Here is a 55,067-nt window from a genome sequence, read left to right on the forward strand (position 1 = left end):
CGCTGAACCTAAGCTGAACAGTCTGCTTCAGGCCGCACAGAGCCCTGAACCGATCACTTATGATCGGTTCATACGCCTGTGACCTTATCCCTACCGAGCCTGAACGATGAATCAGAACGCTGAGTACTCCGCGGTCAACGACGCGGTGCGTGGGCAATTTTTACGGCGGGTGTGGGGGCTGATCACGCCTTATTGGCGCAGTGAAGAGAAGGGCAAAGCCTGGCTGCTGCTGTTGGTGGTGCTGGGGCTTTCGCTGTTCAGCGTCGCCGTGTCGGTATGGTTCAACAGCTGGAACCGCGATTTCTATAACGCCCTGGAGCACAAGGACTACGACGCCTTCACCCATCTGCTGATGTACTTCAGCGTGATTGCGGTGGTAGCAATCGTGACCGGTGTGTTCACTTCCTATTTGCAACAGATGCTCACCATCCGCTGGCGCCGCTGGCTGACGGAAACCTACTTTGCCCAATGGCTGAGCCACAAGAATTACTACCATCTGGAATACGGCGGCTACACCGATAACCCCGACCAGCGTATCTCCGAAGACCTCAACGCCTTTACCAGCAGCACCCTCAACCTGGGGCTGGGTTTTATCAGCAACCTGGTGAGCCTGGTGTCGTTCTCGGTGATTCTGTGGGGCGTGTCCGGCAGTATCGAAGTGTGGGGCATCACTATTCCCGGCTACATGTTCTGGGCGGCGCTGGTTTACGCGGTGGTCGGCAGTTGGTTGACCCACTTGATTGGTCGAAAACTGATCGGCCTGAGCAACCGTCAACAACGGTTTGAGGCCGACTTGCGTTTCAGCCTGGTGCGGGTGCGCGAAAACGCGGAAAGCATCGCGCTGATCAATGGCGAGCGCAACGAACACCAGCAATTGAGTGCGCGTTTCGGGCGGGTGTGGAGCAATTTCTGGAGCATCATGCAGCTCAAGAAGCGCCTGAATTTCTTTACCAGTGGTTACTCCCAGATCGCGATCATCTTTCCCTTTGTGGTCGCGGCGCCGCGTTATTTTTCCGGCAAAATCGAACTGGGCGTACTGATGCAGGTGGCCCAGGCGTTTGGCAGTGTTCAGGGCAGCCTCAGTTGGTTTGTCGACGCCTATACGATGCTGGCCAGTTGGCGCGCCACCTGTGATCGTCTGCTGAGTTTCGGCCAGGCCATGCAAGACAACGAAAACCGCACCATGGGCATTGGCTTGCAATATCAAGGCGGTGATTTGCAGGTCGAGGACCTGAGCCTGGACCTCGCCGACGGCCGTCATTTGCTGCAGGGCGCCGACCTGACCGTCGCCGAGGGTGAGCGCTTGATGCTCAGCGGTCGTTCCGGCAGCGGCAAGTCGACCTTGCTGCGGGCCATGGGCAACCTGTGGCCCAACGGCCACGGTAATATTCGCCTGCCGGCCGAGCGCTATCTGTTCCTACCGCAAAAACCGTACTTGCCGATTGGCACGCTGAAGGCGGTGTTGAGTTATCCACAGGACGACAGCGTCTACCCGGCAGAACGTTATGCACAGGCCCTCGAGACGTGCCGTCTACCCCATCTGGTTGCTCGTCTGGACGACGCCAACCACTGGCAGCGCATGCTCTCACCGGGCGAGCAGCAGCGCCTGGCCTTCGCCCGTGCGTTGTTGTATGCGCCGCAATGGCTGTACATGGATGAGGCGACGTCGGCTATGGATGAAGAGGATGAGGCAACGCTGTATCAAGCGTTGATTGATGAGCTGCCGGGGCTGAGCATTGTCAGTGTGGGGCATCGCAGCAGCCTCAAGCGTTTCCATGTGCGGCATGTGCGGATTGAGGGTGGGCGGTTGCAAGAACAACCATTGGCGTAAGGTCAAACTCGGTCAATGTGGGAGTCGGCTTGCTCGCGAATACGGTCTATCCGTTACCGATGTGCTGACTGACCCACCGCTGTCGCGAGCAAGCCCGCACATTTGATTGATGTTGTTTGTGAGGCTCACAAAAAAGCCCGGCTGATCATCGATCAGCCGGGCTTTTTGTTGCTTGAAGACGAGTTACTTCTTCAAGCCGTAATGCTCATCCAGCATGCCAGGGGCGTTCGGCGTTTTTGGCGCGTAGTCCCGTGGAGGCTCCTGGTTTTCCCGCGGCGGGGTCAGGCGCTCCCGCGGCGCTTGAGGTGCATCGGAATGCAGCGCGGCCAGCAGACGCTGACGGGTAATGTCGTCGAGGGCCAGGCGGTTGGCACCATCGGCGAGGTGGTCCTGTACATCCTGGTAGCTCTGGGTGAGCTTCTTGACCAGGGTCGCGGTGCTGTTGAAGTGGGTAACCACCTCATTCTGATAACTGTCAAAACGTTCCTGAATGTCATCCAGCTGACGCTGCGTGCGGTTAGGCGCGGCATTCGGCAGCAGGCGAGCAACCAGGAATCCAATGGCGACACCGGCAACCAGGGCAAGAGTCGGCAACAACCAAACTAAGAGCGAGTGTTCCACGAGTCCTTCCTCTATAAACGGCTTTGCTTTACGTTAACGGCTCAAACCTGCGCTGTATACCGCGATTAAGCTCGCAATGATGCCAAGCACAGACTTTTAGCTAGACGAGTCGACCCATTGAGAGGTCACGGAGTTCATCTCTTGCTCATGCGTGAAACCCCCGTTTTGATCGATGGCCCGGTAGGCCAATTGGAAGCCCTGTACCTGGATCACCCCGAGCCGCGTGGCCTGGCGTTGATCTGCCACCCTAACCCGGTGCAGGGTGGGACCATGCTTAATAAAGTTGTGTCGACCCTGCAGCGCACTGCCCGCGATGCTGGATTGATTACTTTGCGTTTCAATTACCGTGGTGTCGGCGCAAGTGCCGGCATCCACGACATGAGCACCGGTGAAGTGGACGATGCCGAAGCGGCCGCCGCTTGGCTGCGGGAAAAACACCCCGAGCTGCCGATCACCTTGCTCGGTTTTTCCTTCGGTGGCTACGTCGCTGCCAGCCTCGGCGGCCGCCTTGAAGCCAAGGGCGAAAAACTGTCACATCTGTTCATGGTGGCCGCTGCGGTGATGCGCTTGAGCGATAACGACCTGCTGCCCCAGGGGTGCCCATTGACCCTGATCCAGCCTGAAACCGATGAAGTGGTCGACCCACAACTCGTCTACGACTGGTCCGCCGCCTTGAAACGCCCCCATGAGCTGCTGAAAGTGGCAGAATGCGGACACTTTTTTCATGGCAAGCTCACCGATCTAAAGGATCTGGTCCTGCCGCGCCTCTCGAATTGATAGCAGTCTGATAAGCGATTACCCATGACGACTCGTACCCGTATCCTCACCGGCATCACCACCACCGGCACGCCGCACCTGGGCAACTACGCCGGTGCGATCCGCCCGGCGATCCTTGCCAGCCAGGACGCCAATGCCGACTCCTTCTACTTCCTGGCCGACTACCACGCCCTGATCAAATGCGATGACCCACAGCGCATCCAGCGTTCGCGTATGGAAATCGCCGCGACCTGGCTGGCGGGTGGCCTGGATGTAAACCGGGTGACGTTCTATCGCCAGTCGGACATCCCGCAAATCCCCGAGCTGACGTGGCTGCTGACCTGCGTGGCCGCCAAGGGCCTGCTCAACCGCGCCCACGCCTACAAGGCCTCGGTGGACAAAAACGTAGAAACCGGTGAAGACCCGGACGCGGGCATCACCATGGGCCTGTACAGCTACCCGGTGCTGATGGCGGCGGACATCCTGATGTTCAATGCGCACAAAGTGCCGGTCGGCCGTGACCAGATCCAGCACGTGGAAATGGCCCGCGACATCGGCCAGCGCTTCAACCACCTGTTTGGCAACGGCAAAGAATTCTTCACCATGCCTGAGGCGTTGATCGAAGAAAGCGTCGCCACCTTGCCGGGCCTGGACGGCCGCAAGATGTCGAAAAGCTACGACAACACCATTCCGTTGTTCACCAGCGCCAAGGACATGAAGGACGCCATCTCGCGGATCGTCACCGACTCCCGCGCGCCAGGCGAAGCCAAGGACCCGGACAACTCGCACCTGTTCACCTTGTACCAGGCCTTTGCCAGTAAGGCCCAGGAAGAAGAATTCCGCGCCGAGCTGCAACAAGGCCTGGGCTGGGGTGAGGCGAAAAGCCGTCTGTTCCAGCTGCTGGATGGGCAGTTGGGCGAAGCGCGCGAGCGCTACCACGCGCTGATGTCGCGCCCATCGGATATGGAAGACCTGCTGCTGGTTGGCGCCAAAAAGGCCCGTGCCGTGGCGGCGCCGTTCCTCGCCGAGCTGCGTGAAGCAGTTGGCCTGCGTTCGTTTGTCGAGCAAGCTGCGGCGCCGGTCGCTGCGAAGAAGAAAGCCGCAAAAGCCGCGCGCTTTGTGAGCTTTCGCGAAGACGACGGCAGCTTCCGCTTCCGCCTGTTGGCCGCCGATGGCGAGCAATTATTGCTGTCGCGTCATTTCGCCGACGGTAAGGCCGCCGGTGCCGTGACCAAGCAACTGCAAAACGGTGACGCGCTGGATGTGCGCCCTGAGGCCCTGAGCTTCAGCGTATGGCTGGACGGTAGCGCGGTAGCGGACAGCGCCGAGTTCGCCGACGAAGCGTCCCGCGATGCCGCCATCGCCGCGCTGCGCGTCGCGTTGACCCCCCTCGAGGATTAACCCGACCAAGGGTTGATTGCCATTATCCAGGGCCGTCGTTACAGTGACCGCCCGTTTTTGTTGCCTTGCTAACGAAATTATGACGCCCCTAGAACGATATCAAGCTGATTTGAAACGCCCTGAGTTCTTCCATGACGCGGCCCAGGAAACGGCAGTGCGTCATTTGCAGCGCCTGTACGACGACCTGGTCGCGGCCTCGCAAAGCAAGCCAGGTATGTTCAGCAAGCTGTTTGGCAAAAAAGACCACACGCCGGTCAAGGGCCTGTATTTCTGGGGCGGCGTGGGCCGTGGCAAGACCTACCTGGTAGATACGTTCTTCGAAGCACTGCCGTTCAAGGAAAAGGTGCGGACGCACTTCCACCGCTTCATGAAGCGTGTGCACGAAGAGATGAAGACCCTGCCGGGCGAGAAAAACCCGCTGACCATCATCGCCAAGCGCTTTTCTGATGAGGCGCGGGTGATTTGCTTCGATGAATTTTTCGTCTCCGACATCACCGACGCCATGATCCTTGGCACGCTGATGGAAGAACTGTTCAAGAACGGCGTGACGCTGGTCGCCACCTCGAACATCGTGCCTGACGGTTTGTACAAGGACGGTCTGCAGCGCGCACGCTTCCTGCCGGCCATCGCGCTGATCAAGCAGAACACCGAGATCGTCAACGTCGACAGTGGCGTCGACTACCGCCTGCGCCACCTGGAGCAAGCGGAGCTGTTTCACTTCCCGCTGAACGAAGCGGCCCATGAAAGCTTGAAAAAAAGCTTCCGTGCGCTGACGCCGGAATGCACCCAGGCGGTGGAAAACGACAAGCTGATGATCGAGAACCGCGAAATCATCGCATTGCGTACCTGCGATGATGTGGCCTGGTTCGAGTTCCGCCAACTGTGCGACGGCCCGCGTAGCCAGAACGACTACATCGAACTGGGTAAGATCTTCCACGCGGTGATTTTGAGCGGCGTGGAGCAGATGAGCGTGACCACCGACGACATCGCGCGACGCTTTATCAACATGGTCGACGAGTTCTACGACCGTAACGTCAAGCTGATCATTTCGGCGGAAGTCGAGCTGAAGGACCTGTATACCGGCGGTCGTTTGAACTTTGAGTTCCAGCGCACGCTGAGCCGCTTGTTGGAAATGCAGTCCCACGAGTTCCTGTCGCGCGGTCACAAACCTTAAGAGCGATGTAAATCAAATGTGGCCGCGAGCAAGCCCGCGCCCACATTTTTACCGCGTTCAACCTAACTTAGGCCGCCTGCTGGAACTGCTGGCGATACTGGTTCGGCGACAGTTCGGTGTGCTGCCTGAACAGCCGCGCAAAGAAACTCGCATCGTCATAACCCACCTCATAACTGATGGTCTTGATGCTCTTGCGGCTGCCCGAGAGCAGTCCCTTCGCCGTCTCAATCCGCAGCCGCTGCAGGTAATGCAGCGGCTTGTCACCCGTGGCGGTCTGGAAGCGGCGCATGAAATTGCGGATGCTCATGCCGTGTTCCCGTGCCACATCTTCGAAGCGAAATTTGTCTGCGAAATGCTCTTCGAGCCAATGCTGGATCTGCAGGATGATCACGTCCTGGTGCAGCTTCTGCCCGCCAAACCCAATGCGTCCAGGTGCATAGCTGCGCTGCACTTCGTAGAGGATGTCGCGGGCCACGGCCTGGGCGATGTTGGCGCCGCAGAAACGCTCGATCAAGTAGATGTAGAGGTCGCACGCCGAGGTGGTGCCGCCAGCGCAATACAGGTTGTCGGCGTCGGTGAGGTGCTTGTCCTGGTTGAGCTGGACCTTGGGGAAGCGCTCGCTGAAGGCGTTGAAGAAACGCCAGTAGGTGGTCGCCTCCTTGCCGTCGAGCAGGCCGGCTTCCGCCAGCCAGAACACCCCGGTGGCTTCGCCGCACAACACCGCACCGCGGGCATGTTGCTCGCGCAGCCACGGCAGCACTTGAGGGTAGCGCGCACATAAGGCGTCGAAGTCATCCCAGAAGGCCGGTAATACGATGATGTCGGCGTCTTCCAGGCCGCCGTCCACCGGCATGATCACATCACTGAAGCTGCGCACCGATTGCCCGTCGGGGCTGACCAGCCTTGTCTCGAACGCAGGGGTCAGGCCCTGGCCCAGTTGCTTGCCGTAACGCAGGCTGGCGAGGTGGAAGAAATCCTTGGCTTGCATGAGGGTTGAAGCGAATACCCGATCAATGGCCAAAATGCTGATGCGCCGCAACGGCGTGGAGATTTGGTTAGACATAATTTCATTTATTCTTATAGGGGAAAGTGGTCACCAGACGGCTGGATCGTCTTATTTTTTGTCGCATGTGTCCAGTGTCCCGTGATGCCTTCGGGGCATAGTCTCTGTGGGTTCGTCTTTGTCCGACAATCCACGCAGGTGACCCATGATTCCCAGAACCTTGTTCAGCCCGGAACACGAACTCTTCCGCGAAAGCGTGCGTACCTTCCTTGAAAAAGACGCCGCGCCGTTCCATGGGCAATGGGAGAAACAGGGCTACATCGACCGAAATTTGTGGAGCAAAGCGGGGGAGGCGGGGATGCTGTGTTCTCATCTGCCGGAGGAATACGGCGGGCTGGGCGCGGACTTTTTGTACAGCGCGGTGGTGATCGAGGAGATCAGCCGGCTGGGCCTCACTGGCATCGGTTTTTCCCTGCACTCGGATATTGTGGCGCCTTACATCCTGCATTACGGCAGTGAGGCGCTGAAGCACAAGTACCTGCCCAAGTTGATCTCCGGCGAGAGGGTCACGGCTATTGCCATGACTGAACCGGGGGCGGGTTCCGACCTGCAAGGGGTCAAGACCACGGCCGTGCTGGAGGGCGATGAGTATGTGATCAATGGTTCCAAGACCTTCATCACCAACGGCTATCTGGCCGAGTTGGTAATAGTCGTCGCCAAGACCGACCCCAAGGCCGGCGCCAAAGGCATCAGTTTGTTTCTGGTGGAAGCCGACACGCCGGGGTTCGCCAAGGGCAAGCGCCTGGAGAAGGTTGGCATGAAGGCCCAGGACACATCGGAGCTGTTCTTCCAGGACGTGCGTGTGCCCAAGGAAAACCTGTTGGGCCAGGCGGGCATGGGCTTCGCGTACTTGATGCAGGAGTTGCCTCAGGAGCGATTGACGGTGGCGATCGGCGCGCTGTCGTCGGCCGAGGCGGCGTTGGGGTGGACCCTGGAATACACCCGCGAGCGCAAGGCGTTCGGCAAGGCGATTGCGGACTTCCAGAACACCCGCTTCAAGCTGGCGGAGATGGCCACCGAGATTCAGATCGGCCGCGTGTTTGTGGACAAGTGCATGGCGTTGCACCTGGAAGGCAAGCTGGATGTGCCTACGGCAGCGATGGCCAAGTACTGGGCCACGGACTTGCAGTGCAAGGTGCTCGACGAGTGCGTGCAGCTGCACGGCGGCTACGGCTTCATGTGGGAATACCCGATCGCCCGGGCCTGGGCGGATGCGCGGGTGCAGCGGATTTATGCGGGGACCAATGAGATCATGAAGGAAATTATTGCGCGGGCGCTTTGATGATTTTGTAGCGATGCTTAGGGCCTCTTCGCGAGCAAGCCCGCTCCCACATTCAACCGCATTCCAAATGGATGTACTCGGTCAAATGTGGGGGCTGGCTTGCCTGCGATAGCGGTCTACCGGTCTACCGGTCAATCAGGGAGCAGGATTTGGGTGATCCTTTTGAATCGCCTCAATCCCTTCCAGCACCTCCTTCGTGAGCTTCAGATCAGCACTGGCAATGTTGCTGTCCAGCTGCTCCAGGCTTGTCGCCCCGATGATGTTGCTGGTCACAAACGGCTGCTGCGTGACAAACGCCAAGGCCATCTGTGCCGGGTCCAGACCATGCTCCCGAGCCAGCGCCACATAACGACTGCACGCCGCTTCCGACTGCGGGTTGAAGTAGCGGCTGAAGCGGCTGTATTCCGTCAGCCGTGCTTTTGCAGGGCGCGCGCCGTTCTCGTACTTGCCGCTGAGCATACCGAACGCCAGTGGCGAATACGCCAGCAAACCGCACTGCTCACGAATCGCGACTTCCGCCAAACCCACCTCAAAACTGCGGTTGAGCAGGTTGTACGGGTTCTGGATCGACACCGCGCGGCTCCAGCCACGGGCTTCGGCCAGGGCGAGGAATTTCATGGTGCCCCACGGCGTTTCATTGGACAGGCCGATGTGGCGGATCTTGCCGGCTTTCACTTGCTCGTCCAGCGCTTCGAGGGTTTCCTCCAGCGGGGTGAGGTCGTCTTCGTCCTTGTGCTTGTAGCTCAGTTGGCCGAAGAAGTTGGTGCTGCGCTCCGGCCAGTGCAGTTGGTAAAGGTCGATCCAGTCGGTTTGCAGGCGCTTGAGGCTGGCATCCAGGGCTTCAACGATGTGCTTGCGGTTGTGCCGCAGGTGGCCGTCGCGGATGTAATCAATGGTGTTGCCGGGGCCGGCGATCTTGCTGGCAAGGATCCAGTCGGCGCGGTCGCCACGGCTTTTGAAGTAATTACCGATATAACGCTCGGTGGTGGCATAGGTGTCGGCCTTGGGCGGCACCGGGTACATTTCGGCCGTGTCGAGGAAGTTTATCCCCGCGGCCTTGGCTCGCTCGATCTGTGCGAAGGCCTCTGCTTCGCTGTTCTGCTCGCCCCAGGTCATGGTGCCCAAGGCTATCGCGCTCACGTTCAGATCCGTACGGCCCAGCTGTCGATAATCCATCGGGTACTCCTTCAGGGAAAACAATCATAAAAGCAGGTTGAATTTTTTTTCGCAATCTGCATAATTGCCCACCTCTTTCTGCAGTGGAAGTGATGCGCCGTCTGCCGAAGAATCTTGCCGTTGAACGGACGCGCCGACCCGAGCCCCCGATAGCGTCTGTATCCGGCTGCCTTTGACTTGTCAAAGTACGCACTATTCAGTAAGATCCGCCGTCTAATTTACAGGGCGGCCCCTGAGGCTATTAAAGAATGACAACTTTTACTGCAAAACCGGAAACAGTTCAGCGCGACTGGTTTGTCGTCGACGCCGCTGGTCAGACCCTGGGTCGTCTGGCCACTGAAGTCGCCAGCCGTCTGCGTGGCAAGCACAAGCCTGAGTACACCCCTCACGTTGACACCGGTGACTACATCGTGATCATCAACGCTGAGCAGGTACGTGTTACCGGCAACAAAGCGCAAGACAAAATGTACTACCGTCACTCCGGTTTCCCAGGCGGTATCAAGTCTTCGAACTTCGAAGGTCTGATCTCCAAGAAGCCTGAAGCCCCGATCGAAATCGCGGTCAAAGGCATGCTGCCGAAGGGCCCACTGGGTCGCGATATGTTTCGCAAGCTGAAAGTCTATGCGGGCGCTGTACACCCTCATGCTGCTCAGCAGCCCCAAGAACTGAAGTTTTAACGGAATAGTTCATTATGTCGGCGACTCAAAATTACGGCACTGGCCGTCGCAAAACCGCAACCGCACGCGTTTTCCTGCGTCCGGGCACTGGTAACATCTCGATCAACAACCGCACTCTGGAAAACTTCTTCGGTCGCGAAACTGCCCGCATGGTAGTTCGTCAGCCGCTGGAACTGACCGAGACCGTTGAAAAGTTCGACATCTACGTCACCGTTATCGGTGGCGGTGTAAGTGGTCAAGCTGGCGCAATCCGCCACGGTATCACTCGCGCTCTGATGCAGTACGACGAAACCCTGCGTGGCGCTCTGCGCAAAGCAGGCTTCGTGACTCGCGATGCCCGTGAAGTTGAACGTAAGAAAGTCGGTCTGCGTAAAGCGCGTAAGCGTCCGCAGTACTCGAAGCGTTAATTCGCTTTACGTTCCACAAAGCGCCCAGCCTCCTCACGGAGCTGGGCGTTTTTTATTGCCTGCGATTTATGCATAAAAATCGCCGTGACAACTTGCCACATCCGTAGACCCCCTATACTACAAGGCCTGGAGGCGGAGCCCCGGGCAATTCCCTTGTCATACGTGGGGCTTTTCATTACCATTCGGCAAAATTTTTATAAGTTCAGATTTAATACTTAGTAGACGCCTGATTTAACAGGCCAAAAAGCTGATGGGAGAGGACTGAATGAGCAATGACGGCGTGAATGCAGGCCGGCGTCGCTTCTTGGTAGCAGCCACATCCGTGGTGGGTGCTGCAGGAGCGGTGGGGGCTGCGGTCCCGTTCGTGGGGTCATGGTTTCCCAGTGCCAAGGCGAAAGCCGCAGGTGCACCGGTGAAGGTGAATATCAGCAAGATCGAGCCAGGCCAGCAGATGATTGCTGAATGGCGCGGCCAGCCGGTTTTCATTGTTCGTCGTACAGAGGAAATCCTGGGGAATCTCAAGAAGATCGAGGGCCAGTTGTCTGACCCGAAGTCCGAGAAGTCCGACCAACCCGCCTACGCCAAGAACGAAGCACGTTCGATCAAGCCAGAGATCCTGCTGGTGGTTGGTCTGTGCACCCACCTGGGGTGCTCGCCGACCTTCCGCCCGGAAGTCGCTCCTGTGGACCTGGGCAAGGATTGGGTCGGAGGTTATTTCTGCCCCTGCCACGGTTCCCACTACGACCTCGCCGGCCGCGTCTATAAGTCCCAGCCTGCGCCTTTGAACTTGCCGGTTCCTCCGCACGAGTACGAATCTGACGACATCATTGTCATTGGCCTCGATAAGGAGAACGCGTCATGAGTAAGTTCATGGATTGGGTGGATGCGCGCTTCCCCGCCACTAAAATGTGGGAAGACCATCTCAGCAAATATTACGCGCCGAAAAACTTCAACTTCTTCTACTTCTTCGGCTCCCTGGCCCTGCTGGTGCTGGTCAACCAGATCGTCACCGGCGTATGGCTGACCATGAGCTATACGCCGTCGGCGGAGGAAGCGTTTGCTTCCGTCGAATACATCATGCGTGACGTCGAGTACGGCTCGATCCTGCGCCTGCTGCACTCCACGGGCGCGTCGGCGTTCTTTATCGTCGTGTATATGCACATGTTCCGTGGCCTGCTCTACGGCTCGTACCAGAAACCTCGCGAGCTGGTGTGGGTCTTCGGCATGCTGATCTACCTGGCGCTGATGGCCGAAGCCTTCATGGGCTACCTGCTGCCCTGGGGCCAGATGTCGTACTGGGGCGCCCAGGTGATCATCTCGTTGTTCGGCGCGATCCCGGTAATCGGCAACGACCTGACCCAGTGGATTCGCGGTGACTACCTGATCTCTGGTATTACCTTGAACCGCTTCTTTGCGCTGCACGTTGTTGCCCTGCCGATCGTGATTCTCGGCCTGGTAGTGCTGCACATCCTGGCGCTGCACGAAGTGGGTTCCAACAACCCTGATGGCGTGGACATCAAGAAGCACAAGGACGAAAACGGCATCCCGCTGGACGGCATTCCGTTCCACCCTTACTACACCGTCAAAGACATTGTCGGTGTAGTGGTGTTCCTGTTCGTGTTCTGCTCGATCGTGTTCTTTTTCCCGGAGATGGGCGGTTATTTCCTGGAGAAACCTAACTTCGAACAGGCTAACGCCTTCAAGACACCTGAGCACATTGCCCCGGTCTGGTACTTCACGCCGTTCTACGCGATCTTGCGCGCAATCCCCGACAAACTCATGGGCGTGATCGCCATGGGCGCGGCCATTGCGGTGCTGTTCGTGTTGCCTTGGCTCGACCGCAGCCCGGTCAAGTCCATGCGCTACAAGGGCTGGCTGAGCAGGATCTGGCTGTGGGTGTTCTGCATTTCGTTCGTGATCCTGGGTGTGCTGGGCGTATTGGCGCCGACGCCTGAGCGTACGTTGCTGTCGCAGGTCTGCACCTTCCTGTACTTCGCCTACTTCATTCTGATGCCGTTCTATACCCGGCTCGAGAAGACCAAACCGGTTCCGGAAAGGGTGACTGGCTGATGAAAAAGTTATTTGTTGCATTGATGCTTGCGGCCTTGCCGCTACTGTCCTTCGCTGCCGAACACGGCGGCCCGGAGCTGGAAAAAGTCGATATCGACGTCTCGGATAAAGCCGCCCTGCAAGACGGCGCGCGGACGTTCGCCAACTACTGCATGGGCTGTCACAGCGCCAAGTTCCAGCGTTATGAGCGTGTCGCCGATGACCTCGGCATTCCTCATGAAACGATGCTGGAGAAGCTGGTGTTCACCGGTGCCAAGATCGGCGACCACATGAACATCGGCATGAAGCCTGCGGATGCCAAGGCCTGGTTCGGTGCTGCACCGCCTGACCTGACCCTGGTGGCGCGCGTGCGCGGTACCGATTGGCTGTATGGCTACCTGAAATCCTTTTATGAAGACCCGTCGCGCCCTTACCAGGTCAACAACCGCGTGTTCCCGAACGTCGGCATGCCTAACGTTCTGGTCGGCCTGCAAGGCAAGCAAGTGGTAGGATGCAAGCAGATTCAGGTCGTTGAAGACGGCAAGAAGCAATACGATCCGTTGACCGGCACGCCGTTGACTCATGAAGCGTGCGATCAACTGACGATAGAGACTCCAGGTTCCCAGACTGAGGAGCAGTTCGACGGGACGGTCAAGAACCTCGTGACCTTCCTGGCCTACTCTGCCAACCCGGTCAAATTGCAGCATCAGCGCATCGGTACGTATGTGTTGCTGTACCTGGCTTTCTTCTTCGTATTCGCCTATCTGCTCAAACGCGAATACTGGAAGGATGTGCATTGATCCAACCGTAAGCAATTGCTGTTAATCTTGCGCGCCCAGCGGCATCTCTGAACACGTAGCGATCTGGTTGTGCCAGGCGTTATAGAGATGCTCTCTGGGCGCGCTCGTTTTTGAGCTTTCGATAATTTCAACAAGCGAGGAGGACCGCCATGGGCGTGACCAACCGGTTGGCCTGTTACTCCGACCCCGCCGACCACTATTCCCACCGAGTACGCATCGTGCTCGCAGAGAAGGGTGTCAGCGCCGAGATCATCACTGTGGAGGCAGGTCGCCACCCGCCGAAACTGATCGAAGTGAACCCTTACGGCAGCTTGCCCACCCTGGTCGATCGTGACCTGGCGTTGTGGGAGTCAACCGTGGTGATGGAATACCTGGATGAGCGTTACCCGCATCCACCTTTGCTGCCGGTGTACCCGGTGGCGCGTGCCAACAGCCGCCTGCTGATCCATCGGATCCAGCGTGACTGGTGTGGGCTGGTGGATCTGATTCTGGACACACGCAGTAAAGAGCCGGCACGAGTGCAGGCGCGTAAGGAATTGCGCGAGAGCCTGACCGGTGTTTCGCCGTTGTTCGCCGACAAACCTTTTTTCCTCAGCGAGGAACAAAGCTTGGTGGATTGCTGCCTATTACCGATACTCTGGCGCTTGCCGATTCTCGGTATTGAACTGCCGCGGCCGGCCAAGCCGCTGCTTGATTACATGGAGCGCCAGTTTGCGCGTGAGGCTTTCCAGGCGAGTCTGTCTGGTGTCGAACGCGATATGCGCTAAGGCTTAAGGAGCCGCTGATGAACTCCAGTCGACCCTACTTGGTCCGCGCGCTCTATGAGTGGATTGTGGACAACGATTGCACCCCGCACATGCTGGTCAATTCCGAATTTCCTGCGGTTCAGGTACCGGAGGGTTTTGCCAGTGATGGACAAATTGTGCTGAACGTATCGCCGAGTGCCGTGCGCCACCTGCACATGGACAACGAAGCCGTGAGCTTTGAAGGGCGTTTCGGCGGCGTACCGCATACGCTTTACGTGCCGACTGGCGCCATCCTCGGCATTTATGCCCGGGAGAACGGCCAAGGCATGGTGTTCGATCTGGAGTCGCCTTTCGAGGATGACGAAACGATCGAAGCAGAAGATGGCGACGATCTGCCGCCACCGGATTCCGAGCCACCGCGCCCTAGCGGCCGGCCGAGCCTGAAAGTCGTGAAGTAACCGGTTTTCACCCTCGGGTGAGCCTCAAAAATGCCTCGATCTGTGTCGGGGCATTTTTTTGCGCGCAGGATATCAATGAAAGTCGTGCCCGGGCAGTGATCGTACAACCGCCATGGGCTATGATGCGTGTTCAAGTTCGCCGAGAAAAATGGATCATCATGGATAACGCTGCCACCGCCCCTCGTCTTCCCCGCAAGCGTCGCAGCCTTGCCCAGGAATTGGTCACGGTGTTGTCCGAGCAGATCCGCGACGGTCAGCTCAAGCGTGGCGATAAGCTGCCCACCGAGTCGGCGATCATGGATGCCCATGGGGTCAGCCGCACCGTGGTGCGTGAGGCCATCTCACGCTTGCAAGCGGCGGGGCAGGTCGAGACCCGTCACGGTATCGGCACGTTTGTGCTGGATACGCCGAGCCCAAGCGGCTTCCGTATCGATCCGGCCACCGTGGTAACGCTGCGTGATGTGCTGGCGATTCTGGAATTGCGGATCAGCCTGGAAGTGGAGTCCGCAGGGTTGGCCGCATTGCGTCGCAGCGACGAGCAACTGGCCGCCATGCGTGCGGCGCTCGATGCCCTGAATGAAAGCGCGGCCCATGCCGGCGATGCTGTAGCCTCCGATTTTGCGTTTCACCTCGAAATTGCGCTGTCGACCGGTAACCGCTACTTCACCGATATCATGACCCACCTGGGCACCAGCATCATTCCGCGTACCCGTTTGAATTCTGCGCGCTTGGCGCATGATGACCAGCAGCATTACATGGGGCGTTTGAGCCGCGAGCACGAAGAAATTTATGAGGCGATTGCGCGCCGGGATTCAGATGCGGCGCGGGCGGCGATGCGGTTGCATTTGACGAATAGTCGTGAGCGGCTGCGCCATGCCCATGAAGAGGCGGAGGCGCAGCGGGGGTAAGGACCGAGGTTAAGGATATGGATTTGATGACGGATCTAAGAAGATTACAACTTCGCTTGCATCCTCATCAAAAACCTTGCGTACGACTTGTTGTAAGCCAGTCACAGTACTGAAAATCTCATCACCAATTTCTGGCTCGTAATCCAGTGGGCGTGGTGGTTTGCCTTTTTGCGCGATTTTAACTGTCAGATTCTTGGACATGGGTCACCTCTAAAATTATAAGAAGAAACGTGCCCCCCGAATTTTCTGTGCCCTAAACTTTTACTGTAACGATCTTTCGGGAAGTCGAATGTACGTTATGGATGTAATGAATAAGGCTCTACTGTCAGAACTGACAGTAGCGACGAACGGCTTTTAGAGATTGATCCGTTTGAGCAAGATTTAGGTTTGTCTCAAGGCTGCGGCTTATTCGGCTTGTAGTCCTTCAACAACAAATACGTACTCCACCCCCACCAATCATTCGTCCAGTGCTTGTCGTTCAAGTCATTCACATCCTTGCGCCTCAGCACCTTTTTACCCTCTACCTTAAACAGCGGTGAGAAGTTATTCGCCGCGTTCTGCGCGGCATTCAGGTCCGGCACATGCAGCGGTGCCTTGAAGTTGGCCGGGGAGGGCGGAACACCACTGATGAAGGTGTCGAAGACCTCATCCGCCGAGGCCTGCACCGCACGTTTTACCTGCGTCCGGTTGTCCGCGTCGATGGCGTCGAAGTAGCGTTTATCCCCATAAGCGTGCCACTGATCTCCTAGGGCATTGCGCACCTTGAGCCCGAACGTGCTGTCTTCATCGTGCATGAAACGGCTGATCAGCGAGCCCAATTCACCGGGCGTTACCACGGCCGCCAACTGCTTGCGCGGAACCCGCAAGTGGCCTGCGGAAAACAGATCGGTCAAAAAGTGATCAGCAAAGCTGTTCATGGCATACGCCAGTTCCAGGGCCTGGTCGGTGCCGGTTTGGTGAGCCACCACGGCTTGTTGCAGCGCCGCCGTATGCCCCGCCAAATAGGCCGACAGCGCCCATTCGCCGAAGTGGTCGGCATTGTCCGCCGCCAGTTTCAGGTAGCGGCCCAACGGGACAAGCGCCGAAACAGCGCTGCCACCGCCAGTGATGCGGTTCCATTCCTCAGACAGCGTATCGCCCAGGGCGTCATAGGCTTGATGAGCCTGCTTGCCGTCCTTTATTGCCTGTTTGACCGCAGTGATCTCCTTTTGCATCACCGCCAGGATCTTGTGTGCTTCTTCTCGCGAAGCGGGCAGCACGGCCAGCGAGTTGAAAGCGCCAGTGAAGCGCTGCACGCGCTCTGCGGGGGACGCACCATCGCTGATGGGCTGGCCGGGGATGCCATAGAAGTCGCCGCCCAGGGCGATCACTTGGCCATAGGTGAGCGCCAAGCCGTTGGGCAGGTGCAGTTCGACTTGGCGCGCGGGGATCGCCGGTGCGTCCTTGACGAAGCGCAACAGGGTGTCATCGCCAATGGCAGTGTGTTCACCGCCTTCGAAACGTAGGGTAGGCGTGTTTTTTTCGGGTGCCGCGAGTTCAAACCCTGACATGTTAGCTCCTTGCTATGTCGTAGGAATCTTCCTTTGATGCTGTATGCACATACAGTATTGGCGAGCTTAGAGGAAATTTTTCCTACGTCAAGAAGGCGGCTCTAAACACCTTGCGGATGAAGTTTGATGAATTGCAGTTGACGAATATTTTTATAGTTGTACGATGACGTACGACATCACCAAAACCAACAATAACCTTTCGACAGAAAGTCTTTACCCAGGGTGTTCGAATAATGAATCCACAAGAACTGAAGTCCATCCTCTCCCACGGTCTGCTCTCTTTCCCGGTGACCGATTTCAATGCCCAGGGTGACTTTCACCAGGCGGGCTACATCAAGCGTTTAGAGTGGCTGGCCCCGTATGGCGCGACCGCCTTGTTCGCGGCCGGCGGCACTGGTGAGTTTTTCTCCCTCGCTGCCAGCGAATATTCCCAGGTGGTGAAAACCGCCGTTGATACATGCGCGACCAGCGTGCCGATCCTCGCCGGCGTGGGCGGTTCGACCCGCCAAGCTATCGAGTACGCTCAAGAAGCCGAGCGTCTGGGGGCCAAAGGCCTGCTGTTGCTGCCGCACTACCTCACCGAAGCCAGCCAGGACGGCGTTGCCGCTCACGTTGAAGCCGTGTGCAAATCGGTCAAGATCGGCGTGGTGGTCTACAACCGCAATGTCTGCCGCCTGACCGCACCGCTGCTGGAACGTCTGGCCGAGCGCTGTCCGAACCTGATCGGCTACAAAGACGGCCTGGGTGACATTGAGTTGATGGTGTCGATCCGCCGTCGCCTGGGTGACCGTTTCAGCTACCTTGGCGGCCTGCCGACGGCAGAGGTTTACGCCGCTGCCTACAAGGCCTTGGGCGTGCCGGTGTACTCCTCGGCGGTGTTCAACTTCATCCCGAAAACCGCGATGGATTTCTATCACGCGATTGCCCGCGAAGATCACGCTACCGTTGGCAAAATCATCGACGACTTCTTCCTGCCATACCTGGACATCCGTAATCGCAAAGCCGGTTATGCCGTGAGTATCGTCAAGGCCGGTGCAAAAATCGCAGGCTATGACGCCGGCCCGGTGCGTACGCCGCTGACCGACCTGTTGCCGGAAGAGTACGAAGCCCTGGCCGCGCTGATCGACAAGCAAGGCCCGCAATAACCTATCTATAAGGCCGCTGAGCAATCAGCGGCCTTTTGCGTCAGGAGAAGATTCGTGTCCCAAGCCCAACGTTTTGACAACTACATCAACGGCCAATGGGTGGCCGGCGCTGACTATTGCGTCAACCTCAACCCGTCGGAGTTGTCCGATGTCATTGGTGAATACGCCAAGGCTGATGTCGCCCAAGTCAACGCCGCCATCGATGCTGCTCGCGCGGCGTTCCCGGCCTGGTCCACTTCCGGCATTCAAGCGCGCCACGATGCCTTGGATAAAGTCGGCAGCGAAATCCTCGCGCGCCGCGAAGAGCTCGGCACCTTGCTGGCTCGGGAAGAAGGCAAGACACTCCCCGAGGCCATCGGCGAAGTGACCCGTGCCGGTAACATTTTCAAGTTCTTCGCCGGCGAATGCCTGCGCTTGTCCGGTGACTACGTGCCGTCGGTACGTCCAGGCGTCAACGTTGAGGTCACTCGCGAAGCCTTGGGTGTGGTCGGCCTGATCACTCCGTGGAACTTCCCGATTGCCATCCCCGCGTGGAAGATCGCCCCAGCCCTGGCCTACGGCAACTGCGTAGTGATCAAACCTGCTGAACTGGTACCGGGTTGCGCCTGGGCCCTGGCCGAAATCATCTCGCGCGCCGGTTTCCCTGCCGGTGTATTCAACCTGGTGATGGGCAGCGGTCGTGTGGTGGGCGATGTGCTGGTCAACAGCCCGAAAGTCGATGGCATCAGCTTCACCGGTTCTGTCGGTGTAGGTCGCCAGATCGCTGTCAGCTGTGTCTCGCGCCAGGCCAAAGTGCAACTGGAAATGGGCGGCAAGAACCCGCAGATCATCCTCGACGACGCCGACCTCAAGCAGGCCGTCGAGCTCTCGGTACAGAGCGCGTTCTACTCCACCGGCCAGCGTTGCACCGCCTCCAGCCGCTTGATCGTCACCGCCGGTATTCACGACCAGTTCGTCGCGGCCATGGCTGAGCGCATGAAGTCGATCAAAGTCGGCCACGCCTTGAAAAGCGGCACCGATATCGGCCCGGTCGTTTCCCAGGCCCAGTTGGACCAGGACCTCAAGTACATCGACATCGGCCAAAGCGAAGGTGCGCGGCTGGTCAGCGGTGGCGGCCTGGTGACCTGTGATACCGAAGGCTACTACCTGGCGCCGACGCTGTTTGCCGACAGCGAAGCCGCCATGCGCATCAGCCGTGAAGAAATCTTTGGCCCAGTCGCCAACGTTGTGCGCGTGGCGGACTACGAAGCGGCGCTGGCCATGGCCAACGACACCGAGTTCGGTTTGTCGGCGGGCATTGCCACTACTTCGCTGAAGTACGCCAACCACTTCAAACGCCACTCCCAGGCCGGGATGGTGATGGTCAACCTGCCAACTGCGGGTGTGGATTATCACGTTCCATTCGGTGGCCGTAAGGGCTCATCCTATGGTTCGCGTGAGCAAGGTCGCTATGCACAAGAGTTCTACACCGTGGTGAAGACCAGCTACATCGGTTCGTAACAGCGACACCAGGTGGGGGCCAGATGCCTGCTGGCTCCCCCAACAAAAAAACAGAAAACCATTACCCGCAAAAAAAATAATTAGTGGGAGTACTTCTACATGCAAGCGACCAAGCCGACCCACGTCCGCTATTTGATCCTGCTCATGCTGTTTCTGGTGACAACGATCAACTACGCCGACCGGGCCACCATCGCCATCGCAGGCTCCAGCCTGCAAAAAGACCTCGGTATCGACGCGGTCACCCTCGGTTACATCTTCTCCGCATTCGGTTGGGCCTACGTGGCCGGGCAAATCCCCGGCGGCTGGCTGCTGGACCGTTTCGGCTCGAAAAAAGTCTATGCCCTGAGCATCTTCACCTGGTCACTGTTCACCGTGCTGCAAGGCTATGTCGGTGAGTTCGGCGTCTCCACCGCCGTTGTTGCGCTGTTTATGCTGCGCTTCATGGTGGGCCTGGCCGAAGCGCCATCCTTCCCCGGTAACGCACGTATCGTGGCAGCGTGGTTCCCTACCGCTGAGCGCGGTACCGCCTCGGCGATCTTCAACTCGGCGCAGTACTTTGCCACTGTGTTGTTCGCGCCACTGATGGGCTGGATCGTCTACCGCTTTGGCTGGCAGCACGTGTTTATCGTGATGGGCGTGATCGGCATTACCTTCTCGCTGATCTGGCTGAAAGTTATCCACAGCCCGCGCCAGCACCCGCTGATCAACGAAGCAGAGCTCAATCACATCGCCGCCAACGGCGCGATGGTCGATATGGATCAGGACAAAGGCAAGGGCAAGAAAACTGACGGTCCGAAGTGGGATTACATCCGCCAGCTGCTGACCAACCGCATGATGCTCGGCGTCTACTTGGGCCAGTACTGCATCAACGGCATCACTTATTTCTTCCTGACGTGGTTCCCGGTGTACCTGGTGCAGGACCGTGGCATGACCATCCTCAAGGCGGGTTTCATCGCCTCGTTGCCAGCGATCTGCGGGTTTATCGGTGGCGTGCTCGGTGGGGTGATTTCCGACTACCTGCTGCGCAAGGGCCATTCCCTGACGTTCGCGCGCAAAGCGCCGATCATTGCCGGCCTGTTGGTCTCCAGCAGTATCATCGCGTGTAACTACGTTGACGTTGAGTGGATGGTCGTGGGCTTCATGGCGTTGGCCTTCTTCGGCAAAGGCGTTGGCGCACTGGGTTGGGCGGTAGTGTCCGACACTTCGCCGAAACAAATCGCCGGCCTCAGTGGCGGCTTGTTCAACACCTTCGGTAACCTGGCGTCGATCACCACCCCGATTGTCATCGGTTACATCATCGCCACCACCGGTTCGTTCAAGTGGGCCCTGGTGTTCGTCGGCGCCAACGCGCTGGTGGCGGTATTCAGCTACCTGGTCATCGTCGGTCCGATCAAGCGTGTGGTACTCAAAGAGCCACCAGCCAAAGGCCCAGAGCTGACCAACCTTACCGAAGCGCATTCCTGAGGGGCGATGTAATGCAGTTGATTGAACATGCCGACTCGCCGCGCTCGATTCGTTTGCACGAGCGCGACAACGTGGTGATCGTGGTCAATGACCAGGGTGTACCGGCCGGGACGGAGTTTCCGGATGGCCTGGTGACCGTGGATTTCATCCCCCAGAGCCACAAGGTGACCTTGGAAGATATCCCTGAAGGCGGTCAGATAATTCGCTACGGCCAGACCATCGGTTACGCCTTGGCGCCGATTCCGCGCGGCAGTTGGGTGCAGGAAGATCAACTGCGCATGCCGACCGCGCCGCCGCTGGACAGCTTGCCGCTGTCCACCGAGGTGCCTGAGACCCAGGCGCCGCTGGAAGGGTTTACGTTCGAGGGATACCGCAATGCCGACGGCACCGTGGGCACGCGCAATATCCTCGGCATCACCACTACGGTGCAGTGTGTCACCGGGGTGCTGGACCATGCGGTCAAGCGCATCAAGGATGAGTTGCTGCCCAGGTACCCACATGTCGACGACGTAGTGGCGCTGACCCACAGCTACGGCTGCGGGGTGGCGATCACGGCGACGGATGCCTACATCCCGATCCGTACCGTGCGCAACCTGGCGCGCAACCCGAACCTGGGGGGCGAAGCACTCGTGATCAGTCTGGGCTGTGAGAAATTGCAGGCCGGGCAGGTGATGCACGATAACGACAGCTCCGTTGACCTCAGCGAGCCGTGGCTGTATCGGCTGCAGGACTCCAGCCACGGTTTCACCGAGATGATCGAGCAGATCATGGCGCTGGCCGAGACGCGCTTGAAGAAACTCGACCAGCGTCGCCGGGAAACCGTGCCGGCGTCCGAGCTGATCCTGGGCATGCAGTGTGGTGGCAGCGATGCATTTTCCGGCATCACCGCCAACCCGGCACTGGGCTACGCCTCGGATTTGCTGTTGCGGGCGGGGGCGACGGTGATGTTTTCCGAAGTCACTGAAGTCCGTGATGCCATCTACCTGCTGACTTCGCGTGCAGAGAGCAAGGAAGTTGCCCAGGAACTGGTCAGGGAAATGGACTGGTACGACCGTTACCTGGCCAAGGGCGAAGCGGATCGCAGTGCCAACACCACGCCGGGCAACAAGAAGGGCGGCTTGTCGAACATCGTCGAGAAGTCCTTGGGCTCTATCGTCAAATCCGGCAGCAGCGCAATTAATGGTGTGCTGGGCCCGGGCGAGCGTTTCAAGGGCAAGGGCCTGATCTTTTGCGCCACGCCGGCCAGTGACTTTGTGTGCGGTACCTTGCAACTGGCGGCGGGGATGAACCTGCATGTGTTCACCACCGGGCGTGGCACGCCTTATGGGCTGGCGATGGCGCCAGTGGTGAAGGTGTCGACCCGTACGGAGCTGGCGCAGCGCTGGCCCGACCTCATCGATATCGACGCCGGGCGTATTGCTACTGGGCGCGCGAGCATCGAGGAGTTGGGTTGGGAGTTGTTTCACTTCTACCTGGATGTGGCCAGCGGCAAAAAGCAGACGTGGGCCGAGCATCACAAGCTGCATAACGACATCACCTTGTTTAACCCTGCGCCTATTACTTGAGACCGAGTCGCCAGCTTCGCGAGCAAGCCCGCTCCCACATTCGACCGCGCTCATGCTGGAGGAATGCGGTCAAAATGTGGGAGCGGGCTTGCTCGCGAAAGCGGTAGACCAGACGAAGCGGCCCACACTGGCTTATCATTAGCCACCTAACGACGCTCACCAAGGTTCTCCCCGGCATGCTGGCAATTTTCCTCACCACCCTCACCATCACCGCGCCGGTGTTTACCATGCTATTCCTCGGTGTGCTGCTCAAGCGCATCAACTGGATCAACGACAACTTTATCCACACGGCTTCATCCCTGGTGTTCAACGTCACCATGCCGGCGTTGCTGTTCCTCGGCATCCTGCATGCCGACCTGCATTCGGCGCTCAAGCCGGGCTTGCTGATTTACTTTTCCGTCGCCACCTTGCTCAGCTTTGCCCTGGCTTGGGGCTGGGCGATCTTTAGATGCAAGCGTGAAGACCGAGGCATCTACACCCAAGGCGCGTTTCGCGGCAACAACGGGGTGATCGGCCTGGCGCTGGCGGCCAGTATGTACGGCGACTACGGCATCTCCCTCGGTGCGATCCTCGCGGCGCTGGTGATCCTGTTCTACAACACGCTGTCGACCATTGTGCTGGCGGTGTACAGCCCGGTGATCAAGTCCGACCCATGGAGCATCTTCAAAAGTGTGGCGGCCAACCCGCTGATCATCAGTGTGATCGTGGCTGCGCCGTTCGCCTATTTTCAGATCGGCCTGCCGGGCTGGCTGGAAAAATCCCTGCAGTACCTGGCAGACACTACGTTGCCACTGGCGTTGATCTGCATTGGCGGCACGTTGTCCCTGGCGGCGCTGCGCAAGAGCGGCAACATGGCGTTGAGCGCGAGCTTGATGAAAATGGTCTGGCTCCCGGTCGTCGCCACGCTGGGGGCATGGTGGCTTGGCTTCCGAGGGCCAGAGTTGGGGATTCTGTTCCTGTACTTCGGCGCACCGACTGCCGCTGCAAGCTTCGTGATGGCGAGGGCAGCTGACGGTAACCATGAATTGGCGGCGGCGATTATCGTAATCACCACGCTGATAGCGGCGGTGACTACGAATATCGGGATCTTTGTGTTGCAGGCCGGTGGTTGGATCTGAGATCGGTGGTGTGGTTCAGGGCCAATCGCAGGCAAGCCCGCTATCTGACAGTCACTGCTTATCGGCCTGATACGCCTCAATCACTTCCTGCGCCGCCCGAAACGCATCAATCGCCGCCGGCACACCGGCATACACCGCGCAATGCAGCAGCGCCTCGCGGATCTCTTCCACCGTGCAACCATTATTCAGTGCGCCCCGCACGTGGCCCTTGAGTTCCTGCGGGCACTTCAGCGCGGTCAGGGCGGCGAGGGTGATCAGGCTGCGGGTTTTCAGCGATAACCCTTCGCGGTTCCACACACTGCCCCAGGCATGTTCGTTGACGAAGTCCTGCAGCGGCTGGGTGAACTCAGTGGCATTGCCCAGGGCGCGGTCGACGAACACATCGCCCATGACCTGGCGACGCATTTCAACCCCGGGCTTTTTCTGATCGGTCATTGCGATTCCCTCTTGTGTTGGCGGCGCCAGGCTCGCAGCGTGCTGAACAACAGAAAAGCCACCAGCACTGGCAGGACATAAAACACCATCAGGTGTTCAAGCTTGTTGGCCAGGGGCATACCGGTGGTGAACGCCATCACGTGCAGCCCGTAGGCCAGGTATAGGCCCAGCAGCACCAGGCCTTCGGCGCGAGTCAGGCGGTAGCCGGTATAGAACATCGGCAGGCACAGGACCACGACAGCCAGCATCACCGGCAGGTCGAAGTTCAGAGCGTTGGGCGATACTGACAGCGGCGAAGGGGCGAGCACGGCGGTCAAGCCCAAGACGCCAAGCAGGTTGAACAGGTTGCTGCCGATCACGTTGCCCACGGCAATTTCCCGCTGCCCGCGCAGGGCGGCAATCAGCGACGTCGCCAGGCACGGCAGCGAGGTGCCGACGCCGATCAGCGTCAGGCCAATCACGCGCTCCGACAGGCCCAGATCGCCCGCCACATCCACCGCTGCGCCCAGCAGCAAATGCCCGGCCAGCACCAGGATCAACAACCCGCTGAGCATCTGCAGCACGCTGCTCAGCCAGGGGGCGCGGGCCACTGTATCCAGCGTGCGTGGGCGGCGAGAGTGACGGGTCTGGTAGTGCAAAACGCCGAGGTAAGCGGCCAGGGCCACGAGCAGCAACAGGCCGTCGGTTGGGGTAAGTTCTTCATTGCCCGCCAGGGTAAACACCAGCAGCCCGGCCAGGATCATCACCGGGATGTCCAGGCGCACCAGCTGCCGCGAGACTCGCAGCGGAATGATCAGCGCCGACAGGCCCAGGGTCACTAGGATGTTGAAGATGCTGCTGCCGATTACGCTGCCCACGGCGATGTCCGTATTGCCCGCCAGGGTGGCCTGCAGGCTGACGGTCATCTGTGGCGCGCTGCTGCCGAAGGCGACAATCGTCAGGCCGATGATCAGCGGCCGTACCTTGAGGCTTGCGGCCAGGCGCACGGCGGCGCGCACCAGGATTTCGGCGCCGATGATCAGCAGCAAGAGGCCGCTGACCAATTCCAGCAGGCTCCAAGGCGAGAGGGCGATTAGTCTGAAAATGGCCAGGCCTCCATCGTCAGTTGCTCAAGGCTTGTACGCGCACTCGCGCTGTACCGCTGCTGATCATGCCCAACTGCTCGGCAGCCTTGCGTGAAAGATCGATCAAGCGCCCACGGATGTGCGGGCCGCGATCATTGATGCGGACAACCACGGATTTGTCGTTGTCGAGATTGGTGACCTTGACCTGGGTGCCGAACGGTAATCGCCGGTGGGCGGCGGTCAGGCCGTATTGGTTGAAGGGTTCACCGCTGGCAGTCTTATTGCCGTGGTGTTTGGCGCCGTAATAGGAGGCGGTGCCGGTTTCGTCATAGCCGTTGGGGTTGATGACGCCGCTGGCGCAACCGGCCAGTAGAGAGAACAAGGCCAGTAGGCCAAGTAGACGCTTCATTTTCAAGATGCCCCATAACAAATGTGGGAGCTGGCTTGCCTGCGATGCAAACGACTCGGTGTCTCAAGAACACCGAGGTGATGCAATCGCAGGCAAGCCAGCTCCCACAGGGTATCCGGGCTGGAAGTGAAATCTGCGCCCGGACCATTCATCGCTATCAGCCTTCAAGCTTGCTTTTCAGCAACTCGTTCACCTGTTGCGGGTTGGCCTTGCCTTTGGAGGCTTTCATCGCCTGGCCCACAAAGAAGCCGAACATCTTGCCGCGCTTGGCTTCGTCTGCCGCACGGTATTGCTCGACCTGCTCGGCATTGGCCGCAAGCATTTCATCGAGTACGGCCGAGATCGCGCCGCTGTCGGTGACTTGCTTGAGGCCACGCTTCTCGATGATCTCGTCCGCGCTGCCTTCACCGCTGGCCATGGCTTCAAACACGGTCTTGGCGATTTTGCCGGAGATGGTGTTGTCCTTGATGCGCAGCAGCATGCCGCCCAGCTGCTCGGCGGAGACCGGCGCTTCGTCGATTTCCAGGCCCTGCTTGTTCAGCAGGCTGCCCAGCTCAACCATCACCCAGTTGGCCGCCAGCTTGGCGTCACCGGCAATGCTCACGACTTTTTCAAAGTAGTTGGCTTGTTCGCGGCTGGAGGCCAAAACGCTGGCATCGTAGACCGACAGGCCGAACTGCTCCTGGAAGCGCTCGCGCTTTTGCTGCGGCAGCTCCGGCAGGGTGGCGCGCACGTCATTGAGGAACGAATCCTCGATGACCACCGGCAACAGGTCCGGGTCGGGGAAGTAACGGTAGTCGTTGGCTTCCTCTTTGCTGCGCATGGCGCGGGTTTCGTCTTTGTTCGGGTCGTACAGGCGGGTTTGCTGGATGACCTTGCCGCCGTCTTCGATCAGTTCGATCTGGCGACGCACTTCGCTGTTGATCGCCTTCTCGATGAAGCGGAACGAGTTGACGTTCTTGATCTCGCAGCGGGTGCCGTACTCGGATTGGCCCTTAGGACGGATCGACACGTTGCAGTCGCAGCGCAGCGAGCCTTCGGCCATGTTGCCGTCGCAGATGCCCAGGTAGCGCACCAGCGCGTGGATCGTCTTGACGTAGGCCACGGCTTCCTTGGCGCTGCGCATGTCCGGTTCGGAGACGATTTCCAGCAATGGCGTACCGGCACGGTTCAGGTCGATACCGGTCGCGCCCGGGAATTCTTCGTGCAGGCTCTTGCCGGCATCTTCTTCCAGGTGGGCGCGGGTGACGCCGACGCGCTTGATGGTGCCGTCTTCCAGAGGTATGTCCAGGTGGCCCTTGCCGACGATCGGCAACTCCATCTGGCTGATCTGGTAGCCCTTGGGCAGGTCGGGGTAAAAGTAGTTCTTGCGCGCGAACACGTTGTGCTGGCCGATCTCGGCGTCAATCGCCAGGCCGAACATCACCGCCATGCGCACCGCTTCCTGGTTCAGCACCGGCAGTACGCCGGGCATGCCCAGGTCTACCAGGCTGGCCTGGGTGTTGGGCTCGGAGCCGAACGTGGTGGCGCTACCGGAGAAAATCTTCGATTGGGTGGCGAGCTGGGTATGAATCTCCAGCCCGATCACAACTTCCCATTGCATAGTGTTCTCCTCAGAAGCCGGTAGGGGTGCGGGTGTGCCAGTCGGTGTTCAACTGGTACTGGTGCGCCACATTGAGCAGGCGGCCTTCCTGGAAATACGGGGCGAGCAATTGTACGCCCACCGGCAGGCCATCGACGAAACCGGCAGGCATGGACAAGCCCGGCAAGCCCGCGAGGTTGGCGGTGATGGTGTACAGGTCTTCCAGGTACTCGGCGATCGGGTCGCCGGTCTTGGCGCCGATCTTCCAGGCCGGGTTCGGCGTGGTTGGGCCGAGGATCACGTCGACGTCTTCAAAGGCTGCCATGAAGTCGTTCTTGACCAGGCGACGGATTTTCTGCGCCTTGAGGTAGTACGCGTCGTAGTAGCCAGCCGACAGGGCGTAGGCGCCGACCATGATGCGGCGTTGCACTTCGGCACCGAAGCCTTCGCCACGCGAGCGCTTATAAAGGTCGGTGAGGTCTTTCGGGTTTTCGCAGCGGTAGCCGAAGCGCACGCCATCGAAGCGCGACAGGTTGGATGACGCTTCTGCCGGGGCGATCACGTAGTACGCTGGAATCGCGTGCTGGTTGTTCGGCAGGCTGATTTCCTTGATGACGGCACCGAGGCCTTCCAGCGTCTTGACGCTGTTGTGCACCAGCTCCGCGATACGCGGGTCGAGGCCGGCGCTGAAGTATTCCTTTGGCACGCCGATGCGCAGGCCTTTGAGCGAGGTGTTCAGGCTGGCGCTGTAGTCCGGCACGGGCTCATCGATGCTGGTGGAGTCCTGCTTATCGAACCCCGCCATGCCTTGTAACAAAATCGCGCAGTCTTCAGCCGTGCGTGCCAGCGGGCCACCCTGATCGAGGCTGGACGCGTAGGCGATCATGCCCCAGCGGGAAACGCGACCGTACGTCGGCTTCAAACCGGTGAGGTTGGTGAACGCGGCCGGCTGGCGAATCGAGCCGCCAGTATCGGTGGCGGTGGCGGCGGGCAGGAAGCGCGCAGCCACTGCGGCAGCCGAACCACCGGAGGAACCGCCGGGCACGTGGTCCAGGTTCCAGGGGTTTTTCACTGCGCCGTAGTAGCTCGACTCGTTGGCCGACCCCATGGCGAATTCGTCCATGTTGGTCTTGCCCAGGGTCACGGCGCCGGCGGCGGCCAGCTTGGACACCACGGTGGCGTCGTAGGGCGCCTTGAAGTTGTCGAGCATCTTCGAGCCGCAGCTGGTGCGAATGCCCTGGGTGCAGAACAAGTCCTTGTGGGCAATAGGTGCGCCCAGCAGCGCACCATTTTCACCGTTGGCGCGACGTGCGTCGGCAGCCTTGGCCTGGCTCAGGGCCAGCTCTTCGGTGAGGCTGATGAAGCTGTTAACCTTTGGATCGAGCTCGGCGATACGCGCAAGCAGGGTCTTGGTCAGCTCTTCGGAAGAAAACTTTTTGTCGGCGAGACCGCGGGCGATCTCGGCCAGAGTCATGTGATGCATTGCAGGCTCTTTCCCTTTAGTCGATGACTTTCGGAACCAGGTACAGGCCGTTTTCGACCGCTGGCGCGATGGACTGGTAAGCCTCGCGATTATTATGCTCGGTCACGACGTCTGCGCGCAGGCGCTGGCTGGCTTCCAGTGGATGAGCCAGGGGCTCGATGCCGTCGGTATTCACGGCCTGCATTTGGTCGACCAGCCCGAGAATACTGTTCAGGGCTGCGGTGGTCTGTGGAAGATCGGCATCATTAAGGCCAAGCGAGGCCAGATGCGCGATTTTTTCCACGTCGGAGCGTTCAAGTGTCATGGGAATCTCCAGTGGAAAACAGAACGGAGGCTGTCCGTGTGTTAGATTGTCGGAACACTACCGCATTTCTACGGTCTTACGGCCGCGATTGTGGGGGTTGGTGCACAGAAAGTCGGCCAATTTAGCACATTGGCGCCTTGCCCAAAATCCCTGTCGTTGTTAGAGTTTGCCGCACTTTTTTACCCACGCGTTGCCTAGGGTCCCTTTCCCATGTTCAAGAAACTGCGTGGCATGTTTTCCAGCGATCTTTCCATTGACCTGGGCACTGCCAACACCCTTATTTACGTGCGCGAGCGCGGTATCGTCCTGAATGAGCCATCAGTTGTGGCCATTCGGACCCATGGTAATCAGAAAAGTGTCGTTGCCGTCGGCACCGAGGCCAAGCGCATGCTCGGCCGCACACCCGGCAATATTGCCGCCATTCGTCCGATGAAAGACGGCGTGATCGCTGACTTCAGTGTCTGCGAGAAGATGCTGCAGTACTTCATCAACAAGGTTCATGAAAACAGTTTCCTGCAGCCCAGCCCTCGTGTGCTGATCTGCGTTCCGTGCAAGTCCACCCAGGTTGAGCGTCGTGCCATCCGTGAATCGGCCCTCGGCGCCGGTGCCCGCGAAGTGTTCCTGATCGAAGAGCCAATGGCTGCTGCGATCGGTGCCGGCCTGCCGGTTGAAGAAGCCCGCGGTTCGATGGTGGTGGATATCGGTGGTGGTACCACTGAAATCGCCCTGATTTCCCTGAACGGTGTGGTGTATGCCGAATCCGTACGTGTAGGCGGCGACCGTTTCGACGAAGCGATCATCACCTATGTGCGTCGTAACTACGGCAGCCTGATTGGTGAGTCCACTGCTGAGCGCATCAAGCAGGAAATCGGTACCGCTTACCCGGGCGGCGAAGTGCGCGAAGTTGATGTTCGCGGTCGCAACCTGGCCGAAGGCGTTCCACGTGCTTTCACTCTGAACTCCAATGAAGTGCTGGAAGCTCTGCAAGAGTCCCTGGCCACCATTGTTCAGGCTGTGAAGAGCGCCCTGGAGCAATCGCCGCCGGAATTGGCTTCCGACATCGCCGAGCGTGGCTTGGTGTTGACCGGTGGTGGCGCGTTGCTGCGCGATCTCGACAAACTGCTGGCCCAGGAAACCGGCCTGCCGGTGATCGTCGCCGAAGACCCGCTGACCTGCGTCGCCCGTGGCGGTGGCCGTGCACTGGAAATGATGGATAAACACACCATGGACCTGCTCTCCAGCGAATGAGTCATTGCTGGTAAGCCCATGTTTCGCCCGCAGGCAGCACTTTGCAGTGCTGCCTGTTGGCGTTTATCTTCTTCAATCTGCATCCAGGCCGGTTAGATGCCGTATGAATAAAGAGAACATTTGTCTGGGAGGAGCGGCCTATTAAACCGCTTTTCGCCAAAGGCCCCTCATTGGGCGTGCGCCTGTTGGTGCTGGTCGTGCTTTCGGTCGCGCTGATGGTGGTCGATGCCCGCTTCGCATTGCTTAAGCCCGTGCGCAGCCAGATGTCGCTGGTGTTGATGCAGGCTTACTGGATCACCGACCTGCCGCAACGTCTGTACCAGGGCGTGGCCAGCCAATTTGGCAGCCGCACTGAGCTGGTTGCCGAGAACGAAAAACTCAAGACCGAAAACCTGCTGTTGCAGGGGCGCATGCAAAAGCTCGCGGCCCTCACCGAACAGAACGTTCGGCTGCGCGAGTTGCTCAATTCCTCCGCGCTGGTCAACGAAAAGGTCGAAGTGGCCGAGTTGATCGGCATGGACCCCAACCCCTTTACCCACCGCATCATCATCAACAAAGGTGAGCGCGACGGTGTGGTCCTCGGCCAGCCGGTGCTTGATGCACGTGGCCTGATGGGCCAGGTGGTTGAGCTGATGCCCTACACTTCGCGGGTATTGCTGCTGACGGACACCACCCACAGCATTCCAGTGCAGGTCAACCGCAACGGCCTGCGTGCGATTGCTAGCGGCACCGGCAACCCCGAGCGCCTGGAACTGCGCCATGTGGCCGATACCGCCGACATCAAGGAAGGCGACCTGTTGGTCAGCTCCGGCCTGGGTCAGCGTTTCCCGGCGGGTTATCCGGTGGCGACGGTGAAGGAAGTGATCCACGATTCCGGTCAGCCGTTCGCCATTGTGCGTGCCGTGCCAACTGCCGCCTTGAACCGCAGTCGCTACCTGCTGCTGGTGTTCAGCGACAATCGCACCCCGGAAGAGCGTGCCAACGACGCCGCCCAGGCTCAGGAAGCGGAAGACCAGAAGAACGGCACGGCGCCAATCATTCCGGCCACCGCGCCTAAGCCTGCCGCTGTCGCACCGGCTACGCCGGCGGTGACTCCGGCCGTGGCCACGCCCGTCAAGCCAGTGGCGCACCCGGTTAAACCGGCCGCGACCAAACCATCTGCTGCTCCGGCTACGCGCCCAGCGGCTACCGCCCCGGCAACCACGCGGCAGAGGGAGGAATAATGGCCGGTACTCATTCGCAAAATGGCTGGATTGTCTGGCTGACTTTCGCCATCGGTTTGCTGCTCAGCGTTTCGCCGCTGCCACAGTTCATGGAAATCCTGCGCCCGCTCTGGTTGGCGCTGCTGCTGGCTTTCTGGTCGCTGAACCTGCCGTATAAAGTCGGTATGGTCACCGCCATGTTCCTGGGCCTGGCGGAAGATGTGCTCTATGGCACCTTGCTGGGCCAGAACGCGTTGATCCTGACCCTGATCACTTTCCTGGTGCTGTCGTTGCAGCAGCGTCTGCGCATGTTCCCGATGTGGCAGCAGTGCCTGGTGATCCTGGTTATCTTCGGCCTGGCGCAGCTTATTCAACTGTGGCTCAGCGCCTTGACCGGTAACCGGCAGCCGACCCTGGCGCTGGTATTGCCGGCTCTGGTCAGCGCCTTGCTGTGGCCATGGATCAGTTTCGGCCTGCGTGGGTTGCGTCGTCGCTATAAGATCAATTGAATGGATTGCGAGGCTCTGCCTGGTTATCGAACCCTAAAGGGAGAGTCTGCAATGAATTCGCTTTACCTGGCCTCGGGCTCACCGAGGCGGCGTGAACTGCTGACCCAGATCGGTGTGCCCTTCACCGTGGTCAGCGCCGCGATTGATGAAACCCCTCTTACAAACGAGTCTGCTGTTTCCTACGTCGAGCGTTTAGCGCGGGGCAAGGCAGCGGCGGGTTTTGCTACGCTTGAACGCCCTGCTGGCGGCTGTGTGTTGGGGGCCGATACTGCCGTGATCGTCGATGGCCTAATCCTCGGCAAACCCACGGACCAGGCCGATGCCTTGGCGATGTTGATGGCCCTGTCGGGGCGTGAACACGAAGTGCTCACCGCCATATCCCTTACCGACGGCCAGCGCTGCGAAACCCGATGTGTCAGCAGTCGTGTACTTTTTCGTGGGATTTCTGTCGAGGAGGCTACAACCTACTGGCACAGTGGTGAACCTCAGGACAAAGCAGGCAGCTATGCTATCCAAGGATTGGGTTCGGTGTTTGTCGCCGGCCTCAATGGCAGTTATTCCGCCGTGGTAGGGCTGCCGGTGTGCGAAACCGCGCAACTGCTCGACCAATTCGGCATACCCTGTTGGCAAAACCTTACCGCGCGCTGAACGCCCTTATTTGCGCACCCAGCCTTAAGTGACCGGTCACTATTGTGAAAACGCCTGAACGAGACCCAGCCATGAGTGAAGAGATTCTGATCAATATCACGCCGATGGAATCGCGCGTGGCGGTGGTAGAGAACGGTGTTCTGCAAGAAGTGCACGTGGAGCGCACCCAGAAGCGCGGGATCGTCGGCAATATCTACAAAGGCAAGGTAGTGCGGGTATTGCCGGGTATGCAGGCGGCATTTGTCGATATCGGCCTGGACCGAGCTGCGTTTATCCATGCCTCCGAGATTTCCCTGCGCGAAGGCCCGGCGGTCGAAAGTATCAGCGCCCTGGTGCATGAAGGGCAGAGCCTGGTGGTGCAAGTCACCAAGGACCCCATCGGCTCGAAGGGCGCACGCCTGACCACTCAGCTGTCGATTCCGTCGCGTTACCTTGTGTACATGCCGCGTACCGCGCATGTCGGCATTTCCCTGAAGATCGAGGACGAAGCCGAGCGCGAGCGCCTGAAAAAGGTGGTCAGCGACTGCGTGGCAGCCGAGGGCATCAAGGAAGCCGGTGGGTTTATCCTGCGCACCGCCGCTGAAGGCGCTGGTGCCGATGAGATCCTCATGGACATCCGCTACCTGCGACGCCTGTGGGACCAGATCGATGCCCAGATCAAGACCATCAGTGCGCCCAGCGTTATTTATGAAGACTTGGGCCTGGCCCTGCGCACGTTGCGCGACTTGGTCAGCCCCAAGATTGAGAAAATTCGCATCGACTCGCGGGAAACTTTCCAGCGCACCACGCAATTCGTTGCCGAATTGATGCCGGAAATTGCCGACCGCCTGGAACACTACCCCGGCGAGCGGCCGATCTTCGACCTGTATGGCGTCGAAGACGAAATCCAGAAAGCCCTGGAACGCAAGGTACCGCTCAAATCCGGCGGCTACCTGGTGGTGGACCCGGCAGAAGCCATGACCACCATCGACGTCAACACCGGCGCATTTGTTGGTCATCGCAACCTTGAAGAAACCATTTTCAAGACCAACCTCGAAGCGGCCACCGCGATTGCCCGCCAGATGCGCCTGCGCAACCTGGGCGGGATCATCATCATCGATTTCATCGACATGGAAGATGAAGAGCACCGGCGCCAGGTGCTGCGTACCCTCGAGAAGCAGTTGGAGCGCGATCACGCCAAGACCAACATCATCGGCATTACCGAGTTGGGCCTGGTGCAAATGACCCGCAAGCGCACCCGCGAAAGCCTTGAACAGGTGCTGTGCGAGCCGTGCAGCAGCTGCCAGGGACGCGGTAAATTGAAGACCCCGGAAACGGTTTGCTACGAGATTTTCCGCGAAATCCTACGAGAGGCACGTGCCTACCAGGCCGAAGGTTATAGAGTGCTAGCCAACCAAAAAGTGGTGGACCGGCTGCTGGACGAAGAGTCCGGCAACGTTGCCGAACTGGAAGGGTTTATCGGGCGCACGATACGCTTCCAGGTTGAAACCATGTATTCCCAGGAACAATACGACGTGGTGCTGCTCTGATCCCCAATCGTTTTCTTTTTATGAGACTGGCAGACCTTGATCTGCTGTCCGACTACCGCCTCGAGGGTCGCCTGACATGGAGCGTCTGATACGCTTTTTTGCCGCTTTGACCCGTTGGGGCCTTGGGCTTTGTGCCTTACTGCTGGTATTGGCAGCGGTGTATGTGAGTCTGGGGCGTGAATTGACGCCGCTGGTGGCCGAGTACCGTGCGGATGTCGAGGCCAAGGCCCAGGCCGCGGTGGGCATGCCTGTGCACATCGGCAGCTTGGAAGGCCGCTGGAGCGGCTTCGCGCCGGTATTGCTGGCCCATGATGTGATGGTGGGCGAGGGCAACAGTGGCTTGCGCCTGGACCAGGTTGAAGTGGTACCGGACATCTGGGCCAGCGTTGTGGCCCGCGAAGTGCGCATTGCTCACTTGCAAGTCAGTGGCCTGCAACTCAGTGCCAAGGAAGACAAGGACGGGAAATGGGTCCTGCAAGGCCTGCCGTTGCAGGACGACCAGCCGCTTGACCCGGAGCAGTTGCTCAAGCGCATGCAGTTGGTCAAGCGTGTGTCGCTGCTCGACAGCCAGGTGACGTTGCAACCGTATGACCATGCGCCAGTGACCCTGACGTATGTCGGCCTCAGCTTGCATACCGGCATCACCCGCCAACGCTTGGACGCGCGCTTGACCTTGCCGGACGGCCAGCCCCTTGCCATGAGTCTGCGCACGCGTATTCGTGCCAGCCAGTGGAAAGACGCTGAAGTCCAGGCCTATCTGAGCCTGCCGCAAAGCGAGTGGGCCAAATGGATTCCTGCCAAGCTGACCCAGCAGTGGAAACTCACCCAGTTCAAGGCCGGTGGCGAATTCTGGTTGAACTGGGCCAACGGTACCGTACAGAGTGCGGTGGCGCGTCTGAACTCTGCGCAGGTCAAGGGCAGCTACGCCGATCGCAAGCCCGTGCATATCGAAAACCTTGCGCTCACCGCCTACCTGCAACGCAGTGACACGGGTCTCAAGGTGCTGTTCGACTCACTGGCGATGAACCTGGGGGAAACACGCTGGGAGTCGCGCGTGCAACTGCAGCAAACCCAGGCCACCGACAAGGCTCAGGAGGTCTGGAAGCTGCAGGCCGACCGCCTTGACCTGACGCCAATCACGCCACTGCTCAACGCCCTGGCACCGCTGCCGGAAGGGTTCGCCAAGACTGTAGAGCACCTCAAGGCCACTGGCATGCTGCGTAATGTGCTGGTGGATTTTCGCCCTCAAGACACTACCGATCAAAAACTCAGCTTCGCTGCCAACCTCGAGCGCATTGGTTTTGATGCCTACTCTGGCGCGCCGGCCGCGCGTAACGTCTCCGGCAGCATCAGCGGCGACTTGGGCCAGGGCGAGTTGCGCATGGACAGCAAGGACTTTTCCCTGCACCTCGATCCGATCTTTGCCAAGCCGTGGCACTACATCCAGGCCAATGCGCGCCTGACGTGGAAGCTGGACAAAGAAGGCTTCACCCTGATCGCCCCTTATATCAAGGTGCTGGGCGAAGAGGGCAAGGTGGCTGCTGACTTCCTGATTCGCCTGCATTTTGACCACAGCCAGGAAGACTACATGGACCTGCGCGTCGGCATGGTCGAGGGTGATGGGCGCTTCACCTCCAAATACTTGCCGGCGGTATTGAGCCCCGCGCTGGATGAATGGTTGCGCACGGCGATTCTCAAGGGCGCGGTGGATCAAGGGTTCTTCCAGTACCAGGGTTCGCTGAACCACGACGCGCTGCCGGCTTCGCGCAATATCAGCCTGTTTTTCAAGGTGCATGACGCCGAACTGGCCTTTCAGCCGGGCTGGCCGCATGTGAGCAAGGTCAATGGTGAAGTGTTTGTCGAGGAAAGCGGTGTGCGCATCCTGGCCAGCAAAGGCCAGTTGCTCGACACGAAGGTCAAGGACATCTACGTCAATATCCCTCACGCACCTGCGGGCAAGGACAGTCACCTGTTGCTCACCGGTAATTTTGCCGGTGGCTTGGGCGATGGTCTGAAAATCCTCCAGGAAGCGCCGATTGGCACCGCATCGACGTTCTCCGGATGGAAGGGTGAGGGCGACTTGCAAGGCAGCCTTGACCTGGATATTCCGTTGACCAAGGGTGCCGATCCAAAAATCGTGGTGGACTTCAAAACCGATAAGTCGCGCTTGCAACTGGCTGAGCCGACCCTGGACCTGACCCAACTCAAGGGTGATTTCCGTTTTGACAGCACTAAAGGCCTCAGTGGCCAGAACATCACGGCCCAAGCGTTCGACCGGCCGATCACCGCGCAGATTTTCGCCGATGGCAAGCCGGGCAGCATCAGCACCCGCGTGGCTGCAAAGGGCCAGGTGACGGTCAAGCGGCTGACGGACTGGTTGAAAGTCAGCCAACCGCTGCCGGTGTCCGGCGATATTCCCTACCAACTGCAATTGACCCTGGACGGCGCGGACAGCCAACTGATGGTCAGTTCCAACCTCAAAGGTGTGGTGGTGGATTTGCCCGCTCCGTTCGGGATGCCAGCCAACCAGGGGCGTGACAGTGTGTTTCGCATGACCTTGCAGGGCGCCGAGCGCCGTTATTGGTTCGATTACGGCGAACTGGCGAGCTTCACCTTTGCTGCGCCACCGGACAGATTCAATGATGGCCGCGGTGAACTGTTCCTCGGGGATGGGGGCGCCGTGCTGCCGGGTGCCCAGGGTTTGCGCATTCGTGGTGTGCTCTCGGAACTGGACATCGATCCGTGGAAAAAGCTGGTGAACCAGTACGCCGGCAATGACCCGGGGGGGAGTGCCAAGCAACTGCTGAGCAGTGCCGACTTCAAAGTCGGCAAACTCAGCGGTCTGGGCACCCAGTTCGATCAGGTCAACCTGCAACTCAACCGCAAACAGGCCGCCTGGGGCTTGCAGCTCGACAGCCAGCAGGCCAAGGGCACAGTCAACCTGCCTGACGCCAAGGGCGCGCCGATTGCGATCAACCTGCACTATGTGAAACTGCCGGCGGTGGATCCGACGGTGCAGGCGGACGAAAACGCGCCGGATCCTTTGGCAAGTATCGATCCCAAGGATATTCCGGCGCTGGATATTTCCATTGATCAGCTGTTCCAGGGCCCGGAACTGGTGGGCGCCTGGTCGCTGAACATCCGCCCGACCGCCAAAGGCCTGGTCTTCAATGACCTGGACCTGGGCCTCAAGGGTATGCAGCTCAAGGGGGCCGGTGGTTGGGAGGGGGCGGCGGGCGACAGCAGCAGTTGGTACAAGGGCCGTTTGGACGGTAAGAATATCGCCGATGTGCTCAAAGGTTGGGGCTATGCTCCCACCGTCACCAGCCATGATTTTCACTTGGATGTGGATGGTCGCTGGCCTGGTTCGCCGGCCTATGTCGGGCCTAAGCGCTTCTCCGGCAGCTTGGATGCGGCTTTGCGCAACGGTCAGTTCGTGGAAGTGGAGGGTGGCGCCCAGGCCCTGCGGGTGTTCGGCCTGCTGAACTTCAACTCCATCGGGCGCCGGTTGCGTCTGGACTTCTCGGACTTGCTCGGCAAGGGCTTGAGCTATGACCGAGTCAAAGGTTTGTTGGCGGCGAGTAACGGTGTATTCGTAACCCGTGAACCGATCACCATGACCGGGCCTTCTACCAACCTGGAGCTCAACGGCACCCTGGACATGGTAGCAGACCGTGTCGACGCCAAGCTGCTGGTCACCCTGCCGGTTACCAATAACCTGCCGATCGCAGCGCTGATCGTGGGGGCGCCCGCCATTGGTGGCGCGCTGTTCCTGATCGACAAGCTGATTGGTGATCGTGTTGCACGCTTCGCGAGCGTGCAATACAAGGTCGAAGGGCCGTGGAAGGACCCGAAAATCACCTTCGACAAACCATTTGAAAAACCAAACTGAGAGCCTGTGGAGTAGCATGGTCGCATGCCTTTTCTGGAGTGTCGGCCCATGTCCTTTGCGGTAATTCAAATGGTCAGCCAGAGCGATGTGCTGGCCAACCTGGCCCAGGCCCGGCGCTTGCTGGAGCAGGCGGCGGCGGGTGGGGCGAAGCTGGCGGTGCTGCCGGAAAACTTCGCCGCCATGGGGCGTCGCGATGTAGCTGATATCGGCCGCGCCGAGGCGCTGAGCGAAGGTCCGATCCTCCCGTGGTTGAAACAGACCGCCCGCGACCTCACCTTATGGATAGTGGCAGGCACTTTGCCGTTGCCGCCAGAGGACCAACCGCACGCCAAGTCCAACGCCTGCTCACTGCTGGTTGATGATCGCGGCGAAATCGTTGCCCGTTACGACAAGCTGCACCTTTTCGATGTGGATGTCGCTGATGCTCGCGGTCGTTACCGTGAATCCGACGACTATGCTTTCGGGGGGAATGTGGTGGTGGCAGATACGCCCGTCGGCCGTTTGGGCTTGACGGTGTGTTACGACTTGCGCTTCCCAGAGCTCTACAGCGAGTTGCGCGCGGCGGGGGCTGAATTGATTACGGCGCCTTCGGCGTTTACGGCAGTGACCGGTGCGGCCCATTGGGACGTGCTGGTTCGCGCACGGGCCATCGAGACCCAGTGCTACCTGCTGGCGGCGGCTCAGGGTGGCGTACACCCGGGACCACGGGAAACCCATGGCCACGCGGCCATTGTCGACCCTTGGGGGCGCGTGCTGACGCAACAGGATAGAGGCGAAGCGGTGTTGCTTGCCGAGCGCGATAGCAGTGAACAGGCGTCGATAAGGGCGCGTATGCCGGTGGTCAGCCATCGGCGCTTTTTCTCGCAGGGCGCACAGCGGCCTGCTTCGGAACGATGAATTTAAGGCCATACCTATGAGCGAGTTGTTGTCCTCAGTCAGTGAACACCTCCTGGCACCCGGTGGCGTGACCATCGAAAGCTTGCAAACCGTGCTCGGCGATCTGGCCGGACCGGGCATTGATGCGGCTGACCTGTATTTCCAGGGCCAGATCTCCGAGTCCTGGTCCCTGGAAGACGGGATCGTCAAGGAAGGCAGCTTCAATCTCGACCAGGGTGTCGGCGTGCGTGCGCAATCCGGTGAAAAAACCGGCTTTGCCTACAGCAACGCGATCACCCTGGAAGCCTTGGGCCTGGCGGCGCGTGCTGCGCGCTCAATCTCCCGCGCTGGCCAAAATGGCACGGTTCAGGCGTTCAGCACTCAAGATGTGGCGCAGTTGTACGCGCCGGATAACCCGTTGGAGGTCATCAGTCGCGCGGAAAAGGTCGAGCTGCTCAAGCGTATCGACGTGGCCACCCGCGCCCTCGATCCGCGTATCCAACAGGTTACCGTGAGCATGGCCGGTGTGTGGGAACGCATTCTGGTGGCATCCACCGACGGCGGCCTGGCGGCGGATGTACGGCCGCTGGTGCGCTTCAATGTGAGTGTGATCGTAGAGCAGAACGGTCGCCGCGAGCGCGGTGGCCATGGCGGCGGCGGGCGTACCGACTACCGCTACTTCCTCAACGACGACCGTGCCATGGGCTATGCCCGTGAGGCCCTGCGCCAGGCGCTGGTCAACCTGGAAGCCATTCCGGCGCCGGCGGGTACCTTGCCGGTGGTGCTGGGGTCGGGCTGGTCCGGCGTACTGCTGCACGAAGCGGTCGGCCATGGGCTGGAAGGTGACTTCAACCGCAAGGGCAGTTCGGCCTACAGCGGTCGCATGGGCGAGAGGGTTGCCTCCAAGCTGTGCACCATCGTCGATGACGGCACCCTCGCCGGGCGTCGTGGCTCGCTGAGCGTTGATGACGAAGGTACGCCGACCGAGTGCACCACCCTGATCGAAAACGGCGTGCTCAAGGGCTACATGCAAGACAAGCTCAACGCCCGCTTGATGGGCGTGGCGCGCACCGGTAACGGCCGTCGCGAATCCTACGCGCACCTGCCGATGCCACGCATGACCAACACCTACATGCTCGGTGGCGAAAGCGACCCGGCGGAAATCATCGCTTCGGTGAAGCGCGGCATCTACTGCGCCAACCTCGGTGGCGGCCAGGTGGACATCACCAGCGGCAAGTTCGTGTTCTCCACCAGCGAGGCGTACCTGATCGAAGACGGCAAGATTACTGCGCCGGTCAAAGGGGCAACGTTGATTGGTAACGGTCCGGAAGCCATGAGCAAGGTGTCGATGGTCGGTAACGACCTGTCGCTCGACAGCGGCGTGGGCACGTGCGGGAAGGACGGGCAGTCGGTGCCGGTGGGGGTCGGGCAGCCAACGCTGAAAATTGATGCGATCACCGTGGGTGGCACGGGCTCGTAAGAAAGGTGGAGCTTCGGGTGGCGAAAACCACCACCCGGGGAAGAGGATCAGCGCAGGCCGCGTTGAGTCTCGTCCAGCTCTCGGATGTACTTGAAGATTTTACGGCTGGTGGCCGGCGCTTTGTTATGCGCCTGCTCGTGCTGGGCCTGACGGATCAGGGAGCGCAGTTGCTGGCGGTCCGCGTCCGGGTAGTCCAGCACAAATTTCTCCAGCACGGCGTCATCGCCCGCGATCAAGCGGTCACGCCAACGCTCCAGGTTATGGAAGCGTTCGTTGTACTGGCGAGTGGAGGCATCGGTTTGATCAAGCAAAGCCAGAATGGCGTCAGTGTCCTGATCGCGCATGAGTTTGCCGATAAACATGATGTGCCGTTTACGCGCGATATTCGCGGTGTGCTTGGGCGCATCAGCCAAGGCCCGGCGCATTTCGTCGGTCAAAGGCAGTTTTGCAATCAAATCTTTCTTGAGCGTTGTAAGGCGCTCGCCAAGGTCAACCAGAGCATGCAGCTCGCGTTTGACCTGGGTTTTGCTTTTCTCCCCATCGAGGGAGTCGTCGTAAGAATCAACCATGGTGGCAGTCCGCAAAGAAACGCCGCCATGATAACCAGTCGGGGGCCGCTTGTCCGGCCCGGTCGCTCGATGGCCTTAACCGAAAGCAGAATTTGAGTGGAGAAAACCATGAGTGCAGCCCAAAGCGTCGGTCCGCAAGCGTTACCGGCACTGCAGGAACAAGTCGAGCAGATCCTTGCCGAGGCCAAGCGCCAGGGGGCCAGTGCCTGTGAGGTGGCGGTGTCGCTGGAGCAGGGGCTGTCGACGTCGGTACGCCAGCGTGAAGTGGAAACCGTTGAGTTCAATCGCGATCAAGGGTTTGGCATCACCTTGTATGTCGGGCAGCGCAAAGGTTCGGCCAGTACGTCGGCAAGTGGCTCGGAAGCGATTCGCGAAACGGTGGCGGCTGCGTTGGCGATTGCCAAGCACACCTCGGAGGATGAAAGCTCGGGTTTGGCCGATAAGGCCCTGATGGCCAAGGACCTTCAGGATTTCGATCTGTTCCACGCCTGGGACATCACGCCCGAGCAAGCCATCGAACAGGCATTGATCTGTGAAGCGGCGGCGTTCGACGCCGATATCCGCATCAAGAATGCTGATGGCACCACGTTGAGTACGCATCAGGGTTGCCGCGTGTATGGCAACAGTCATGGTTTTATCGGCGGTTATGCGTCCACCCGTCATAGCCTGAGCTGCGTGATGATTGCCGAAGCCAACGGGCAGATGCAGCGCGATTACTGGTACGACGTGAATCGCCAGGGCGATTTGCTGGCGGACCCGGTGAGCATTGGGCAGCGTGCTGCGCAGCGTGCCGCGAGTCGCCTGGGCGCGCGCCCGGTGCCGACCTGCGAAGTGCCTGTGTTGTTTTCAGCAGAACTTGCCGGTGGGTTGTTCGGCAGCTTCCTGGGGGCGATTTCCGGTGGCAACTTGTACCGCAAATCCTCGTTCCTGGAAGGTGCAATTGGCCAGAAGCTGTTTCCCGAATGGCTGACCATCGATGAACGCCCGCACCTGATGCGTGCCATGGGCAGCACGTCGTTCGATGGTGATGGCCTGGCGACTTATGCCAAGCCGTTCGTCGAGAACGGCGAGTTGGTCTCCTACGTATTGGGTACATACTCCGGCCGTAAACTCGGCCTGCCAAGCACGGCGAACTCCGGTGGCGTGCACAACCTGTTTGTCACCCATGGCGATGAAGACCAGGCGGCGTTGCTGCGGCGCATGGGCCGTGGCTTGCTAGTCACTGAATTGATGGGCCATGGCCTGAACATGGTCACCGGTGATTACTCCCGTGGCGCGGCGGGGTTCTGGGTAGAGAACGGCGAGATTCAGTTTGCCGTTCAGGAAGTGACTATCGCTGGCAACATGCGCGATATGTTCAAGCAGATCGTTGCCGTGGGTAATGATTTGGAACTGCGCAGCAACATTCGCACAGGTTCTGTGCTGATCGAGCGGATGACCGTCGCCGGCAGCTAACCCCTCAACGGTCCCTGAAAAAGGCGCGCCATCCCACGGATGGCGCGCCTTTTTTGTAACTCCATCGTGAGACGAATCCTTTGGTGCGCTTGTTTTGATTCTTAATATCATTTAATAATGAATATCATTATCGAGCGAGTATGGATCATGAGTTCTGTCCTGCATGAGGATCCTTATCTGGAAAGCTGGCGCTGGATGAGTCGTCAAATCCGCTGCGCACTCGATCCAAATGAGCCTCGCCTGATCGAGCATTACCTCAACGAAGGTCGATACCTGGCGTGCTGCACCGCGACCCATCCCTGGACGATCGCTGAGACCTCATTGCGCTTATTGCTCGACACCGCCAGCGATATAGCGCTGCCGTGGCACTGGCGTTGCGTTTGCCTGGACCAGGCTTGGCGTCCACTGCGCGACCTGGAACAGCTTTCTCAATGTGCCTGCCGTCTCAAGCGCTGGCAAACCTTTGCCTGGCAATTGGCGACCTGCGAATTGCTGCCGTCTATTTCTCACTCCGACCTCGTGCAAGGATCTAACGATGAGTAACACCCGTATCGAACGCGACAGCATGGGCGAGCTGCAAGTGCCTGCCGAAGCCTTGTATGGCGCTCAAACCCAGCGTGCGGTAAACAACTTCCCGATCAGCCATCAACGCATGCCGGCGCAATTCATTCGCGCCCTGATCTTGGCCAAGGTTGCGGCAGCCAAGGTTAACGTCGACCTCGAACAAATCAGCGCAGGGCAGGGCAAGGCTATTGTCGATGCCGCCCAAGGCCTGCTGGAAGGCGATTTCATGCCGCATTTCCCGGTGGATATTTTCCAGACCGGTTCCGGCACCAGTTCCAACATGAATGCCAACGAGGTGATTGCCACCCTCGCCAGTCGTTTGCTCGGCGAGCCGGTCAACCCCAATGACCACGTGAACTGCGGTCAAAGCAGCAATGACATCATTCCAACCACCCTCCACGTCAGCGCCGCATTGGTGCTGCATGAGCAAACACTGCCGGCCCTGTTGCACCTCGTTCAAGTCATCGAGCAAAAGGCCGAAGAGGTTCACCCGTTCATCAAGACTGGCCGCACTCACTTAATGGATGCCATGCCGGTGCGCATGAGCCAGGTGCTCAATGGCTGGGCGCAGCAACTCAAGGCTAATATCGCGCATTTGCAGGACCTTCTACCAAGTCTGCAAGCGCTGGCCCAAGGCGGCACAGCGGTTGGCACCGGGATCAACGCACACCCGCAATTCGCTGCGCGATTCAGCCAGCAGTTGAGCAGCCTGACTGGTGTGAAATTCACCCCAGGCAAAAACCTGTTCGCGCTGATCGGCTCCCAGGACACCGCCGTCGCCGTTTCCGGCCAGTTGAAAACCACTGCCGTGTCGTTGATGAAAATCGCCAACGACCTGCGCTGGATGAACTCCGGCCCGCTCGCAGGCCTTGGTGAAATCGAACTGGAAGGCCTGCAGCCTGGCTCTTCGATCATGCCTGGCAAGGTCAACCCAGTGATCCCGGAAGCGACGGCCATGGTCGCCGCGCAGGTCATCGGTAATGACACAGTGATCACCATCGCTGGTCAATCGGGCAACTTCGAGCTGAATGTGATGCTGCCTATCATCGCCCAGAACCTGCTCAGCAGCCTCGAATTGCTGGCCAATTCCAGCCGTCTACTGGCGGACAAGGCCATCGCCAGCTTCAAGGTCAATGAAGCCAAGCTCAAGGAAGCGCTGTCGCGCAACCCGATTTTGGTCACCGCACTCAACCCGATCATCGGTTACCAAAAGGCCGCTGAAATTGCCAAGAAGGCGTATCAGCAAGGCCGTCCGGTGATTGATGTCGCCCTCGAGCACACCGACCTGCCGCGCAGCCAACTGGAAGTCCTGCTGGATCCGGAAAAGCTGACGGCCGGCGGCGTGTAATCACCGACCCTGCTTTGGAGGCTCACCATGGAGCACTGGAAACGCACGATCGAACGGGCCAATCGCTGCTTTATGGCGGGCGAGTTGGTTGACGCTCGCGAGGCCTATTTGCAAGCCCTGGCCTTGGCTCAAGTGCTGTTCGAGCGCTGGGCGGATGCCGACGAAGCAGTGGCGGCGAGCGTCATTTCTCATCACAACCTGGCGGACTTGCACCTGCGCCTGAACCAGCCGGAAGAAAGCGCGGAATACCTTTGCGCTATTCACCAGCGTCTTTTGCAGACCATGCAGGACTCGCGTCTGAGCCCGCAATTGCGGGAAGCGGCCCTGCGCCAGAGCAGCAAGACCTACGTCGAGCTACTGAACTTCATCAGCGATCACGGTGAGTACCCGCGTACCCATCGCTTGCTGGGCGGTACTGCGGCGCAGCCGACCACTCCTCATTACGGAGCACATTGATATGACCTACACCTTGCCTGCATTGCCTTACGCCTACGACGCCTTGGAACCGCATATCGATGCGCAAACCATGGAGATCCATTACACCAAGCACCACCAGACCTATATCAACAACCTTAATGCCGCAGTTGAGGGCACTGAGTTTGCGGGCTGGCCGGTTGAAAAACTGGTATCCAGCGTGCAGCAGTTGCCGGAAAAACTTCGTGCAGCCGTGATTAACCAAGGCGGCGGCCACGCCAACCACTCGCTGTTCTGGGCCGTGATGTCGCCCAAAGGTGGTGGTAAGCCCGAGGGCGCACTGGGCAAAGCGATCGAGGAACAACTGGGCGGTTTCGACAGCTTCAAGGATGCTTTCACCAAAGCCGCGTTGACGCGCTTCGGTAGCGGCTGGGCCTGGCTGAGCGTCACCCCGCAAAAGAACCTGGTGGTGGAAAGCAGCGGCAATCAGGACAGCCCCCTGATGAGCGGTAATACGCCGATCCTCGGCCTTGACGTCTGGGAGCACGCCTACTACCTGCTTTATCAGAACCGTCGCCCGGAATACATCAATGCGTTCTACAGTGTCATTAACTGGCCTGAAGTCGCCGCACGCTATCAGGCCGCTGTGGCCTGACATCCACCCCTATAACAAGATCTAAGGCCGACTATGCGCACTGACACACTGGCGATCAGCAGCGGGCGGATGTTTCGTTATGCACTTGGCTCGCTGCTGCTATTGGCAGGTACTGCATTGCTGGTGGCCCACGGGCTGGCCTGGCTTGACTTGGAGCCGCGCATTCTGCGCGCCCTGCAGGGCGGGTCCATCTGCGCACTCGGCACGGCGCTCGGCGCGGTGCCTGTGCTGGTCATTCGGCGGATGCCGGTGGCGTTGAGCGATACACTGCTGGGCTTTGGGGCAGGGGTGATGCTCGCTGCGACGGCGTTTTCGCTGATCGTGCCAGGCATTGCCGCGGCTGAAAGCTTGGGATTGTCGCCCTGGGAGGCCAGTGGCTTGATCAGCTTGGGCATTATGCTTGGGGCGTTCGGGCTATACCTGGTTGACCGCAAGGTTTCCGGCGCGAGCCCGGAAATGCTCGTCGGCACGCCGGACAAACCGGTAATCCCGCCGCGCATCTGGCTGTTTGTGTTTGCTATCATCGCCCACAACATCCCCGAAGGCATGGCGGTCGGCGTCTCCGCCGGTGGCGGCATGCCGGAGGCCAATAGCCTGGCCATGGGCATCGCCTTGCAGGATGTGCCTGAAGGCCTCGTGATCGCGCTGGTGTTGGCCGGGGCAGGGATGTCGCGGGTCAAGGCTTTTATGATCGGTGCTGCGTCAGGCTTGGTGGAGCCGGTGTTTGCTGTGCTCTGCGCCTGGTTGGTGAGCCTGGCCGAGGTACTGTTGCCTTTGGGCCTGGCCTTGGCTGCTGGCGCGATGCTATTGGTGGTGACTCACGAAGTCATCCCTGAATCGCGACGCAATGGTCACGAAAAACTCGCCAGTCTGGGGTTGTGCACCGGTTTTTGCCTGATGATGGTGATGGATACGGCTTTAGGCTAATGCCCGCTCCCTTTGTCGGAGCCCAGCAAACTGGGCGCTTACAAAGGGTTATTCGCCTTCATCAAAGTAGTTATTGATCATCGCAACCAGCGCGTCCATCGCTTCCTGCTCTTGCTCGCCTTCTGTCTTCAAGTGAATCTTGGTGCCCTTGCCGGCCGCCAACATCATCATTGCCATGATGCTTTTGCCATCGACCATGGATTCCGGCGTGCGCCCGGCCCGTATCTGGCAGGGAAACTGCCCAGCCACACCCACGAATTTGGCCGAAGCTCGGGCGTGAAGGCCGAGCTTGTTGATGATTTCAATTTCCAGAGCGGGCATCGCGCAGGTGTTCCTTTCAGCTAAGGTCGCGGTGGCGGACCTGAACGTTCTTGAGGGTTTTTTGCAGCACCTGGCCCAAGCGTTCGGTCAGGTAGACGGAGCGGTGGTGGCCGCCGGTGCAGCCAATGGCAATGGTGACATAGGCACGATTGCTTGCTGCAAAGCGTGGCAACCATTTGAGCAGGTAGCTGGAAATGTCCTGGAACATCTCCTCAACATCCGGTTGCGCAGCCAGGTAGTCGGCAACAGGTTGATCCAGCCCGGATTGTTCGCGCAGTTCCGGCTTCCAGTAGGGGTTCGGCAGGCAGCGCACATCAAACACCAAGTCTGCATCTACCGGCATTCCGCGCTTGAAACCAAACGACTCCACGAGAAACGCCGTGCCTGGCTCCGGCTGGTTCAACAGACGCAGCTTGATGGCATCGCGCAACTGGTACAGGTTAAGGCTGGTGGTGTTGATCTTGAGGTCGGCGAGGTCAATGATCGGTCCCAGCAGCTTGGTTTCGTCCTCGATGGCCTCGGCCAAGGAGCGGTGGGGGCTGCTGAGGGGGTGGCGTCGGCGTGTTTCGGAGAAACGCTTGAGCAGTGTCTCTTCGTCGGCATCCAGGTACAGCACATCGCAATGAATGTGCTTGGCGCGCACTTCCTCGAGCAATTGCGGAAATCGCTCAAGATGGCTGGGCAGGTTGCGGGCATCTATCGAAACGGCGACCAGGGGTTGCGCCAGTTCGGTATGGATCAACGCGCGTTCCGCCAATTCCGGCAGCAAGCCGGCAGGCAAATTGTCGATGCAGTAGAAACCGCTGTCCTCAAGGACGTTGAGGGCGGTGCTTTTACCTGAGCCGGAACGGCCGCTGACGATGATCAAGCGCATGATTACTGCCCGTTCTGTTCGTCCAGTACAACCTGATACAGCGCCTCATTACTGCTGGCACTGCGCAGTTTGTCGCGCACTTCCTTGCGGTCGAGCATGCTGGCGATCTGCCGAAGCAGTTCCAGGTGTGCATCGGTGGCAGCTTCCGGGACCAGCAAAACAAACAGCAGGTCGACCGGGGCGCCATCGATGGCGTCGAAATCGATGGGATGGTCCAAGTGCAGCAGGGCGCTGACAGGCGTCTCGCAGCCTTTGAGGCGGCAGTGGGGAATAGCGATGCCATTACCAAAACCGGTCGAGCCAAGTTTTTCACGAGCAATCAGTGCCTCGTACACAGTTTGCGTTTCCAGTTCAGGCACTTCACGGCCGATCAGGTTGGCAATTTGTTCGAGGGCGCGTTTTTTACTGCCGCCCGGCACGTTCACAAGGGAACGGCCGGGGGTCAGGATGGTTTCAAGTCGGATCATGGGGGGAGAGTTAACGACCTGTACCTTGCATCAGGTGCAGATTCTTTTCCTTATGCTTTATGAGTTGGCGGTCCAGCTTGTCGTAGAGCGAGTCGATCGCCGCGTACATGTCCTCATGTTCAGCATTGGCGACGAGCTTGGCATTCGGTACGTGCAGGGTGGCCTCGATTTTCTGCTTGAGCTTATCGACCTCCATGATGACCTGCACGTTGGTGATCTTGTCAAAATGCCCCGCAAGCTTGTTAAGCTTGCTTTCGGTGTATTCACGCAGGGGTTTGGTGACTTCCAGCTGGTGTCCACTGATGTTGACTTGCATACAGCTTCTCCTTCGTTGCCAGTGCATAAAGCGACAGGCGAAAGCGCCTGCCACTGGAACGCTGTGGCCCGCCCGTCACATCAAACGCTTACGCTCGCTGGAAGGCGCGATCCCGAGGGACTCGCGGTACTTGGCGACGGTTCGACGGGCGACCTGAATGCCTTGTGCCTCCAGTAAACCAGCGATCTTACTGTCACTCAATGGCTTTTTCTGATTTTCCGCGGCAACCAGTTTTTTGATGATCGCGCGAATCGCCGTGGACGAGCATTCACCGCCTTCGGAGGTGCTGACGTGGCTGGAGAAAAAGTATTTCAGTTCATAAATACCCCGTGGGGTATGCATGAATTTTTGCGTGGTTACCCGAGAAATCGTCGATTCATGCATGCCAACCGCCTCGGCGATGTCATGCAGTACCAACGGTTTCATCGCCTCATCGCCGTATTCCAGGAAGCCGCGCTGGTGCTCGACGATCTGGGTGGCCACCTTCATCAGGGTTTCGTTGCGGCTTTGCAGGCTCTTGATAAACCAGCGAGCTTCCTGCAACTGGTTGCGCATGAAGGTGTTATCGGCGCTGGTGTCAGCGCGACGCACAAAACCGGCGTATTGCGGGTTGACCCGCAGGCGTGGCACCGACTCCTGGTTCAGTTCAACCAGCCAGCGCTCGTTATCCTTGCGCACGATCACGTCAGGAATCACGTATTCGGCTTCGCTGGACTCGATTTGCGAGCCAGGACGCGGGTTGAGGCTTTGTACCAGCTCAATGATCTGGCGCAGGTCGTCTTCCTTGAGCTTCATGCGGCGCATCAGTTGGCTGTAGTCGCGACTGCCCAGCATGTCGATGTAATCGGTTACCAGGCGCTGGGCCTCGGCGAGCCAGGGGGTCTTGGTGGGCAGTTGGCGCAATTGCAGCAGCAGGCATTCACTGAGGGAGCGCGCGCCGATGCCAGCGGGTTCGAACTGCTGGATGCGGTGCAGGACGGCTTCGATCTCGTCCAGCTCGATATCCAGTTCAGGGTCGAATGCTTCGAGAATTTCCTCAAGCGTCTCGTCCAGGTAGCCCTGGTTATTGATGCAGTCGATCAGGGTCACGGCGATCAGGCGATCGGTGTCCGACATCGGCGCCAGGTTCAGTTGCCACAGCAGGTGGCTCTGCAGGCTTTCGCCGGCGGAGGTGCGGGTGGTGAAATCCCACTCGTCATCGTCATTGCTGGGCAGGCTGCTGGCGCTGGTCTGGTAGACGTCTTCCCAGGCGGTGTCGACGGGAAGCTCGTTGGGAATGCGTTCGTTCCAGTCGCCTTCCTCGAGGTTATCCACCGTTGGGGCGGTTTCCTGGTAGGAGGGTTCCTGCACATCGGGGTTGGGTTTTTGCTCGATGTTATCGGCCAGCGGGTCTGCATTATCGAAGTCGTCGCCTTCTTCCTGGCGTTCGAGCATCGGATTGGACTCCAGGGCCTCCTGGATTTCCTGTTGCAGGTCCAGGGTCGACAATTGGAGCAGGCGGATGGCCTGTTGCAGCTGCGGTGTCATCGTCAGCTGCTGGCCCATTCTCAGGACTAGCGATGGTTTCATGGCAGGGGCTTAACACCTTATTCGCCGGCGCAATGCGCCATCCACGACAGGGCGCGTGAGCGCCAAACATAAGCAAATTATATGCCTGATAGCGGGGGCTTTGCCTAGAGCGCGGTAACAATAAAAATCCAGAGGTTTTCATTGGCTCCCGCGCACCTTGGCAATGGGCCGTGACACCACGGTGTTTACAGGCGGAACTCGTGACCCAGGTACACTTCCTTGACCAGTTCATTGGCCAGGATGGTGGCGGAGTCGCCTTCAGCGATCAGTTGGCCATCGTTGACGATATACGCGGTTTCGCAGATATCGAGCGTCTCACGGACGTTGTGGTCAGTGATCAGCACGCCAATGCCCTTAGCCTTGAGGTGGTGGATGATCTGCTTGATGTCGCCGACCGATATCGGGTCGACGCCGGCAAACGGTTCGTCCAACAGGATGAATTTCGGTGCAGTGGCCAGTGCGCGAGCGATTTCTACGCGGCGGCGCTCACCACCGGACAGGCTCATGCCGAGGTTGTCGCGGATATGGTTGATGTGGAATTCCTGTAGCAGGCTTTCCAGCTCCTTGCGACGACCGTCACGGTCGAGTTCCTTGCGGGTCTCGAGGATGGCCATGATGTTATCGGCGACCGACAGTTTGCGGAAGATCGACGCTTCTTGCGGAAGATAGCCGATACCGGCGCGGGCGCGGCCGTGCATTGGTTGGTGGCTCACGTCCAGGTCGTCGATCAGTACGCGACCCTGGTCCGCCTGGACCAGGCCGACGATCATATAGAAGCACGTGGTCTTGCCGGCGCCGTTGGGGCCGAGCAAGCCGACGATCTGGCCGCTGTCGATCGACAGGCTGACGTCGCGCACGACCTGACGGCTTTTATAGGCCTTGGCCAGGTGCTGGGCTTTGAGGGTTGCCATTACTCGGCCTTCTTCTTCGGCTGGATAACCATGTCGATGCGTGGACGAGGCGCGGTGACCTTGTTGCCATTGGCACGACCGGCGTTAGCGATCTGTTTCACGGTGTCATAGGTGATTTTCTCACCTTCCGTGGAGTTGCCATCGGGGCTGAGCACCTTGGCCTGGTCGATCAGTACAATGCGGTTCTGCTGGGCATGGTACTGGATGGTCTTGCCGTAGCCCTTCATCGGGCCGGTGTCGGTGGCCGACTGCTTCTGTTCGAAGTAAGCCAGGTTGCCCACCGAAGTGACCACGTCGATATCGCCCGCTTGGGTACGAGTCAGCGTCACCGTGTTACCGGTGATCTTCATCGAGCCTTGGGTGATGACCACGCCGCCGGTATAGGTTGCAACGCCTTGCTTGTCATCCAGCTGCGCATCGTCAGCCGAAATGTGGATCGGTTGCTGGCTATCGTTCGGCAGAGCCCAGGCGCTCACGCTTCCCAGTGCTGCGCCCAGACCGAGCAAAATAGGGAGAGTTTTAACGAGCCTCATACTGTCCTCTTACGTTCGATAGCAGGTGTATCCTGCTTTCTTTCAAATACGCTTTCATTCCCTTGCCAGTCGTTACACCGCCAGCGCCGTCGATTCTAACGTCTTGCTCGGTCTGCGCATATTGCTTCTGCGGGAATACGGTCATGCGACTGGTGGTAATCACGGTCTCACGTTTTTTATCGTCAGTGCGCGCAACGCGCACCGAGTCGATCAGTTCCACCTCGGTACCGTCCGGGTTGACCTCGCCACGCTTGCTGGTGACGTGCCATGGGAACTCGGTACCGCGGTAAATGTTCATGTCCGGGTTGGTCAGCAAGGTAACTTCGCTGGCTTTCACGTGCTCGACCTTGTCCGAGGTCATCTCGTACTGCACCTTGCCGTCGGGCAGGAACTGCACGCTTTTGGCATTGGTGGCGTAATAGTCGATAACCCCCTCGTCAACCTGCGCAGCAGGCTGGTCGAGAAAGCGCTCCGGGCTGATATTCCAGTAGCCCACCGCCAGGAACAGTGCGGCGATGACTGCGAATAGCAGGAAGTTGCGAATCTTTTTACTCAGCATAAAACGCTCTATAAGTAGGCGGCATGGGCCGCTTCAAGGCTGCCTTGGGCACGCAGGATCAGCTCGCAGAACTCGCGGGCGGCACCTTCACCACCACGTGCAGTGGTGATGCCATGGGCGTTCTCGCGAACAAAGCCTGCCGCATTGGCAACGGCCATGCCCAGGCCCACCCGGCGAATCACCGGCAGGTCTGGCAGGTCATCGCCCAAGTAGGCCACCTGCTCATAGCTTAGGTTGAGTTGGCCAAGAAGCTCGTCCAGAACCACCAGTTTATCCTCGCGGCCCTGATACAGGTGAGGAATCCCCAGGTTTTGTGCACGGCGTTCCACAACTGGAGTTTTCCTGCCGCTGATAATCGCCGTTTGCACACCCGACGCCATCAGCATCTTGATGCCCTGGCCGTCTAGGGTGTTGAACGTCTTGAATTCGCTGCCGTCTTCAAGGAAGTACAGGCGGCCATCGGTCAGCACGCCGTCAACGTCGAAAATTGCCAGCTTGATGTGTTTGCCGCGTTGCAACAGGTCGTCGGTCATTTACATCACTCCCGCACGCAGCAAGTCGTGCATGTTCAGGGCGCCAATCGGGCGGTCGTCGCTATTGACCACCACCAGCGCGCCGATCTTATGGTCTTCCATGATCTTCAAGGCTTCGGCTGCCAGCATTTCAGGGCGGGCGGTCTTGCCGTGGGGTGTCATCACCGCATCGATGGTGGCGGTGTGGATGTCGATGGTGCGGTCCAGGGTGCGGCGCAAGTCGCCGTCGGTAAAGACCCCGGCCAGGCGCCCGTCGGCTTCGAGGATAACGGTCATACCTAGGCCCTTGCGGGTCATTTCCATCAGCGCGTCCTTCAGCAAAGTGCCGCGCTGGACGTGGGGCAGTTCGTCGCCCGAATGCATGACGTTTTCCACTTTCAATAGCAGGCGGCGGCCCAAGGCACCACCTGGGTGAGAAAATGCGAAGTCTTCGGCGGTAAACCCGCGGGCTTCCAGCAGTGCCACGGCCAGGGCATCGCCCATGACCAGCGCGGCGGTGGTGGAAGAGGTTGGTGCCAGGTTCAGCGGGCAGGCCTCGTGGGCCACGTGAACGTTAAGGTTCACTTCGGCGGCCTTGGCCAGCGTTGATTCCGGGTTGCCGGTAACACTGATCATCTGGATGCCCAGGCGCTTGATCAGTGGCAAAAGAGTCACTATTTCATTGGTGGTGCCGGAGTTGGACAGCGCCAGGATGATGTCATCCTTGGTGATCATGCCCATGTCGCCATGACTGGCTTCGGCCGGGTGTACGAAAAACGCAGTGGTCCCGGTGCTGGCCAGGGTGGCGGCGATCTTGTTGCCGACGTGGCCTGACTTGCCCATGCCGACCACGACGACGCGGCCCTTGCTGGCCAGAATCATCTCGCAAGCGCGTACGAAATCTGCGTCGATATGGGCCAGTAAGCCTTCTACGGCTTCAAGCTCGAGGCGGATGGTGCGTTGTGCGGATTGGATAAGGTCGCTGGATTGGCTCATGTCTGGAATCGTATAGCCTGACGAAAAGTCGGCGATTATAACGGTAATGATCAATTCCCTCACGCAAGTTCGTCAGGGTTTGTTCGCGACGCGCTTGAGATTCATCTGAAGCAACGTTTTTTCCCTGTCCTTAATCTGAACAAGCGCTGTTCCGGCCTTGGGCGCCTCGTACCAGCAGTGATATAGTTCGCCGCCAGTTCGGTCCGCCCAGCCCATATGGTCAACTATTGCACAATCATTGCAAACGTTTGTCGCAAGCATGGTGTCTGAGTGAGAGGCTGCATCCCAAGGAGTTTAGATGAGTGCCGATAACGCCTACGCGGTCGAGCTGAAGGGACTGACCTTCAAGCGCGGGACGCGCAGCATCTTCAATAACATCGATATCCGCATTCCGCGCGGCAAGGTCACGGGCATCATGGGGCCTTCCGGTTGTGGCAAGACCACCCTGTTGCGCCTGATGGGCATGCAATTGCGGCCCAGTGCCGGTGAAGTGTGGGTCAACGGCCAGAACCTGCCGACATTGTCGCGCAGCGATCTGTTCGACGCACGCAAGCACATGGGTGTGCTGTTCCAGAGCGGTGCATTGTTCACCGATCTCGATGTTTTCGAGAATGTGGCCTTTCCGCTGCGGGTGCACACGCAGCTGTCCGACGAAATGATTCGTGACATCGTGTTGCTGAAACTGCAGGCCGTAGGCCTTCGCGGCGCCACCGACCTGATGCCCGACGAACTGTCCGGTGGCATGAAGCGTCGGGTCGCCCTGGCGCGCGCCATTGCCCTCGACCCGCAGATCCTCATGTACGACGAACCTTTCGTCGGCCAGGACCCTATCGCCATGGGCGTGCTGGTGCGTCTGATCCGCCTGCTCAACGATGCGCTGGGTATCACCAGCATCGTGGTTTCCCACGATCTTGCAGAAACCGCGAGCATTGCCGATTACCTCTATGTAGTAGGCGATGGCCAGGTGCTGGGGCAGGGCACGCCTGAAGAACTGATGAATGCAGACAATCCGCGTATTCGCCAATTCATGACCGGCGACCCTGATGGCCCTGTGCCTTTTCACTTTCCGGCAACGGATTACCGCTCAGATCTTCTGGGGAAGCGTTGATGCGCAAGACATCTTTACTCGAGAAGGTGCGCCTTTTCGGTCGCTCCGGCATCGATATGGTCGAAGTGCTGGGGCGTTCGACAATCTTCCTGTTCCACGCCTTGCTCGGCCGTGGTGGCATTGGCGGCGGTTTTGGCCTGTTGATCAAGCAACTGCACTCAGTCGGCGTGATGTCCCTGGTAATTATTGTGGTTTCCGGGATTTTCATCGGCATGGTGTTGGCGTTGCAGGGGTTCAATATCCTTTCCGGCTACGGTTCGGAGCAGGCCGTTGGGCAGATGGTCGCGCTGACGCTCTTGCGCGAGCTGGGGCCGGTGGTCACTGCCTTGCTGTTTGCGGGCCGCGCGGGTTCTGCGTTGACCGCCGAAATCGGCAACATGAAGTCCACCGAGCAATTGTCCAGCCTCGAAATGATCGGCGTGGACCCGCTCAAGTACATCGTTGCGCCGCGCCTGTGGGCCGGCTTCATTTCACTGCCTCTGCTGGCGATGATTTTCAGCGTGGTGGGTATATGGGGCGGTTCGTGGGTCGCGGTTGACTGGTTGGGCGTCTATGACGGCTCCTACTGGGGCAACATGCAAAACAGCGTCACCTTCAGCGGTGACGTGCTCAACGGC

The 55,067-nt window shown here is 59.3% G+C and carries 57 protein-coding genes (2 of these 57 only partly in view); 35 read left to right on the forward strand and 22 right to left on the reverse strand.

Features of this window, described 5'->3' with window-relative positions; all coding sequences use genetic code 11:
• A protein-coding gene (locus AACY44_RS04300; RefSeq protein WP_339417449.1) for a response regulator transcription factor crosses the window boundary here: on the forward strand, positions 1-6 show its end. 555 nt of this gene lie to the left of the window's left edge; the window shows 6 of its 561 coding nt (coding positions 556-561); its start codon lies beyond the left edge, outside the window; it ends in the stop codon at positions 4-6.
• A 100-nt stretch (positions 7-106) separates the two neighbouring features.
• Entirely contained in the window at positions 107-1,831 is a 1,725-nt protein-coding gene (locus AACY44_RS04305; RefSeq protein ID WP_339417451.1) for an ABC transporter ATP-binding protein/permease, read from the forward strand.
• Between the two features lie 183 nt (positions 1,832-2,014).
• Here AACY44_RS04305 and AACY44_RS04310 read toward each other — a convergent pair whose 3' ends face one another.
• Positions 2,015-2,452: a YhcB family protein gene (locus AACY44_RS04310; RefSeq protein WP_004372274.1), complete on the reverse strand. Its 438-nt coding sequence runs from the start codon at positions 2,450-2,452 to the stop codon at positions 2,015-2,017.
• 147 nt (positions 2,453-2,599) lie between these two features.
• Between AACY44_RS04310 and AACY44_RS04315 the strand changes: the two genes are divergently transcribed.
• The 3 genes from AACY44_RS04315 to zapE all read left to right on the forward strand — a co-directional run bounded on the left by AACY44_RS04315 (position 2,600) and on the right by zapE (position 5,783).
• Positions 2,600-3,229, forward strand: coding sequence for an alpha/beta hydrolase (locus AACY44_RS04315; protein WP_339493410.1), 630 nt, complete (start codon positions 2,600-2,602; stop codon positions 3,227-3,229).
• 24 nt (positions 3,230-3,253) lie between these two features.
• Positions 3,254-4,609: a tryptophan--tRNA ligase gene (locus AACY44_RS04320; RefSeq protein WP_339417452.1), complete on the forward strand. Its 1,356-nt coding sequence runs from the start codon at positions 3,254-3,256 to the stop codon at positions 4,607-4,609.
• Positions 4,610-4,688: 79 nt separating this feature from the next.
• Positions 4,689-5,783 carry a cell division protein ZapE gene (gene zapE, locus AACY44_RS04325; RefSeq protein ID WP_012722199.1) on the forward strand — a complete coding sequence of 365 codons (1,095 nt, stop codon included), beginning with the start codon at positions 4,689-4,691 and terminating at the stop codon, positions 5,781-5,783.
• Between the two features lie 67 nt (positions 5,784-5,850).
• Here zapE and AACY44_RS04330 read toward each other — a convergent pair whose 3' ends face one another.
• Positions 5,851-6,771 carry a GlxA family transcriptional regulator gene (locus tag AACY44_RS04330; protein ID WP_175405787.1) on the reverse strand — a complete coding sequence of 307 codons (921 nt, stop codon included), beginning with the start codon at positions 6,769-6,771 and terminating at the stop codon, positions 5,851-5,853.
• A 220-nt stretch (positions 6,772-6,991) separates the two neighbouring features.
• Between AACY44_RS04330 and AACY44_RS04335 the strand changes: the two genes are divergently transcribed.
• Entirely contained in the window at positions 6,992-8,128 is a 1,137-nt protein-coding gene (locus AACY44_RS04335; protein ID WP_339427162.1) for an acyl-CoA dehydrogenase family protein, read from the forward strand.
• A 135-nt stretch (positions 8,129-8,263) separates the two neighbouring features.
• On the opposite strand, the gene AACY44_RS04340 is transcribed toward AACY44_RS04335, so the two are convergent.
• Complete coding sequence (locus tag AACY44_RS04340; protein WP_339417456.1) at positions 8,264-9,304, reverse strand: NADP(H)-dependent aldo-keto reductase; 1,041 nt, start codon at positions 9,302-9,304, stop codon at positions 8,264-8,266.
• Between the two features lie 248 nt (positions 9,305-9,552).
• Here AACY44_RS04340 and rplM point away from each other — a divergent pair, with 248 nt between their 5' ends.
• The 8 genes from rplM to AACY44_RS04380 all read left to right on the forward strand — a co-directional run bounded on the left by rplM (position 9,553) and on the right by AACY44_RS04380 (position 15,349).
• Positions 9,553-9,981, forward strand: coding sequence for a 50S ribosomal protein L13 (gene rplM, locus AACY44_RS04345; RefSeq protein ID WP_003171742.1), 429 nt, complete (start codon positions 9,553-9,555; stop codon positions 9,979-9,981).
• A gap of 14 nt (positions 9,982-9,995) precedes the next feature.
• The gene (rpsI, locus tag AACY44_RS04350) at positions 9,996-10,388 is read left to right on the forward strand and encodes a 30S ribosomal protein S9 (protein WP_003216038.1); all 393 of its coding nucleotides are present in this window, start codon (positions 9,996-9,998) and stop codon (positions 10,386-10,388) included.
• A gap of 265 nt (positions 10,389-10,653) precedes the next feature.
• Complete coding sequence (petA, locus tag AACY44_RS04355; protein WP_339417458.1) at positions 10,654-11,250, forward strand: ubiquinol-cytochrome c reductase iron-sulfur subunit; 597 nt, start codon at positions 10,654-10,656, stop codon at positions 11,248-11,250.
• Positions 11,247-12,458, forward strand: coding sequence for a cytochrome b (locus tag AACY44_RS04360; protein ID WP_339417459.1), 1,212 nt, complete (start codon positions 11,247-11,249; stop codon positions 12,456-12,458). Before petA ends, AACY44_RS04360 begins: the two co-directional genes overlap by 4 nt.
• Positions 12,458-13,237 carry a cytochrome c1 gene (locus AACY44_RS04365; protein WP_339417460.1) on the forward strand — a complete coding sequence of 260 codons (780 nt, stop codon included), beginning with the start codon at positions 12,458-12,460 and terminating at the stop codon, positions 13,235-13,237. The genes AACY44_RS04360 and AACY44_RS04365 overlap by 1 nt, the downstream gene beginning before the upstream one ends.
• A 149-nt stretch (positions 13,238-13,386) precedes the next feature.
• Positions 13,387-14,004, forward strand: coding sequence for a glutathione S-transferase N-terminal domain-containing protein (locus AACY44_RS04370; RefSeq protein WP_339417462.1), 618 nt, complete (start codon positions 13,387-13,389; stop codon positions 14,002-14,004).
• A gap of 17 nt (positions 14,005-14,021) precedes the next feature.
• The gene (locus AACY44_RS04375; RefSeq protein ID WP_339417464.1) at positions 14,022-14,441 is read left to right on the forward strand and encodes a ClpXP protease specificity-enhancing factor; all 420 of its coding nucleotides are present in this window, start codon (positions 14,022-14,024) and stop codon (positions 14,439-14,441) included.
• Positions 14,442-14,599: 158 nt separating this feature from the next.
• A complete protein-coding gene (locus AACY44_RS04380) occupies positions 14,600-15,349 on the forward strand; it encodes a FadR/GntR family transcriptional regulator (RefSeq protein ID WP_049710006.1) in 750 nt (249 codons plus the stop codon).
• Between the two features lie 9 nt (positions 15,350-15,358).
• On the opposite strand, the gene AACY44_RS04385 is transcribed toward AACY44_RS04380, so the two are convergent.
• Positions 15,359-15,550, reverse strand: coding sequence for a hypothetical protein (locus AACY44_RS04385; protein ID WP_339417467.1), 192 nt, complete (start codon positions 15,548-15,550; stop codon positions 15,359-15,361).
• Between the two features lie 191 nt (positions 15,551-15,741).
• Positions 15,742-16,899: a phospholipase gene (locus AACY44_RS04390; RefSeq protein WP_339529855.1), complete on the reverse strand. Its 1,158-nt coding sequence runs from the start codon at positions 16,897-16,899 to the stop codon at positions 15,742-15,744.
• A gap of 233 nt (positions 16,900-17,132) precedes the next feature.
• Here AACY44_RS04390 and kdgD point away from each other — a divergent pair, with 233 nt between their 5' ends.
• The 5 genes from kdgD (at position 17,133) to AACY44_RS04415 (ending at position 23,691) form a co-directional block, all read left to right on the forward strand.
• Entirely contained in the window at positions 17,133-18,044 is a 912-nt protein-coding gene (kdgD, locus tag AACY44_RS04395; RefSeq protein WP_339417470.1) for a 5-dehydro-4-deoxyglucarate dehydratase, read from the forward strand.
• 54 nt (positions 18,045-18,098) lie between these two features.
• On the forward strand, positions 18,099-19,544 hold the full coding sequence (locus AACY44_RS04400; RefSeq protein ID WP_049710003.1) for an aldehyde dehydrogenase family protein: 1,446 nt from the start codon (positions 18,099-18,101) through the stop codon (positions 19,542-19,544).
• Between the two features lie 99 nt (positions 19,545-19,643).
• Entirely contained in the window at positions 19,644-21,008 is a 1,365-nt protein-coding gene (locus tag AACY44_RS04405) for an MFS transporter (protein WP_339417471.1), read from the forward strand.
• Positions 21,009-21,019: 11 nt separating this feature from the next.
• On the forward strand, positions 21,020-22,573 hold the full coding sequence (gene garD, locus AACY44_RS04410) for a galactarate dehydratase (protein ID WP_339417472.1): 1,554 nt from the start codon (positions 21,020-21,022) through the stop codon (positions 22,571-22,573).
• A gap of 176 nt (positions 22,574-22,749) precedes the next feature.
• Positions 22,750-23,691: an AEC family transporter gene (locus tag AACY44_RS04415; protein ID WP_339417473.1), complete on the forward strand. Its 942-nt coding sequence runs from the start codon at positions 22,750-22,752 to the stop codon at positions 23,689-23,691.
• 51 nt (positions 23,692-23,742) lie between these two features.
• Here AACY44_RS04415 and AACY44_RS04420 read toward each other — a convergent pair whose 3' ends face one another.
• The 6 genes from AACY44_RS04420 to gatC all read right to left on the reverse strand — a co-directional run bounded on the left by AACY44_RS04420 (position 23,743) and on the right by gatC (position 28,968).
• Positions 23,743-24,126, reverse strand: a complete 384-nt coding sequence (locus AACY44_RS04420; RefSeq protein WP_339417475.1) for a carboxymuconolactone decarboxylase family protein — start codon at positions 24,124-24,126, stop codon at positions 23,743-23,745.
• A complete protein-coding gene (locus AACY44_RS04425; RefSeq protein ID WP_339417476.1) occupies positions 24,123-25,169 on the reverse strand; it encodes a calcium/sodium antiporter in 1,047 nt (348 codons plus the stop codon). The genes AACY44_RS04420 and AACY44_RS04425 overlap by 4 nt, the downstream gene beginning before the upstream one ends.
• 58 nt (positions 25,170-25,227) lie before the next feature.
• On the reverse strand, positions 25,228-25,599 hold the full coding sequence (locus tag AACY44_RS04430) for a septal ring lytic transglycosylase RlpA family protein (RefSeq protein ID WP_339417478.1): 372 nt from the start codon (positions 25,597-25,599) through the stop codon (positions 25,228-25,230).
• A gap of 157 nt (positions 25,600-25,756) precedes the next feature.
• Positions 25,757-27,202, reverse strand: a complete 1,446-nt coding sequence (gene gatB / locus AACY44_RS04435) for an Asp-tRNA(Asn)/Glu-tRNA(Gln) amidotransferase subunit GatB (protein WP_339417480.1) — start codon at positions 27,200-27,202, stop codon at positions 25,757-25,759.
• A 10-nt stretch (positions 27,203-27,212) separates the two neighbouring features.
• Positions 27,213-28,664, reverse strand: a complete 1,452-nt coding sequence (gatA, locus tag AACY44_RS04440; RefSeq protein ID WP_339436116.1) for an Asp-tRNA(Asn)/Glu-tRNA(Gln) amidotransferase subunit GatA — start codon at positions 28,662-28,664, stop codon at positions 27,213-27,215.
• Positions 28,665-28,680: 16 nt separating this feature from the next.
• Positions 28,681-28,968, reverse strand: coding sequence for an Asp-tRNA(Asn)/Glu-tRNA(Gln) amidotransferase subunit GatC (gatC, locus tag AACY44_RS04445; RefSeq protein ID WP_049709995.1), 288 nt, complete (start codon positions 28,966-28,968; stop codon positions 28,681-28,683).
• 210 nt (positions 28,969-29,178) lie between these two features.
• Here gatC and mreB point away from each other — a divergent pair, with 210 nt between their 5' ends.
• From mreB to tldD, 8 genes are all read left to right on the forward strand, one after another.
• Entirely contained in the window at positions 29,179-30,216 is a 1,038-nt protein-coding gene (gene mreB / locus AACY44_RS04450) for a rod shape-determining protein MreB (protein ID WP_002555108.1), read from the forward strand.
• A gap of 140 nt (positions 30,217-30,356) precedes the next feature.
• Positions 30,357-31,439 carry a rod shape-determining protein MreC gene (gene mreC, locus AACY44_RS04455; RefSeq protein ID WP_339417600.1) on the forward strand — a complete coding sequence of 361 codons (1,083 nt, stop codon included), beginning with the start codon at positions 30,357-30,359 and terminating at the stop codon, positions 31,437-31,439.
• Positions 31,439-31,927, forward strand: a complete 489-nt coding sequence (mreD, locus tag AACY44_RS04460) for a rod shape-determining protein MreD (RefSeq protein WP_339417483.1) — start codon at positions 31,439-31,441, stop codon at positions 31,925-31,927. The genes mreC and mreD overlap by 1 nt, the downstream gene beginning before the upstream one ends.
• Before the next feature lie 51 nt (positions 31,928-31,978).
• Positions 31,979-32,575 (forward strand): Maf family protein, encoded by a 597-nt coding sequence (locus AACY44_RS04465; RefSeq protein ID WP_339427157.1) that lies wholly within the window; start codon positions 31,979-31,981, stop codon positions 32,573-32,575.
• Between the two features lie 71 nt (positions 32,576-32,646).
• Positions 32,647-34,104 carry a ribonuclease G gene (gene rng, locus AACY44_RS04470; protein ID WP_339417487.1) on the forward strand — a complete coding sequence of 486 codons (1,458 nt, stop codon included), beginning with the start codon at positions 32,647-32,649 and terminating at the stop codon, positions 34,102-34,104.
• A gap of 76 nt (positions 34,105-34,180) precedes the next feature.
• Positions 34,181-37,996: a YhdP family protein gene (locus AACY44_RS04475; RefSeq protein WP_339529858.1), complete on the forward strand. Its 3,816-nt coding sequence runs from the start codon at positions 34,181-34,183 to the stop codon at positions 37,994-37,996.
• A gap of 48 nt (positions 37,997-38,044) precedes the next feature.
• Positions 38,045-38,893 (forward strand): carbon-nitrogen hydrolase family protein, encoded by an 849-nt coding sequence (locus tag AACY44_RS04480; protein WP_339417490.1) that lies wholly within the window; start codon positions 38,045-38,047, stop codon positions 38,891-38,893.
• Between the two features lie 16 nt (positions 38,894-38,909).
• Positions 38,910-40,352: a metalloprotease TldD gene (tldD, locus tag AACY44_RS04485; RefSeq protein ID WP_339468470.1), complete on the forward strand. Its 1,443-nt coding sequence runs from the start codon at positions 38,910-38,912 to the stop codon at positions 40,350-40,352.
• Positions 40,353-40,399: 47 nt separating this feature from the next.
• Here the strand turns inward: tldD and yjgA are convergent, their stop codons facing one another.
• Entirely contained in the window at positions 40,400-40,921 is a 522-nt protein-coding gene (yjgA, locus tag AACY44_RS04490) for a ribosome biogenesis factor YjgA (RefSeq protein WP_017738766.1), read from the reverse strand.
• Between the two features lie 108 nt (positions 40,922-41,029).
• Here yjgA and pmbA point away from each other — a divergent pair, with 108 nt between their 5' ends.
• The 6 genes from pmbA (at position 41,030) to AACY44_RS04520 (ending at position 46,284) form a co-directional block, all read left to right on the forward strand.
• A complete protein-coding gene (pmbA, locus tag AACY44_RS04495) occupies positions 41,030-42,376 on the forward strand; it encodes a metalloprotease PmbA (RefSeq protein ID WP_339427155.1) in 1,347 nt (448 codons plus the stop codon).
• A 147-nt stretch (positions 42,377-42,523) separates the two neighbouring features.
• Entirely contained in the window at positions 42,524-42,919 is a 396-nt protein-coding gene (locus tag AACY44_RS04500; protein ID WP_339417496.1) for a FagA protein, read from the forward strand.
• Complete coding sequence (locus tag AACY44_RS04505; RefSeq protein ID WP_339417498.1) at positions 42,912-44,288, forward strand: class II fumarate hydratase; 1,377 nt, start codon at positions 42,912-42,914, stop codon at positions 44,286-44,288. The genes AACY44_RS04500 and AACY44_RS04505 overlap by 8 nt, the downstream gene beginning before the upstream one ends.
• A gap of 27 nt (positions 44,289-44,315) precedes the next feature.
• Positions 44,316-44,744 (forward strand): hypothetical protein, encoded by a 429-nt coding sequence (locus tag AACY44_RS04510; RefSeq protein ID WP_339417500.1) that lies wholly within the window; start codon positions 44,316-44,318, stop codon positions 44,742-44,744.
• Between the two features lies 1 nt (position 44,745).
• Positions 44,746-45,357, forward strand: a complete 612-nt coding sequence (locus AACY44_RS04515) for a superoxide dismutase (protein WP_339417502.1) — start codon at positions 44,746-44,748, stop codon at positions 45,355-45,357.
• 33 nt (positions 45,358-45,390) lie between these two features.
• Positions 45,391-46,284: a ZIP family metal transporter gene (locus tag AACY44_RS04520; RefSeq protein WP_339417504.1), complete on the forward strand. Its 894-nt coding sequence runs from the start codon at positions 45,391-45,393 to the stop codon at positions 46,282-46,284.
• Positions 46,285-46,332: 48 nt separating this feature from the next.
• On the opposite strand, the gene AACY44_RS04525 is transcribed toward AACY44_RS04520, so the two are convergent.
• The 10 genes from AACY44_RS04525 to AACY44_RS04570 all read right to left on the reverse strand — a co-directional run bounded on the left by AACY44_RS04525 (position 46,333) and on the right by AACY44_RS04570 (position 53,342).
• Entirely contained in the window at positions 46,333-46,605 is a 273-nt protein-coding gene (locus AACY44_RS04525) for an HPr family phosphocarrier protein (protein ID WP_339427154.1), read from the reverse strand.
• Between the two features lie 16 nt (positions 46,606-46,621).
• Complete coding sequence (rapZ, locus tag AACY44_RS04530; protein WP_339417508.1) at positions 46,622-47,479, reverse strand: RNase adapter RapZ; 858 nt, start codon at positions 47,477-47,479, stop codon at positions 46,622-46,624.
• Between the two features lie 2 nt (positions 47,480-47,481).
• Positions 47,482-47,946 (reverse strand): PTS IIA-like nitrogen regulatory protein PtsN, encoded by a 465-nt coding sequence (gene ptsN, locus AACY44_RS04535; RefSeq protein WP_049709981.1) that lies wholly within the window; start codon positions 47,944-47,946, stop codon positions 47,482-47,484.
• A gap of 10 nt (positions 47,947-47,956) precedes the next feature.
• The gene (hpf, locus tag AACY44_RS04540; protein ID WP_003171804.1) at positions 47,957-48,262 is read right to left on the reverse strand and encodes a ribosome hibernation-promoting factor, HPF/YfiA family; all 306 of its coding nucleotides are present in this window, start codon (positions 48,260-48,262) and stop codon (positions 47,957-47,959) included.
• A 75-nt stretch (positions 48,263-48,337) separates the two neighbouring features.
• Entirely contained in the window at positions 48,338-49,831 is a 1,494-nt protein-coding gene (locus tag AACY44_RS04545) for an RNA polymerase factor sigma-54 (RefSeq protein ID WP_339417510.1), read from the reverse strand.
• A gap of 185 nt (positions 49,832-50,016) precedes the next feature.
• Complete coding sequence (lptB, locus tag AACY44_RS04550; RefSeq protein WP_003171806.1) at positions 50,017-50,742, reverse strand: LPS export ABC transporter ATP-binding protein; 726 nt, start codon at positions 50,740-50,742, stop codon at positions 50,017-50,019.
• Positions 50,742-51,275, reverse strand: a complete 534-nt coding sequence (lptA, locus tag AACY44_RS04555) for a lipopolysaccharide transport periplasmic protein LptA (RefSeq protein WP_339417512.1) — start codon at positions 51,273-51,275, stop codon at positions 50,742-50,744. The genes lptB and lptA overlap by 1 nt, the downstream gene beginning before the upstream one ends.
• The gene (gene lptC, locus AACY44_RS04560) at positions 51,262-51,834 is read right to left on the reverse strand and encodes an LPS export ABC transporter periplasmic protein LptC (protein ID WP_339417514.1); all 573 of its coding nucleotides are present in this window, start codon (positions 51,832-51,834) and stop codon (positions 51,262-51,264) included. Before lptC ends, lptA begins: the two co-directional genes overlap by 14 nt.
• Positions 51,835-51,842: 8 nt before the next feature.
• Positions 51,843-52,367: a KdsC family phosphatase gene (locus tag AACY44_RS04565; RefSeq protein WP_339417516.1), complete on the reverse strand. Its 525-nt coding sequence runs from the start codon at positions 52,365-52,367 to the stop codon at positions 51,843-51,845.
• Positions 52,368-53,342 (reverse strand): KpsF/GutQ family sugar-phosphate isomerase, encoded by a 975-nt coding sequence (locus AACY44_RS04570; RefSeq protein ID WP_339417518.1) that lies wholly within the window; start codon positions 53,340-53,342, stop codon positions 52,368-52,370.
• Positions 53,343-53,640: 298 nt separating this feature from the next.
• On the opposite strand from AACY44_RS04570, the gene AACY44_RS04575 reads away from it, so the two are divergent.
• Complete coding sequence (locus AACY44_RS04575; protein WP_339417520.1) at positions 53,641-54,450, forward strand: ATP-binding cassette domain-containing protein; 810 nt, start codon at positions 53,641-53,643, stop codon at positions 54,448-54,450.
• On the forward strand, positions 54,450-55,067 hold the 5' portion of the coding sequence (mlaE, locus tag AACY44_RS04580) for a lipid asymmetry maintenance ABC transporter permease subunit MlaE (RefSeq protein ID WP_339417522.1). The gene runs 180 nt beyond the window's last position; the window shows 618 of its 798 coding nt (coding positions 1-618); its start codon is at positions 54,450-54,452; the stop codon falls past the right edge of the window. Before AACY44_RS04575 ends, mlaE begins: the two co-directional genes overlap by 1 nt.

Origin of the sequence: Pseudomonas sp. RA_15y_Pfl1_P11, assembly GCF_963970975.1 — a bacterium.
Classification (GTDB): domain Bacteria; phylum Pseudomonadota; class Gammaproteobacteria; order Pseudomonadales; family Pseudomonadaceae; genus Aquipseudomonas; species Aquipseudomonas tritici.

What these genes read in the sequence shown, in the direction of transcription:
- AACY44_RS04305 (WP_339417451.1), top strand. Translation starts at nt 107, where the DNA reads ATGAATCAGAACGCTGAGTACTCCGCGGTCAACGACGCGGTGCGTGGG.
- AACY44_RS04315 (WP_339493410.1), top strand. Translation starts at nt 2,600, where the DNA reads ATGCGTGAAACCCCCGTTTTGATCGATGGCCCGGTAGGCCAATTGGAA.
- AACY44_RS04320 (WP_339417452.1), top strand. Translation starts at nt 3,254, where the DNA reads ATGACGACTCGTACCCGTATCCTCACCGGCATCACCACCACCGGCACG.
- zapE (WP_012722199.1), top strand. Translation starts at nt 4,689, where the DNA reads ATGACGCCCCTAGAACGATATCAAGCTGATTTGAAACGCCCTGAGTTC.
- AACY44_RS04330 (WP_175405787.1), bottom strand. Translation starts at nt 6,771, where the DNA reads ATGCAAGCCAAGGATTTCTTCCACCTCGCCAGCCTGCGTTACGGCAAG.
- AACY44_RS04335 (WP_339427162.1), top strand. Translation starts at nt 6,992, where the DNA reads ATGATTCCCAGAACCTTGTTCAGCCCGGAACACGAACTCTTCCGCGAA.
- AACY44_RS04340 (WP_339417456.1), bottom strand. Translation starts at nt 9,304, where the DNA reads ATGGATTATCGACAGCTGGGCCGTACGGATCTGAACGTGAGCGCGATA.
- rplM (WP_003171742.1), top strand. Translation starts at nt 9,553, where the DNA reads ATGACAACTTTTACTGCAAAACCGGAAACAGTTCAGCGCGACTGGTTT.
- rpsI (WP_003216038.1), top strand. Translation starts at nt 9,996, where the DNA reads ATGTCGGCGACTCAAAATTACGGCACTGGCCGTCGCAAAACCGCAACC.
- petA (WP_339417458.1), top strand. Translation starts at nt 10,654, where the DNA reads ATGAGCAATGACGGCGTGAATGCAGGCCGGCGTCGCTTCTTGGTAGCA.
- AACY44_RS04360 (WP_339417459.1), top strand. Translation starts at nt 11,247, where the DNA reads ATGAGTAAGTTCATGGATTGGGTGGATGCGCGCTTCCCCGCCACTAAA.
- AACY44_RS04365 (WP_339417460.1), top strand. Translation starts at nt 12,458, where the DNA reads ATGAAAAAGTTATTTGTTGCATTGATGCTTGCGGCCTTGCCGCTACTG.
- AACY44_RS04370 (WP_339417462.1), top strand. Translation starts at nt 13,387, where the DNA reads ATGGGCGTGACCAACCGGTTGGCCTGTTACTCCGACCCCGCCGACCAC.
- AACY44_RS04375 (WP_339417464.1), top strand. Translation starts at nt 14,022, where the DNA reads ATGAACTCCAGTCGACCCTACTTGGTCCGCGCGCTCTATGAGTGGATT.
- AACY44_RS04380 (WP_049710006.1), top strand. Translation starts at nt 14,600, where the DNA reads ATGGATAACGCTGCCACCGCCCCTCGTCTTCCCCGCAAGCGTCGCAGC.
- AACY44_RS04385 (WP_339417467.1), bottom strand. Translation starts at nt 15,550, where the DNA reads ATGTCCAAGAATCTGACAGTTAAAATCGCGCAAAAAGGCAAACCACCA.
- AACY44_RS04390 (WP_339529855.1), bottom strand. Translation starts at nt 16,899, where the DNA reads ATGTCAGGGTTTGAACTCGCGGCACCCGAAAAAAACACGCCTACCCTA.
- kdgD (WP_339417470.1), top strand. Translation starts at nt 17,133, where the DNA reads ATGAATCCACAAGAACTGAAGTCCATCCTCTCCCACGGTCTGCTCTCT.
- AACY44_RS04405 (WP_339417471.1), top strand. Translation starts at nt 19,644, where the DNA reads ATGCAAGCGACCAAGCCGACCCACGTCCGCTATTTGATCCTGCTCATG.
- garD (WP_339417472.1), top strand. Translation starts at nt 21,020, where the DNA reads ATGCAGTTGATTGAACATGCCGACTCGCCGCGCTCGATTCGTTTGCAC.
- AACY44_RS04415 (WP_339417473.1), top strand. Translation starts at nt 22,750, where the DNA reads ATGCTGGCAATTTTCCTCACCACCCTCACCATCACCGCGCCGGTGTTT.
- AACY44_RS04420 (WP_339417475.1), bottom strand. Translation starts at nt 24,126, where the DNA reads ATGACCGATCAGAAAAAGCCCGGGGTTGAAATGCGTCGCCAGGTCATG.
- AACY44_RS04430 (WP_339417478.1), bottom strand. Translation starts at nt 25,599, where the DNA reads ATGAAGCGTCTACTTGGCCTACTGGCCTTGTTCTCTCTACTGGCCGGT.
- gatB (WP_339417480.1), bottom strand. Translation starts at nt 27,202, where the DNA reads ATGCAATGGGAAGTTGTGATCGGGCTGGAGATTCATACCCAGCTCGCC.
- gatA (WP_339436116.1), bottom strand. Translation starts at nt 28,664, where the DNA reads ATGCATCACATGACTCTGGCCGAGATCGCCCGCGGTCTCGCCGACAAA.
- gatC (WP_049709995.1), bottom strand. Translation starts at nt 28,968, where the DNA reads ATGACACTTGAACGCTCCGACGTGGAAAAAATCGCGCATCTGGCCTCG.
- mreB (WP_002555108.1), top strand. Translation starts at nt 29,179, where the DNA reads ATGTTCAAGAAACTGCGTGGCATGTTTTCCAGCGATCTTTCCATTGAC.
- mreD (WP_339417483.1), top strand. Translation starts at nt 31,439, where the DNA reads ATGGCCGGTACTCATTCGCAAAATGGCTGGATTGTCTGGCTGACTTTC.
- AACY44_RS04465 (WP_339427157.1), top strand. Translation starts at nt 31,979, where the DNA reads ATGAATTCGCTTTACCTGGCCTCGGGCTCACCGAGGCGGCGTGAACTG.
- rng (WP_339417487.1), top strand. Translation starts at nt 32,647, where the DNA reads ATGAGTGAAGAGATTCTGATCAATATCACGCCGATGGAATCGCGCGTG.
- AACY44_RS04475 (WP_339529858.1), top strand. Translation starts at nt 34,181, where the DNA reads ATGGAGCGTCTGATACGCTTTTTTGCCGCTTTGACCCGTTGGGGCCTT.
- AACY44_RS04480 (WP_339417490.1), top strand. Translation starts at nt 38,045, where the DNA reads ATGTCCTTTGCGGTAATTCAAATGGTCAGCCAGAGCGATGTGCTGGCC.
- tldD (WP_339468470.1), top strand. Translation starts at nt 38,910, where the DNA reads ATGAGCGAGTTGTTGTCCTCAGTCAGTGAACACCTCCTGGCACCCGGT.
- yjgA (WP_017738766.1), bottom strand. Translation starts at nt 40,921, where the DNA reads ATGGTTGATTCTTACGACGACTCCCTCGATGGGGAGAAAAGCAAAACC.
- pmbA (WP_339427155.1), top strand. Translation starts at nt 41,030, where the DNA reads ATGAGTGCAGCCCAAAGCGTCGGTCCGCAAGCGTTACCGGCACTGCAG.
- AACY44_RS04500 (WP_339417496.1), top strand. Translation starts at nt 42,524, where the DNA reads ATGAGTTCTGTCCTGCATGAGGATCCTTATCTGGAAAGCTGGCGCTGG.
- AACY44_RS04505 (WP_339417498.1), top strand. Translation starts at nt 42,912, where the DNA reads ATGAGTAACACCCGTATCGAACGCGACAGCATGGGCGAGCTGCAAGTG.
- AACY44_RS04510 (WP_339417500.1), top strand. Translation starts at nt 44,316, where the DNA reads ATGGAGCACTGGAAACGCACGATCGAACGGGCCAATCGCTGCTTTATG.
- AACY44_RS04515 (WP_339417502.1), top strand. Translation starts at nt 44,746, where the DNA reads ATGACCTACACCTTGCCTGCATTGCCTTACGCCTACGACGCCTTGGAA.
- AACY44_RS04520 (WP_339417504.1), top strand. Translation starts at nt 45,391, where the DNA reads ATGCGCACTGACACACTGGCGATCAGCAGCGGGCGGATGTTTCGTTAT.
- AACY44_RS04525 (WP_339427154.1), bottom strand. Translation starts at nt 46,605, where the DNA reads ATGCCCGCTCTGGAAATTGAAATCATCAACAAGCTCGGCCTTCACGCC.
- rapZ (WP_339417508.1), bottom strand. Translation starts at nt 47,479, where the DNA reads ATGCGCTTGATCATCGTCAGCGGCCGTTCCGGCTCAGGTAAAAGCACC.
- ptsN (WP_049709981.1), bottom strand. Translation starts at nt 47,946, where the DNA reads ATGATCCGACTTGAAACCATCCTGACCCCCGGCCGTTCCCTTGTGAAC.
- hpf (WP_003171804.1), bottom strand. Translation starts at nt 48,262, where the DNA reads ATGCAAGTCAACATCAGTGGACACCAGCTGGAAGTCACCAAACCCCTG.
- AACY44_RS04545 (WP_339417510.1), bottom strand. Translation starts at nt 49,831, where the DNA reads ATGAAACCATCGCTAGTCCTGAGAATGGGCCAGCAGCTGACGATGACA.
- lptB (WP_003171806.1), bottom strand. Translation starts at nt 50,742, where the DNA reads ATGGCAACCCTCAAAGCCCAGCACCTGGCCAAGGCCTATAAAAGCCGT.
- lptA (WP_339417512.1), bottom strand. Translation starts at nt 51,275, where the DNA reads ATGAGGCTCGTTAAAACTCTCCCTATTTTGCTCGGTCTGGGCGCAGCA.
- lptC (WP_339417514.1), bottom strand. Translation starts at nt 51,834, where the DNA reads ATGCTGAGTAAAAAGATTCGCAACTTCCTGCTATTCGCAGTCATCGCC.
- AACY44_RS04565 (WP_339417516.1), bottom strand. Translation starts at nt 52,367, where the DNA reads ATGACCGACGACCTGTTGCAACGCGGCAAACACATCAAGCTGGCAATT.
- AACY44_RS04570 (WP_339417518.1), bottom strand. Translation starts at nt 53,342, where the DNA reads ATGAGCCAATCCAGCGACCTTATCCAATCCGCACAACGCACCATCCGC.
- AACY44_RS04575 (WP_339417520.1), top strand. Translation starts at nt 53,641, where the DNA reads ATGAGTGCCGATAACGCCTACGCGGTCGAGCTGAAGGGACTGACCTTC.